We start from the raw sequence: 51,800 nt of genomic DNA, 5'->3' as shown, positions 1-51,800 counted from the left end.
CCCGCGGACTACGTCACCTTGCCAGTGTCAGCAAGTCACCGCCGCTTCGGCTCACTTCCTCTCGCAGCAGAGAAAGGACATCCCCCGGTACTACGACGTCAACTCCTCCGGGTTCTGCATTCCAGACATGCTCAAGCAGCTTCACCCCCATGCGGGCGGGCTACGCTGGCTGGGCGTACTGTAGGTGGCATCAGCCACCCACAGTATGTTCGGACCTGCAGCACTGAAATGCCGGCGTACCAGGTCCGGCGCACGCCGTGCCCCCGCGCGTTGCCGCGTAGTACGTGGCCAGTGCCCCCGGCTTGCGCCGAAAAGACCAGCCATGCGCATCAGACGCGCACCCGCTTGCGTCCCACATGCACGCCATCACGCGCAAGCTGCGCATGAATGCGCGGCGCCCCGTACGTGCCACGCGAGCTTGCATGCAGGGTTCGGATGCGCGCCAGCAGTTGTGCGTCGCTACGCTCATGCGCCGAGGGCTCACGCACCAGCCACGGATGTCACGCTCCATCTTCAGCTGCCGCACTTCACGACGCAACCGTGTGAGTTCCTGCCGCTCGGCCGTGGTCAGCCCGTCATGGCGCACACCGGCATCGCGATCGGCCTGCGCGCACCAGTTGACGATGGTCTGCGCCGTCGGTTCGAACTCGAGCGCGAGTTCCTCCGGTGTACGCCCGGCCTTGACCAGTTCCACCATATGCGCCCGGAACTCTGCTGGGTACGGTGTACGAGTCTTGCCCATTTCGGCACCTCCTCTTCAAAAAGAATAGGTGTCCGTTTTCGCGAGTCAACCTCAAACTACCGTCGGCAGCGCTCAGCGGCCATGGCGCGATCGAAAGGTTTGCAGGCCGCAAATGCGGAAATCCGCCCTCTTGTGCGCAAGCTGCAACTTAGCAAATCGAGCCTCCCGTTTCACATTGCCTGTGCTATAACTTGGCGTGCCTCACCCTCCCGCTCTATGGGATTACTGGAAAATTCCACGATGGAGAACCATGATGCAAAGACGGAACTTCATGCTGAAGTCAGCCACCGTTCTGGCACTGGGGGGCCTCGCGCTTGCCGGCTGCACAGCTAACCGAAACGCTGGAACCGAGCAAGCTGCAGGCGCTGCTGATCTGCGCCGCTCTATTGACGCCGACGTCGACAGTACACTCCAGCGTCTTTATTCCACGGTCGGCGGCTCACGTGAGTTGGTCGCGAAGGCCAGCGGCGTGCTCGTATTCCCGTCCGTGATACAGGCCGGCTTTATCGTCGGCGCGCAATACGGCAAAGGCTCCCTGCGCGTAGGCGGCAGCACGGTTGGCTATTACAGCACCACTTCCGGCTCGTTCGGCCTTACCGCAGGCGCACAATCGAAGGCGCTAATCTTCCTGTTCATGACTCGGGACGCACTCGACAAATTCCGCAACTCCGACGGCTGGTCCGCAGGTGCGGACGCGTCAGTGGCCCTTGTCAGGATCGGCGCAAACGGCAAGATCGATACGACCACCGCGACCAAACCGGTCCAGGCGATCGTGCTGACCAACGCGGGCCTGATGGCTGATGCGTCGCTCCAGGGAACGAAAGTGTCGCGTCTGAATGAGTGACCTAGTTACTCAGGGCTTTGGCGGCAGCAAACGAAGACCCTGCGGCGTGACCCGTCCGAGTCACGCCACAACGACGATTTGCCAACCTTGCCCCATGCAGGGTTTGTCGCGCGAGACAAGCAATGGCTGGCCCTCGCCGCGGCTCCATGGGCGGGCGTGCTCGCCGGGCTCGTCTTCACCGCGCTCGTCCAGTCAAGCAGCGTCACCACGGGAGTAGCAATTCTCCTTGTTCAGCAGGGTGTGCTACCTCCGGAGGCAGCAATCCCGATCGTCATCGGCTCGAATGTCGGTTCGACGTCGACCGCGCTCATTGCGGGACTCGGCATGAAACCGGTCGCCCGGGCAACAGCGATCGCGAATTTTCTCTTCAACGCCGCGGGGATGATCGTCTACTACCCGTTCCTGCGACCATTCTCGCGTGTCGCTGTGGAACTGGCCGCCAACCCCGGCATGGCGGTCGCCCGGGCGCATTTGATCTTCAACCTCACCGTCGATCTTCAACCTCACGGTCGCTTTGCTTTTCCTTGTTGCACTGCCGTGGATCGAGCCACCGCTTCGCAACTGGCTGCACGCCGACGTCCAGCCCTCGCGTCCCGCCTCGGCGATGTGACCTTCCCGACAGAAACCGCACTTCCCTCGCGTCAACGCTCGGCGGCCTAGGCTCGACAAATCGACGATCCTGTCGGTTTGGCCGACGGCTAGACAGTCCCAAGTTAAAAACGGGCGTCGGACGTCAACCTTCTTTCTTGCTATTGTTAGGGAGAGTTCTCCCCGGCGTGACGGCCGTGGCCAACAGACTGACGGTCAAGAAGCCCCTTGGTTGCCAGTAAAAGACGGGTTCTGACATCGGCACGGCTGAGTCGTCAGGATTCTGGATGACGCGCCGCGCTAGGTGTACTCGACTCGCCTCTGGCCCGACGACTGTGGTGAGTTCGATAACCGTCATTCGTCTGGCGCCTGTGATTGGCCGTTGTTGGCCGGGACCGGGCCGCCGGCGAACGCATGCGACCCATCTCGGCCGCTCGACTCTCGGTACACCGAGCGTCTGTTGATGAGGTGCAACGGTCACTCGCTCGCGGCCTTCGCCGACGCGTCGTCGGCCTTGCCCGTTCGGATCAGCCACATGGGTCACGTCTTGTTTGAGCTCTCGAGCACGGAGCGAGCCAATGCACTGGCCAACATCGGTCGCAAACGGCTCTCGAAGACGTTTTCTATTGCGCAGTTTCGCTCGGTGACGGTAAGTTAGCGGCCGGAATTGCGCGGCAGCGCTCATTCAATCGAAACTCGAGATCGCGAGCTGGCCAAGATTTGTTTCGTGACTTCAGGCTGCAAAATGTATCAGCGCCGCACGGCATGATGTTGTGTTACTTTGTGACGAGCGGGCGCCATTCCCAGCTTATGAGTTGTAGCACAAGGCCAAAGGTATTGCGATGGAATGTCACCATTGCTGTAGTACTAATGGCCCTCGATCCAGCATTCTCGTCAGCCCAGGAGTTGGCCCTATACATGGGGCGCTTCAACGACAGCTGACCGCCGTTTTCAACCAAGCACGAAGGAGCGTGAAAATGCTCGAATCAAAAGACGGACTTTGGAGGTGGACGGGCGCAATGCTGGTCACAGCGGGACTCCTGGCGCTATCGAGCGCTGCCCTGGCCACCAATCAGTCTCAACAGCGCCAACAAGGAAGGAACGCAAACCAGGCAGCCAAACAGGAAGCGCGCGCGGGCAAGGTCGACTGCCGAGCTGCAAACCAGAAAAGCAACTCCCAGTGCCGGCAAGACAAACGCGACACGAAGCAGCAAGGCCGCCAGGAAAAGCGCGACATCAAGTACTAGCGCGGGTTGCGTGAGTCTCCAACAACAGGGTCGCCGGGCAACCGTGCGGAACGGTGTGTCAGGGCCCTTGGCCGCCCCCGCGGCGCCGCGCCCAATGGCGGTGCGGATGCGAACACCGTGACGGTCGCCGCGGCGGAAATTGGCCTCGACGGGTGGTCACTTTGTGCCCGATTGCGGCAACAGGGCAAACGCGGAACGAAGTTTAGCGCGCGCGGGGCGTCAATTGCGACAAGACCAGTAAGCAGAAGCTCCAGTTAATCCGGGACCAAAAACCGCCCGGACTGCGAAGTTGATCTAGATCATTGCATCGGCGTGGGAAAAGCGAAAACTAAGGAAGTCGCAGTGTCGCAGGCCGGCGTGAAATTAGAGAAACCGCCCTGTGTCTCCTTCGAATATTGTTTGCGCGAGATGTCTGCGTCGGCACCTAGGGCAACCTGGCGACTATCCTGAGTCGATTTCATATGAGCACGATCACATCGGTCGGACACGCTGAACACGAACAGCGCGAGCCGATTCTTAATACCGTCGACCGCGTCTGTGAACTATGTTTTGGTTTGTTCATGGCCTTGACGTTCGTCGGCGCCGTAAAGGCAGTCACTGCCGGTGAAGACGCTGGATACAAGATGTTCCTCGCCGCGCTTGGGTGTAATCTCGCATGGGGCCTGGCCGACGCTGTGATGTATCTCGTACGCACGCTCGCCGATCGAGGTCAGCGCCTGAACCTCGCACTGACCGTGCGGCGTGAAGGAGATCAGGCGGCCGCCGTCCGTGCGCTGCGTGACGCATTGCCCCAGGCGCTGGAACCGTTCGTTGAAGACGCTGATCTCGAGCGGATTCGTGCGCGCCTGGCCGCCGTACCGACGCTACCCGTTCGAGCGAATTTTGTGCGGGACGACTTCGTCGGCGCACTCGGCGTCTTCCTGCTCGTTGTCCTGGGAACATTCCCGGTCGCGGTGCCGTTTCTCGTCCTCAATGATCTTACGACAGCGCTCATCGCCTCGCGCATCCTCACACTCGCGATGCTTTTCACGGCGGGATTTGCGCTGGGCCGATACACCGGAGCGGGGGGAATTAAAGCAGGCTTTGCGATGATCGCGCTTGGCGTTTTTCTGACGATAGCAATCATCGCGCTGGGCGGGTAGTCGACCGCCTGAAGCTTTATCTGGACGAGTTTGGTTACGGGAATCGAAGGTCCCCAGAGACGTCTCGTACAGTGTATCTGACGTAAGAGCGCCTTCGCCATGCAAGGAATTATCGTCAGCTTTCCCGAACGCCGAAGCCTCGTGTAGTCACTGCAATCGATTCGGAGGATCTCAGAACTCTCGCTCTTCAATCTGACGACCGGATCGCACGCGCATTGGGTTTCTGTCTCCAGGCGTTTTATCAAACGTTGCGATCTGACATACGTCATTTAAGCGTCAACGTGCCAAGTTCAGTTAAAACGTAACGGCACCACACTAATAGGTGAGGCAAGATCCATGGGGGTATCAGCCGCAGTCTTCCTTATATCGGCTGGATTTCTTGCCAGCACTACAGAAGCGCCGACCTCGTCGGCAGTGACTGTGCCTACCCATGCTCCTGGTTCAGGTGAGGGCAACACCGAGCCGCAGCCCCGTCCAGAGTTGCCGGGGATTAATGCTCCGCACTCCTAGTTGTGACGAGTTAGAAGTTCATTACATTCTTTATCGGTCTTGTCTGGGACGGTGAAATGTTTCCTGAAAAGGCGTTCAGACTCGCGTAATCCTTCGTCGGTAAAGACCACTGATATCGTCTTGTTGGCTGCGGTGCGCCTGTTCTTCGAGACACGCGTCGCGAGCAGAAAGACAGCGAACACCGGCGCGATCACTGGCATCGTCAGTCCAGCGTGAAACTGATCGAGAGGCACGACAACCGTCCCAACAGCCATGCGCAGACCACGTCGGCCGGGACGCAAGAGCCGATTGTCCAGGAACGTGGGAGACACGGCTCATCAAGCGCAGAAACACTCGAACGAGCGGATTGAGAGGATTGCTCTGACTCGGACACGTCATCACCTCGGCCGGCCCGCCCACCCCGGATATGGCTCAGGCACGCACGCTCATGTCTCTCAAGCTGTATGCGGTATTCGGTACACAACTCACACCCGTTGCGTTCGCGATGATCTTCGGCATCAGTCTGCTTTTGTCAATACTCGCTATTATGCCGGTCGCGGTCGGGTCCCGTGTGATGGTCAAGGGTATCTCGTCGCGACGGAGTTCGTGCCAAGGGCGGCGCTGTCCCACCGCCTTCTTCGGCATAACTTACAGCGCGATCCTTTTCGTGGCGGTGGGGATATGCTCTCAGGAAGGCGCGCCGACCAACTTCGGCCGGTTCCCGCGCTACGGATTGTCGATCACGATGCGCCCGCTCGGGGTCACGGCGATCTACGTGGCCGTGTTGTCTGAGTCATTCCGCTTGAGAGCATTCTGCGGGGTCGTTTCACCAACTCCGACTCTCACATGGTCGGTCAGCATCGACCGTTGACGCGCGGGCGAGACAGCTGGATGATCGGTGCGTCACGTCGGTCCCGGCGCAGCTTTCAGAAACGCTCGGAGACGTATCTGAGCGGACGGTCGCTCTCGCGATAGCCTTCCGGCTTCTGCCGCTTCGGCAGCTTCACTTTCTCTCGCCGCACGGGCTCGTACGGAATGCTCGCGAGCAGGTGGCTGATCAAGTTCAGACGCGCGCGCCGCTTGTCGTCTGAGCGCACCACGTACCACGGCGCCTCATCTGTGTCGGTCGCTTCGAGCATGTCGTCTCGCGCGCGCGAATAGTCGTACCAGCGGCTGTAGGAGCGCAGGTCCATCGGCGAGAGCTTCCAGATTTTGCGCTCGTCGTGGATACGATCCTCGAGACGGCGCGTCTGCTCCTCCTGCCCCACTTCGAGCCAGTACTTGAGCAGGATGATGCCCGATTGGATGATCGCGCGCTCGACGAGCGGCACGGCCTTCAGGAAGGCCAGCGTCTGCTCCTTCGTGCAGAAGCCCATCACGCGCTCGACGCCCGCGCGGTTGTACCAACTCCGGTCGAAGAGCGTGATTTCCCCCGCTGCGGGGAGATGCGGCAGATAGCGCTGGACGTACATCTGCGTCTTCTCCCGCTCGGTGGGCGCGGGAAGTGCGACCACCCGGAAGACGCGCGGGCTGACACGCTCGGTGATCGCCTTGATCGTGCCGCCCTTGCCGGCACCGTCGCGTCCTTCGAACACCACGCAGACCTTCGCGCCGGTATGAACGGCCCATTCCTGGACTTTCACCAGCTCGATATGCAGGCGCTCAAGCTCCTGCTCGTACCGCTTCCCGCTCAGGCGCTCAAGCGCGCTCGCGCCTTCGTGGTGGCTTCTCGAGTCGTTGCCAGTTTTTTCTTCCTTCATTGCTAACTCCCCTTGGTTCAGCACGCGGGCTGGGCCATGCCAAGGCCGCCACCACCACGACGCACGCAGCACGCATTCCCAAGAACATCAGGCCTGCTCAGGTTTCGTTGCGTTCGGGCATGACCTGCACCACGAGCCTGTGATTCTTCCAGAACATGTTGTGGATGCGCGGCTGAAACCTGCGCAGCACGTGCGGCTCGACTGAATCAAAGCTCACGACCGCGGCCGGATGCTCGCCCGTGCCAGGCACACGCTGGATCGAATCGAACGAAGGGAAGCCGTAGTTGCAGAGAAACGCCCGGATCTCGTCGTCGGTCGTTTTCTCTTCGACATTACCTAGCCAAAGATCACCCATCCCAAAGTCCTCCGCTTGCCACGTCCAATCCTGCAGCATTTGCTGGCGCCTTTAGCATAGTATTCAATCCAGCGGTTCATTCCGGTCTGTTGTGCTTTCCCGACCTGCGCTACGCGAGCGGACCGAAGACAGTGACGAAGGTCACGATGCGAATCGCGAGCGCCAGCGTGCTGTGGCGGAAATCGGGCCTCACCTCATTCGGCACACAGACATCAAGACTCCTACGGTATGAGCCCGCCGACGCAGACGAAAACACGGATCGCGGCGGTCAATGCGAGGGCTGGTTCGTCTCATCGATACCTCCAAAACGCGGTGGGCGCAATAGTCTGTTTCAACAAATCCCGGATCGCCATGTGAGTAAGCACAGTCAATGCGACGCACATGGCGTCCGACGCTCCATAGCCTAAAGTCCTGCGCGTCGCTGTCGAATCGAACGACGACACCGAGCCGCATCTAGCTTGAGCATCGGAGCTGTCGCCCGCGAGTTCGAACGACTTACCTCTCAGTTTCCAGGCGTGGCGGTTGTCCCGTTGATCGCGTCGCCGATGAGAATTGTGTGCAAGCGGCCGCGGGCTTGCTGCTCAGGACAGGCTTCGCCAACGCTCAAGTCTTCTTCTCTTGATCGGGTCGTATGGCCTCGCTGGGAGCATCGAGATAGGCGTCGACCGCACTGCCCAAGGTCGGATGAAAGCACGCATCGGAGAAGATCGACGTCAGCTCGAAGCGCCGCAGTTTGTCGCGCACGGGGTCTTTCATCTCCGCGAAGTGCAGTTCGATGCCACGCTGCCGCAACGCGCGATACAGTTCGCGCAGCATGTCTGCGGAGGTCACGTCGACACTCGTTACCGGCTCTGCCGCCACGACGACGCGCTTCACCGGCGCGGCCACAACGTCAACGGCTTCGACCACGCGCTGCTGAAAGAGCTCCGCGTTCGCGAAGAACAGCGGCGCGTCCCAGCGAAACAGCAGCAGCCCGGGAACCTGTGCCGCGTTCGGGTATCGCTTCATGTCGTGGTAGCCGCGCAGGCCGTCCACGCGGCCGAGCACGGCGAAGTGCGGACGCCAGCCGTCCCATAGAAATTCAATGACCGCGATCACCACGGCGATGCAGATGCCGGGTATCGCGCCGAACACCGCGACGCCCACGAAGCAGCACATCGACAGCCAGAACTCCCATTGCTGAATGCGATAGATGCGCTTCAGGTCGCTGAATTCGAAGAGGCCGATGGCCGCGGCGATCACGACGGCCGCGAGGGCGCTGTTCGGCAGATGCCGCAGCAGGTTGGGCCCGGCGAGCAGCACGGCCGCAACCGCAAGCGCGCCGACGATGCCCGTCACCTGCGTTTTGGATCCCGCGGCCTCGGCGACGGGCGTGCGCGACGAGCTGCTGCTGATCGGGAAGCCCTGGAAAAACCCCGCTGCGAGATTGGCGATGCCCAGTCCGATCATTTCCTGATTTGGATCGACGCGGGTGTTGGCGCGCGCGGCGAAGGTGCGCGACAGCACGCTCGTGTCCGCAAACGCGATGAGCGCGACCGCACAGCCGCCGAGCACGATCCGCACGAAGTCCACGCCGCTCGGCAAAGGAAGCGCGAACGCGGGCAGTCCCTGGGGAATCGTGCCGAGCACTTTCACGCCCGCCCTGTCGAGATGAAACACATTGACGCACAGCGTGGCGAGCACGACTGCGATCAGGATACTCGGCACCTTCTCGAATCGCTTGAGGAGCAGAATCAGCACGAGACTTCCCGCACCGACGGCGAAGCTATACCAATTCGATTGTCCCGCGGCGATGGCCTTGCCGAGCGTCAGCAGGTCGCGCAGCGGTCCCTGGTCGTCGAACGAAATCGCGAAGAGCTTGGGCAACTGACTGATCAGCACCGTCAGCGCGATACCGTTCATGTAGCCATAGCGAATGGGCTTGGATAGCAACTCCGTGACGAAGCCCAGTTTGAGCGCACCGAACACGACGCAGACGATGCCCGAGACGATCGCCATCATGCTCGCAACGGCGATTGCGCGCGAGGGGTCGCCCGCGGCTGTCAGCGTGATGACCGCGAGCACCGGTGCCGCAAGCGCTGAGTCCGGTCCGAGCACAAGGATCCGGCTAGGCCCGAAGATCGCGTACGCAATGAGCGGAACGATCGTCGCATACAGGCCGCACACGCCGGGAACGCCGGACGCCTCCGCGTAGGCGACGCCGACCGGCACGAGCATCGTCGTCAGCACCAGCCCGGCGACGATGTCGTTCTTGAGCCACGCCGCCTGATAATCCCTGAGCATCGCGACGCCGGGAAGATGACGCACCCATCCGCGCACGAGTCCACCGGCGCGTGGTTGAGGCTGAAGGGAATGGTCCGACGACATGGACGATTGGAATGACAGAATGACAGTTCGGTTACATTCGTTGTAGATCGTCTTGCCGCGCTTTCAAGTCGTTTTTGCGCGATTCTAGAACGCACTTGGTTATACGGAGAGTAAGCAACCACTGCGAACTTGAGCGAAAACGCGAGGAAGGGTTTTCCTATCGAAGGTAAAAATTAGAAGCAAAAAAGAAGCTACGTGGACGATTTATGCTCCCGCGTACCGCTTGTGCTCCGAGTCGCGGAACATATTCTTGCTCGGATCACCGCAACGCGAGACAGGACCATAGGCGATGACCCCGCACTTGAAGTCACCCCCAGTCCGAAAGTCTCAGTGCGACATACGCGGCTATGCGACTCAGCGCTATTTGTCGGCGAAGTTTCTGATATCTAGACTCGCCCAAAATCGATCCGCTGCTGCGGGGTCGCACGGTCTCGCTTTCAGGGGAAGCTAGCGGAGTGGCCCGGTTGTTCGTACCGGTATTTCCGGCAAAAAAGTTCGAAGGGCAAGGATGATATTGGTGGCGTAGATGTGATGTCTTGATGCAAGTCAACGCGACATCTGTTTTGTGAGGTATCGTTGCAACAGCGTGAACGCTCAACCGGCTCATAACGTCGTGCTGCGATTCTCGCAACGCGGTGCAGATCGAGTGATCTCGCGCGCTCGCCGATATCCACATTCGATCAAACGACCACTGCATTTGCTCGACCTTTCTTTGATCGGCTGACCGAAAAGTTAAACGCGAGTCAGCCGGAGTAGCTAATCAGGAGGTAGCGCATTATGAAGACTTTACTTCGCACAGCTTGCGCGGTCGCCGTCATTGCTGTGCCAATTGCATCGCTGGCCCAGTCGGGCGGAGCGCTGACGCGCGCGCAAGTGCAAGAAGAAATCGCTCGGCTTCAGCAAGCCGGCTTCAATCCGGCCAATGCGAATACCGTCGACTTCCCCACCAATATGCAGGCGATCGCTCCCAGTTCAGCAGGCCAAGGCAGCGGATATGGCTCTTCGACCAACGGTTCGTCGCAAGTGGGCCGTCCGGCCAGCACGAGTGGGATGAAGCCGGTGTTCTTTGGCGCGTCATAAGTACTTTCGCCTGACCAAGTCGAGCGGACGGGGGCATGCCCGTTCTCCATGGGACAGCGTGGCGCGTCGTGCTATACGCGCGAACGGGTGGTTTCCGCGGCCACCCGAACGCCTAAAACCGGCATGACGACGTCGCCTTTCGCCGATTCGGCAATCTCTCAGGAAGTTGCATGAGGACGGGCCGGTAGTCCTAACTATGCACTGCATAAAAAATCGGAACCCCGTTGAGCCTCGTTACGCCGCAAGGCGTTGACGACTGCAAAGGTCATCGAATAGCCGTGCGCCGCTTCCAATCGAATGGCCGATCGCAAGTAATTAGCACCATTTGGTAACGGTTGCCGACATCTTAAAGGCCGAGCAACCACCGATTTGAACGGCGCCTCCTGGCTGACCTTTGCCGGATGAAATCCATCATCGACGCGCTGCCGTCGGCGGCCACTTTTGAAGCTCGTATGGAAAACCGAGCTTCCTGCCGGCGCGGCAGTCGCCGCCGTCGCCGACGATAGTACGGTGCGCAGAGCCTGCTCGAGGGTGAGCGTAGTGGTGGTCCCCGATGCACCCCACCAAGGAACCCGACTGCAGTTGATCGCGTTGGCAATGTGAAGCACAACGACCCGAGGGGCCGTTACGCGAACGCTGGACGAGATAGCGGCGCGCGGTCGAGTGCAGCATTGTCGAACAGATCAGCCGCAGCGATGTTCAGCAGCATCTTGCTGGCCGTCGACGTACCCCCCACCGAGTCAAGCAATGGTTGTACGGTTCGGATCGCGCCTTTCGCGAGACGGTCAATGTGATTTCCAAGTTGCACCGAAGGGCCACTCGAAACGCTCAACAAGGGATTGGTTTTCCCAGGGCAAGCTCACTTTCGAGTGGGCAATAATTCTGCCTTTGCCAGCGACTATCTTGCCCTACACTGTTGTAAAAAGACGGCGCGCCCATGGCAGGCCTGTTCTCCTCGCCAACTCGCTCTTGCCCTTTGTGCTTTGACTGAAGGGAGCGACTCTGTGAATAAAGCGTCAGAAGCCGCTGGAGGGTTACAACCGCTCGACGATTTCGATGTCCAGGAACAAGGCCGCAGGCGCCGTAACTGCGGAGGCAAAAATAAAACTGACGAGGCGTGAATCATGTTGAGAATGCCCCACTTGCGAACCCGTCGCCTAGCTCATTTTTCGTCCCGTTTGTGGCTGTGCCTCTTCGCCATTGCGGCCCTTGTGTGTACCTTCTATGCCAGTCCGGGTCGCGCGGCAGACGCCGTCAATTCGTCAGTGAAGCCGCAGTCGAGCAAACTCACCATCGACCCGAAGGAGATACAAAAGCCTTGGACTGGCGATCTCGACGGGATGGTGCAACGGAGGGTCATTCGAGTACTCACGGTTTATAGCAAGACCTTCTACTTTACGGACCAGGGCGTTCAATACGGCACAACCTACGAATTTGCTGGGTTATTCGAACAGGATCTGAACAAGAAACTTGCCACAAAGCATATCAAGGTTAAGGTCTACCTTATCCCCGTACCCCGGGACCAACTTTTGCCAGCGCTGATTGCCGGCAAGGGTGATATTGCGGCGGCTAACCTTACAGTCACGTCTGAACGAGAAAAATTGGTGGACTTTTCCGCGCCGACTTATACCAATGTTAGCGAGCTGGTATTGACCGGTCCGGCCTCACCGAAGGTGTCGAGCGTTGATGACCTGGCAGGGAAGGAGATCTTCGTCCGCAAATCGTCCTCCTATTATGAGAGCCTGGTCGCACTGAACCAACGCTTTGCCGCGCAGCAGCGGCCCGCGGTGAACATCAAGTTGGCTCCCGAAGAACTGGAGGACGAGGATCTGGCCGAGATGCTCAATGCGGGACTAATTCCGCTCATCGTTATGGACAAACATAAAGCTGAACTTTGGAAACAAGTCTTTCCCAAACTCACGGTCCACGACGAGATTGCGATCAGGAAAGGTGGCCAGATTGCATGGGCGATTCGCAAAGGCAGCCCGAAGCTCAAAACTGCGGTTGACGATTTCGTTGTTCGTCACCGTCAGGGCACCGCAGCGGGAAACATGATCCTGGTGCGCTATCTGAAAAATGGAAAACATATAAAGAATTCGGCGTCCGAGTCGGAACGCAAGAAATTTCTCGACCTCGTGCAGTTCTTTAAGGACTACGGCGACAAATATCAGGTGGACTGGCTGTTGATGGCCGCTCAGGGATATCAGGAATCCCGCCTTGATCAGAGCGTCAAGAGTCGGGTTGGAGCTGTCGGCGTAATGCAGATCATGCCCAACACGGGAAAGGAACTGAATGTCGGGGATATCAGCAAGACCCAGCCAAACATCGAGGCTGGCGTCAAGTACATGCGAGTCATGATAGATAGGTATTACGCCAACGAGCCAATGACCAATTTGGACAAGGTCCTGTTCACGTTCGCTTCATACAACGCCGGTCCGGCTCGCGTTGCGAAGCTTCGCAAAGAAGCCGCTGAGCGAGGACTGAACCCGAACGTTTGGTTCCACAACGTCGAGTACGTCGCTGCCGACAGAATCGGAGCAGAAACCGTGACGTATGTCAGCAATATCTATAAGTACTACATTGCTTATCAGCTAATCATGGACGCCAGAGCGGCAAAAGAAAAGGCCGTGAAGGATATGAAGTGAAGCGACTTTGCTACACGCCTCCCTTAAGACCCTCTCGTTGCATTTCGCCAGTCCTTCGCTGGGCATTGTCACGTTGCTGATGGGACGGGACGGCAGCGTGAAATGACGTCGTAGAAAAGTCAAGATCTCTCTACGACGGGCCGCTTCACGTCGGCGGAGATCAGCTGCGCGGTGCGGTGGTACTTCAGTTTCAATCGAGTCGGCGCGATATCGAAGCCTTCGCGGTGTCGACGCTCGATCGAACTTTCGCATTCCGACTGAAGAGAATGATCAACGGAAATTCATCACCCGTGTTAGGCCACGCCCAGCGCCGGCAGCTGGTGCGAGAATGTTCTCGGAATAGACCGTTAAGCCGGGGCTCTTATGACGTAATCCCGATGTGATCGCTGCAGCGCGACCGGCGTAGGTTTCGTTCGTGTCGAATTGATGCCGAACGTCGTTAATTCAGGCGCAACCAACGCGGGGTCCTCGCCGATTTGCGCATCTACGCCGCTCTGCCGGCGAGCGTACGCATGCGCGTGAGGTTGTAGGCCGCCTGCGTCAGGAGGAACATCTGCTCGACCCGCTCGCGGCCATGATACATCGCCTCACGAATCCGGCCGACCGTCTTGCTCCAGCCGAAAACCTGACCCAGCGTGTCTTGCAAGCGTCCATCACCGAACCACGTCCACGGCCGTCGTTGTGCGCCACATGCGGCGTCACCCGATTGACGCGGCAACTCGCCGCGCCCCCCGTGTCATAGTTCTTGTTGGCCACAACAAGATTCCAAGCCTCGAAACCTGGCGCCTGCGGAATTGCAAACACAGCAGGGAGCCAGGCAGGTAGGATGCGCGGTGTTGTACTGCATGCCAGTCACCATCCATCTCCGATTTTCGGAGGACGGACGACCTTCACGGGTTTTGTGACTTTCATCCAGACAGAGGGCTACAGCGCAGACCATGGACACGATCTACTCGATTGCTGACGGTTTACGATTCTCTCGCGTCCTCATCAAGCCGACCCATTACGACGACGACGACTACCCGATCCAGTGGTCCAACGTTGCGCCGCTACGAACATGACCAGACCGAGCAACTGCAGCCCTGTCATGCAAATGGCCATCTTGATGGTGGAGTCCAGTAGCTGGACCAGCAACGCCGACAAGAGGAAATTGCCGAACTGCTGCGTTGTGACATAACCACTGGATGCCAGCCCACGCCGCATGGGAAGGCAGTCCAGCGCCAGAAGTTGCAGGCTCGGTTGCGTCATGATCATCCCGGTGGCAAAGACCGGCAATGCAACCAGGGCCCAAGGCATTGCCGGGGCGCGCAAGGTGCAGACGACAAGGTTGAACGTGCCGGCCAACAGCATGACGGCATGCCCAAGCAGCACGCTGTGCACCGGGCTGATCCGGCCCGCGATACGATGCGCGACGAACGATCCGAACAGAATGCCGGCCACGATCGGGATGAATACCCAGCCAAAAGACTGAGCGCTGAGGCCGAGATACTGGGTCACAAAGCGGGGCGCGGTAAAGACATAGACATAGATGGCGACGTTGACACCGGCATTGGCGAGCGCCAGCGCGATGAAGCGGCCATCGACCAGCATGGCGCCATAGGCGCGCGCGAGTGACACGGGGTGGAGCGGATGCCGGCGCGCCGGCGGCAAGGTCTCCGGCACCCAAAGCCAGCAAGCGGCAAGAAGTGACGCAGACACCAGAGCCAGGAAAACGAAGATGCTGCGCCATCCGATCCACAGCAATAGCCAGCCACCGCAGACTGGTGCAAGGGCCGGCCCCAATGCGAAGATCATGGCGACGAGTGCCATGACCTTCTGCGCCGTCATGCCATGGAAGACGTCCCCGACCATCGCCCGGCCAACGATGACACCGATACCGGCGCTGACTCCCTGCAATGCACGCCCCGCGTGAAGCCCCCAGATGCCGGTGGCACACGCACAGACCAGGGAGCCGAAGACGAACAGCGCGCAGCCGAGGAGAATCATCCGTCGCCGGCCTACGGCGTCGGAGATGGCGCCGTGCCACGGCATCATCAGCGCGAAGGGCAGCAGATAGGCAGTCAGTGACTGCTGCACCTGTACCGTCGTGACATGCATCTCATCGGCAATGACCGGAAAGGCAGGCAAATAGCTCGCGATGGCAAATTGCCCGAGCATCGACAGTCCGGCCACGACGGCTGCCATAGCGGCGATACCCGGGAGGATCCCCGTGTTCGCCGTTTCGCGTGTTACCAGCATGGATGGTGTTTTCATCTGAATGCCATTGGGCTGCTCCGCCTTTACGGCAGGAGCCACTTGCCGAGATTCTCATTGCGGCGAAACCTGCCCCTCAAGTTCGAGGGCTGTAGCCATCGACACCAGGTGATTGCCGAACTCTTCCCGCAAGCGGTTCTTCAGCATCTTGCCTGTCGCACCCAGCGGGATGGCATCCAGGAACACCACGTCGTCAGGCGTCCACCACTTGGCGATCTTGCCTTCGTAGAAAGCGAGCATCTCTTCGCGCGTGACCTTCTGCTCGGATTTGGTCACCACCACCAACAACGGGCGCTCGTCCCATTTCGGGTGCTTGGCGGCAATGCAGGCCGCCATGGAGACAGCAGGATGTGCCATCGCAATGTTTTCCAGATCAATCGAACCAATCCACTCTCCGCCGGATTTGATGACATCCTTGGCACGGTCCGTAATCTGCATGAAACCGTCGTCGTCGATCGCGGCCATGTCGCCGGTCGGGAACCAGCCATCGATCAGCGGATCACCACCTTCGCCCTTGAGGTATTGATCGACCACCCAGGCGCCGCGCACCATCAACTCGCCACTGGTCTGGCCATCCCAAGGCAATTCGTCGCCGTCCGGGCCAACGATCTTCATATCGATTCCGAAGAGTGAACGTCCCTGCTTCGCCTTGACGCTTGCCAACGCTTGCTCGTCCAAACTGTCATGCACCGGTTTGAGGACGCAAGTCGTGCCGAGCGGACTGAGTTCGGTCATGCCCCAGACATGAATGACTTTTACGTCGTGGTCCCTTTCGAAGGCCCGCGTCATGGACGGCGGGCAAGCGGAGCCGCCGATCACCGTACGACGCATGGTCGAAAACTTCAGCTTATCGGCCGCCACATGAGCCAGCAGGCTTTGCCAGACGGTCGGCACGCCGGCCGACATCGTGACGTCCTCGCTCTCGAACAATTCGTAGAGCGACTTGCCGTCCAGGACGGCGCCAGGAAATACCAGCTTGGCGCCGACCATGCAGGCGGAATACGGCAAGCCCCAGGCATTGACGTGGAACATCGGCACCACCGGCAGAATGACATCGCGGGCCGACACGTTCAATGCGTCGGGCATCACCGAGGCATAAGTGTGCAGCACGGTGGAACGGTGGCTATAAAGCACGCCTTTGGGATTGCCGGTGGTGCCCGACGTGTAGCATAGTGAACTGGCGCTATTCTCATCAAGCGTCGGCCACTGGTAACGGTCGTCCTGCGCCGCGATCAGTTCCTCATAGCACAGTAGATTGGGGATCGTGCTTTGCGCGGGCATATGGGCGCGATCCGTCAGCAGGACGAATTGGCGTATTCCTTTCAGCCGTGTCGCCATCGCTTCCACCAGCGGCAGGAAAGTGAGGTCGAAGCACAGCACGCGATCTTCTGCATGTTCTGCGATCCATACCAACTGGTCAGAATGCAGGCGCGGATTCAAGGTGTGCAGGACGGCGCCCGAACCCGACACCGCGTAGTAAAGCTCCATGTGGCGATAGCCATTCCAAGCTAGTGTCCCGACGCGCTCGCCAGGCTTGACGCCGAGCTCGTTCAACGCCTTCGCCAAGCGGCGTGCGCGTGCTGCAAGGTCGCGGAACGTGTAGCGATGAATGTCGCCTTCCACGCGACGCGAGACAATCTCCCGCTTACCATGGTGGCGCTCGGCATGATTGAGCAGCGCAGAGATCAACAGGGGTTGGCTCATCATTTGGCCGTTCATGGGTAACTCCTTGATCGAGACAGTGTTTTGCTTAAAGGCTTGAACCGGGTGCGTGCGAACGTCATTGCGAGCACTGGCATTGCGGCGCGAGTTGCCCGCCTGACGGGCAGGGAGTGTTGGCACGTACCTTCGCGGCAACCAGCAGGAAGAATCCGGCCGACGCGATGACCAGAAAATCGGTGCCCAGGAGCGCGGTGGTCAGCGCATGCGAAGACCCAGCAATGTTCAGGCGGTCGCTGATCGCTCCGACCGCGGCACTACCCATCGCGATTGCAAAAATGTTGAGCAGCAGCATGGCAAAACCGGTGACGGTCGAGCGCATCTGCGGCGGAGTCAACGTGTGCATGACCGAAAGGGCCGGGCCGTACAGGGCCAGGGGCAGGAAGAAGCTGGCGCACATGCCGGTGTAGAAGAGGGGTGATCCGGGCTGTGCAAAGCGGTAAGCAACCATCAGCGGGCCGCACAGCAGGATCATCGCCACGATGACGTTGGCATGCCCGCCGCGCATGCGATTGCCCAGACGATCACCCAGCACGCCACCGACCGCGGAACCGAGTACGCCAAACATGATCTGCAGGAGCCCGATCTGGCGGGCAATGGCAGCAGCATCGAAGCCGCGCTCGCGCACCAGCCACAACTGCACGAACGAGAGCCCCGCGAACACCACGTTCACCACGGCGAAACCAATGATGGTCCACAAGACAGCGGGTGTGATGCGTATAGCGTCCAATGTGCCGCGCACCTGCTGAACGAACGGCGCGCCGCGCGGTGACGCTTCGTGGGCATCGCGGCGGTCCTTGAACAGCAACAAGCAGACGGCAATGACCGCGCCAATCATGCCCAGCAGATAGAACGTGCCGCGCCAGCCTTGCGTCACCCCGAGCGTGCCGGCCAACAGGAAGCTCAAGCCGACACCCAACGGAATGCCCATGAAGAACACACCTACCGCGGTACTGCGCCGCTGGGCGCTGAATAACTCGGTCAGCAATGACACGGCGGCCGGCACCAGCGCGGCTTCACCGGTGGCGACCAGAAAGCGCGCGACCACCATCTGCTCGAAGTTATGCGCTGCGCCTGACGCGGCGGTGCATACACTCCAGATCAGTATGCCCACGGCCATCACCCGCGTGCGGCTGAAGCGGTCGGCGAGCGTACCCATGAATACGGCCATTACGCCATAGCTCAGCACCCACACCGCACCGACCAGCAAGCCATACTGTGCATTGCTCAGGGCAAGGTCCCTGGTGATCTGGGGCGAGAAGCCGAGCAGCATGTTGCGATCGATGTGCGCGAGCACATGGATCACGAGCAGCATGGCCAGCACGCTGCGTGGATAGTTTTTCCAGCGAATCATTGTCTCCTCCGGCGGGAATCGTGATGCCCAAATGGCTTGCGGCAAGCTTCAAACGGCTGTCGGACCGAAGCGGCGGCACCTACTGCGCGTTGCCACGCATGCCAGCGCCGCCTGGTCCCGTGCGTGTCTCACACGCTGAAGCTGGAGATATCGATTGGCTCGATGTTGTTGGTCCTGCAGTAGCTCAGGTAGCGGTCCATCATCGATTTCCAGTTCTCGATCGCCAGCACAGCGCCTTCCGGCGACAGCAGGTTCCAGTCGCCCTGGACGATGTTGAGGGTGATGACCTCTTCGTCCCCCACGCTGACCGGGGTGTGGCGGCTGCCGGCGGTCTCATAAACGAAGCTGCCCGGCGTGGCCACCCAGTCGTGCTCCAGGTAGCGCCAGGAGCCCTTGAGAGTGGACACCATCACGGTGCCGGCGTGATGGTGCAGCGGCAGTTCGGAGTTCGGCGGGACCTTCAACAGCGTGATCCACTGGCCGCTGATCGGGTCGACTTTCATGATCTTGAGCAGGATCTGATCACTGTAGGGCGTGAAGGGCACCCACGGCAGTGCCTCGACGTCGATCAGTGCGGTGTCAATTTTTTCGTAAAACATGGCTGTTCCTTCTTGGCGGGTTGGGTTCAACGGTGGGTTGGCTTTCTTCGCCCGCCTGGCCGACGCTTCGCTATCCAGGCGGCCGAAAAACTCGGTCAGTTTCTCGACCACCCAGGCGGGGCGTTCCTCGGCAATCCAGTGGCCACAGTCAGGGGCGATACCGCCGGTGACGTCGTCGCACATGCGCTGCCAGGAATCCATGGCGAAGTAGCCGCGCCCGACGTTGGGGGCGCCGCCGCCATAGACCAGGATCGGCATTTGCAGCTTGCCGCCCTGGCGCACGAACGCCTGGTGGTCTCGTGCGTCCTGCGGCATGGCGCGGTAGTAGTTGAAGCCAGCGCGCATGGCACCGGGCTGCGAGTAAGCGCGCACGTATTCGCGCTGCGCTTCTTCAGAGATGGCGTCGGGCCGTGCGCCGCCCTTGCGGTACATGTGGCGCAGGTAAACATCTTCGCGGCCGGCAACCAGGGACTCGGGCAGGTCGGGTTCGCCATGGAAGCCGAAATGCCAGCGCGGGATCCCGTTGAGCGCCGAGCCGTCGCCGATCACCGGCGCATCCAACACCGCCATGGCGCGGACCGCGTCACGGTGCTGAGCGGCCAGCGCGTAGGCCACCGGACCGCCCCAATCGTGGGCCACGACGTAGAAAGACTCTTCGCCCAGTACGTCGTGCATCAGGTGCCAAACGTCCTGAGCCACGGTCTTGGTGTCGTAGCCGCTGTTCGGACGCGACGAGTCGCCCAGGCCGCGCATGTCGAGCGCCACCACGCGGTAGTGCTGCATCATGCCTGGCAGCACGTCGCGCCACATGTACCAGGTCTGCGGCCAGCCGTGCAGGAAGACCATCGCCGGTCCCTGGCCGCCGGTGACGTAATGCAAGCGCACCTCGCCCACATTTACATAGTGGTGCGTCAGTTCAATATTGAGGTTTCGGTCCATGGCTTCGGGTCTCTCAGAACGGGCGCTCGCCCTGGACGGTGGCGCGGTTCATCTTGCGGTGGCACGGTGGGTAGTCCATGACCGCGTAGTGCTGGGTGCAGCGGTTGTCCCAAATCGCGACCGAACCGGGGCTCCAGCGCCAGCGCAACTGGTACTCGGGAATGAAGCTCTGGCTGATGAGGTAGCTCACCAGCGCCGATGCGCCCGGTTGCCAATCCTGACCGAAGCGCACGTTGCGCGCGGTGTGGTAGTTGGTCAGGTGGGTCATGAAGGCGCCCGTCATCAGGCTGCGTTTGCCGGTCACCGGGTGGGTGCGCACGATTGGGTGCTCGGGATCGGGGAAGCGCTCCTTCATGGCCAGACGCTCGTCGATCGGCTTGGCGGCCATGAACGTCGCCTCCATGCTGTGGCGGCCGCGCAGACCTTCGATGGTTCCCTTGATGTGGTCGGGCAGGCGGTCATAGGCCAGCTCCATGTTGGCCCACATGGTGTCGCCGCCCACGGGCGGGCACTCCAGGCAACGCAGCACGGCACCCATCGGGGGGCATTCACGCCAGGTGGCGTCGTGGTGCCAAGCGTTCTCGTAGCGCTCGGGCGGGCTTTCGGGGGTCTTCCAGATTTGGATGATGCCGGGCTCGCCGCTGGTGCTGGGTGCCAGCGGGTGGGTTTCGAGTTCGCCGAAGGTGCGGGCAAACGCGGCGTGCTCAGCGTTGCTCATTTCCTGATCACGCGCGAATAGCACTTTATGCTTCAGCAGCAGTTCATTGATTGCACCAGCGAGGTCGTCATTGCGGCCGGCTTCGGCGAGATTGACGCCCTGGAGTTCGGCGCCAAGGGCACAGGTAAGAGGGACGACTTTCATGAATATCTCCGGTTTAGAAGCGCGACTAGTTCGGCTTTCGATGAGTGAATTCTGCGAGTCGAGCAGCTTTTCAACTTGACAAATCGGGAATTGAGGTTGACATTTCGGGAAAGCGAGGGTTAACTATGATCACCGTCCGTTCCGCCGCTTTGACCAACTTCGAACGCGTTGCCGCCGAATACGGGTTGGACGCACATGCTCTGGTGGAGGAAGTCGGCCTGCCCTATCGTTGCCTGGTCGACCCCGACCTGGCACTGTCAGCGGTCGCCACGAGTACCTTGCTGGAAACCGCGGCGCTGCGCGCCCATGAGCCAGCGTTCGGGCTGCGCCTTGCGGCGTCACGGCGCCTGTCCAACCTGGGGCCCCTGGGCCTGCTGCTGCGCGATCAGCCCACGCTGCGGCACGCATTGGAGACGCTGGTAACGCACATCCATACGCACAACGCGGCGATGACGGTGTCGCTGCTACAAACCGGTCCCTGGGTGTCGATACGTGAGGAAACGCTGCTGAAAAAGGGCGTGCCGTCGCGGCAGGCCACCGAGTTGGCGATGGCCACCACGTTCCGGCTATTGCGCATCTTTCTGGGTGAAAACTGGCTACCACACTCGGTGACGTTTCGGCACGTGGCGCCGCCGGACGGGGCTTGGCACCGGCGGATTTTTGGCTGCCCGGTACGGTTTGGTCAGGAATTCAATGAAATCGTCTGCAGCGCGCGCGACCTGGAGGCCCCCAACCCGGGCGCCGACCCGGTGATGGCGCGTTATTCGCAGCGCTTACTGGAAGCCGACCAGAACAATAAGAGCGGCATGGTTGAGCGGGTGCGGCATTTGATGGTGCTGCTGCTGCCGCGCGGGCACTGCAGGATCGAGGTCGTGGCTCAGCACTTGGGCGTGGACCGGCGAACCGTGGCCAACCACCTGGCCAAGGAAGGCACCAGCTATTCGGTGCTGTTGAACCAGATGCGGCTTGAGTTGTTGGAGAACTATCTGCACGATGGCTCGCGGCAGTTCTCGGACATTGCGACGTTGCTGGGCTTCTCGGAATTAAGTGCCTTCTGCCGTTGGCACCGCGCCCAGTTCGGCGTCAGCGCTACTCGCGCCAGCTCCTGACCGCACGGGGTTATATCGAAGTGGCTTTGACGTTGGTAGCACCGGCTTTCAGTAGTACGTCGCGGAGATGATTCGACCGACCACAGGAATGGCCAAGCACTGTAGTGGCTAGGGAGTTGTCGCTACCACTACCGAAGCCTGCGCCGGCCAGGCCGTTTACTTACGAAGGTCCGGTTTCGGCCGCAGCAGGCTTTTGTGATCCCGGCCCCTCCGACAGCAGCCGGACTTTCAGTGACAACTGGCGATCAACTCGTCGGGCGGCCTAAAGGTTTAGGCCTCGAACGAAGACGGATCCCCAGATCGAGAGGACAGTGGGCAGGGTAGTTGATGTCGAAACGGTGTGCATGCATGTATTCGAAGCGCCCGTCGACAGCACGATCCACGTGCCCGGCTGAAAGAGTTCCCGCATCTCGCCGCGCACCATAGAGTCGACTCGCACGAAGAGGCGGCGGCTTCGTCTATGATGATTTCTCTTTAGTGTCGAGGCCGCTTGCCGACAAGCTCCGGACGGGGCTGGTAGGCCGGCCAGCCCCGGCGCTTTTCGGGTACGGGATCGCAAGATAACTCAGAGCCCGATATGCAGGTTAGATTTGTCCCAGCCCTCACGAGATCCCTATCCGGCCCCGTGGTGAGACGTCCAATATGACAGTCTGGCTGTTCAAGCCGCATCATCTATGGCGTGAACGTCTCCAATCCAGCTGAAGACGACATTCCAATGTCTCAGTGAAGTCGTAGCCGAGCGTCCATAGGTGGCCGGTTCGTGACTTTGATGAGAACCCACGGAAGCAACCACTTGCGCGACTGGGACAAATTGCCTACTCTTTCTGCAGAGTAGGCGTTGTGTGCCTTCTTCGATAATCAGTCCGCTTCCCCGCGAGGGGCAGCGGATTTTTTTTGGGGTCGCGAATTTGGCGTTGGGTCTGTGGTTGCACAAGCTGCTCGGCTATCTGTCCGTCAGCGCCATCCAGATCGCGAGTCTGCATCCCGGAGACCTGCTTGTCGCACAGCTACCCGAGCACGCGAATCAAGACCTCGCCGTGCAAATCCGCGATCTGGTCAAAGATCGTCTGCCGTTCACGGCGAACTGTGCCGTGATGATCGGTGACGACATCCGCTTCGACGTCGTCCGCCTCGTCAATCCTGCCGACCGGCCGCTGCAAAGGCCCATCGGTTGATGAGGAGGATCCATGCTATCGATCGAGCAAGCGCGCGAGATGCGCCAAGGCGTGTCGTTGAGCGGTGACCGGAACCAGTGCGCCGAATGCGGCGAACTTTTCAACAGCGTCTATTCGTTCGAAAAGGATCGCACAGGAACGATCGGTGTCTATCAAGGCAGACGCTCGCCGCTGCATGGACCTGAGCGAGATGCGGATGCTCGGCATGGTCAAGAACGCTGCGGGCTTCTGGGTCACGGAACGTTTGACCGCTCAGGGTATCAAGCAACGAAACGAAGCGTTCGTCATGAGGGAGACGGGCGAAACAGCCGCTGCTGACCCGTCGCGAGTACTGAGACACCTATGAGCGCCCGCAAGGAGTTTTAGCGAAATGGGCAACTGATTTTCCCGCCGTTCTGTGATGTCCGAGAACCAGCAGCGCCAGACCCGCACCCGTGGCCGTGCGTGGCAGCGCGTACGATCGCGCCAGCTAAAAGCCCATCCGCTCTGTGCTGTGTGTCTCGCTGCGGGATTGGTGATGCAGGCCGACGAAGTCGACCACGTTCTGCCTCTGGTCAAGGGAGGCACCGACCATCCGAGCAATCTGCAATCGCTCTGCACGCCGTGTCACGAGGCGAAGACTCGCGACGACCTCGGACTGCACGCCCTGGGCTGCGACCTAAACGGCGTGCCCGTCACGCCCGCGCAGCAATCCAAACGATGAACGCGACGACCTCGCGCGCCTCGACTCGGGGGAGCCGAGCCGGGGTGGCTTGTAACTTTTTTCGAGCCAGCCGGACACCACGCGCGCTGGTTTATTTTTATGGCCGCTTTTCCGGGATTAGGGGGCCAAATGGGACGACGCACCGCAGCGACGCAGGAACCAGAAACGCCGGAACCGGCCGCAGACGCGCCAGAATCGCGCAGGACGTCTCCGTGGCCGGCGACGAATATCGAACGTCGTCCGCTCGGTCTGCTCGTCCCGTACGCGCGTAATGCGCGACTTCATTCCGACGCGCAAATCAGCCAGATCATGGCTTCGATGCGCGAGTGGGGATGGACGCAGCCGATTCTCGTCAGCGAGAACGACACGATCATCGCGGGTCACGGTCGCGTCATGGCGGGCTTGCGGCTAGGTCTCGGCGAGGCTCCGGTCATGGTCGCGCGCGGATGGTCGGATTCGAAGATTCGCGCGTACGTGATCGCGGACAACCGGCTTGCGGAAAACGCGTCATGGGATCGCGAGATGCTCGGATCAGAACTGTCCGAACTGCGCGACGCGTTCGATCTTTCTCTGACGGGTTTCACGACCGGCGAAATCGATGCGATGACCGTCACCGATCTGCCCGAGTTGGGCGTCGCGTATGACGAGCGCGCTGCTGAACAGGTCAAGTTCATCAAGTGCCCGGAGTGCGGGCATGAGTTCCCGAGGTAAGACGCTATGGCTTATCCAGACCGACTCGCTGAGGCGTGGGAGGCGCATCTCGCGCCGCGTGCTGCTGACGCGCCGACGGTCGTCTCGACGTTCGCCGGTTGTGGTGGCTCGTCGCTCGGCTATTCGATGGCTGGCTTTGAGGAAAGGCTCGCGGTCGAATGGAGCGAGAAACAGGCGGCGTCCTTCAGCGCGAACTTTCCGCTTGTCCCGCTTTATCTTGGTGACATTGCCGAGTTGAGCGACGACGAAGCGCTGCGCCGCGCCAAGCTCGTGCCGGGTGAGCTCGACGTGTTCGACGGCTCGCCGCCGTGTCAGGGCTTCTCGACGGCGGGCTCGCGCCGCTTCGATGACGGGCGCAATCAACTATTCCTCGAATTCCTGCGGCTGCTGCGCGCATTCGCGCCTAGGGCGTTCGTCATGGAGAACGTTCGCGGGATGGTCATCGGCAAGATGCGCCTGATTTTCGCGGAAATCATCAAGCAACTGAAAGACGCGGGCTATCAGGTCAGCGCGCGCGTTCTGGTCGCGGGCTATTACGGCGTGCCGCAGATGCGCCCGCGCATGATTATCGTCGGGATCAGGAACGACCTCGCCGCCCTGGGCGTCGAGCCCTCGCACCCGAAGCCGTTCATGCACCCGCCGATCGTGCGCGAGGCGTGGCATGGGCTTGTCAACACGCCCGAGGAATGTCAGGTCGCGCGCTTCGGTGAGAACCGCATCGTGCATCGACTGCTGTTCCGTATGCAGCCCGGCGAGAGCGGCGACCAGTACCACCCGAACAAGCAGCTTTACGGACTGCACCGGCTCGACCCGAACAAGCCAAGCCCGACGATCCTGCGCAACGGCGGTGCCGGTGGCGCGTGCGAAGCGTGTCACCCGAGCGAGCATCGGCGAATCACGATCGCGGAAGCGAAGCGCCTGGGCTCGTTTCCTGATCCGTTCGTCCTGCGAGGCACGTTCGAGGAACGATGGGCGGCGATCGGCAACTGCGTGCCGCCGCTATTCATGCGCGCGATCGCGTCGCACGTTCGCGGTCTGATCGATCAGGCCGCGCGGATTGAAGCAGAGGAACATCATGCCGCAACCCCGTAAGCCGACCGCACTGCGCATCATCGAGGGCAACCGCGAAAAGCGCCCGCTGCCGAAGAATGAACCTAGGCCGCGCCGCGGCGTGCCTCAGCCGCCGCCGCATCTCGTCGGATTCGCGCTCGAAGAATGGGAACGGATCACGCCAGAACTGCACCTGTCGGGCGTGTTGACGATGATCGACGGCGCGGTGCTGGCCGCCTACTGCCAAGCCTATGCGCGCTGGCGCGAGGCCGAGGAAGCAATTCTGCGCATGAAGGCGCGCGACAAGCTGACGGCCGCGCTGATGATAAAGACGAAGAACGGGAACGCGATCCAGAACCCGCTGGTGGGCGTCGCCAATCGCTCGATGATGCTGATGCACCGTTTTGCTAACGAGTTCGGTATGTCGCCCGCCGCGCGCGCCCGTCTCGAAGTCGAACCGCATGACCACGGCCAAGCCAACAAAGCCGACACGTACTTCTGATCCGGTGCGCGAGTATGCGCGCGCCGTTGTGTCGAGGAAGATTGTCGCGGGGCCGCACGTCCGCGACGCGTGCCGGCGACATATCAACGATTTGAAGGTCGCGCGCGCCCGCGGACTCAGGTGGGATCAGAAAGCGGCACAGCGCGCGATCGACTTCTTTCATGACGTGCTGTGTCTGAACGGCGGCGAGTTCGAGGGCAAGCCGTTCCAGCTTCTGCCGTGGCAGCAGTTCGTCGTCGGCTCGATCTTCGGCTGGAAGCGTGAGGACGGCACGCGCCGCTTTCGCGAGGTCTATATTGAGGGTGGCAAGGGTTGCGGGAAGTCGCCGCTGGCGGCCGGGATCGGGCTGTATATGCTGGTCGCCGATGGCGAGGCGCGCGCCGAAGTCTATGCAGCGGCGACGCGGCGCGATCAGGCGATGGTGCTGTTCCGCGATGCCGTCGCGATGGTCCAGCTCTCGCCGGCGCTCGCATCGCGCACGACGCTTTCCGGCCGGGATGATCGGGTCTGGAACATCGCCTACGTCAAGACCGGCTCGTTCTTCCGGCCGATCGCGTCAGACGACAGCGGCCAGAGCGGACCGCGCCCCCATTGCGGGCTGATCGACGAGGTGCACGAGCACAAGAGCCCGACCGTCATCAACATCATGCGCGCCGGCAAGAAAGGACGCCGCCAGCCGCTGATCCTGATGATTACAAATTCGGGATTCGATCGGACCTCCGTCTGCTATGAGCAGCACGAGTACGGCGCGCGCGTGTCGTCGGGGATGATCGATGACGACGCGTACTTTGCCTATGTCTGCGCGCTCGACGAGGGCGAAGAACCGTTCGATGACGAGTCGTGCTGGATCAAGGCGAATCCGTCGCTTGGCTCGACCATCGAGAACAACTATCTGCGCGAGCAGGTACGGCAGGCGCGCGGGATGCCGTCACTCGAATCGACCGTGCGGCGCCTGAACTTCTGCCAGTGGGTGGACGCCGCTGATCCGTGGATCAGTTCGGACCTCTGGTGCAAGTGCGAAGTCGGCGCACCGCCGATCACGCAAACATCGAGCGAACGCGAAAGCGGCGCAACGCAATGGGATCAGGTCATCGAGGACGCCCGCCGCGAGCGCGACGCGCTGATCGAGCGCATGAAGGGTCAGCCGATCAGTGGCGGGCTCGACCTCTCGGGCACGCGTGATCTGACCGCGCTCGCGCTCGCGTGCGAACAGGACGATGGCAGTGTCGATGCGTTCGTCGAGTTCTGGACGCCTGGCGACACGTTGCGCGATCGCGCCCAGCATGACCGCGTGCCTTATGAGGCATGGGTCAAGGCGGGATTCCTACATGCCTCGAAAGGTCGCGCGGTGGATTACGGCGATGTGGTGCGGCGGCTGGCGGCGCTCGATGCCGAACTCGCGATCGGCGGGCTCGCGTTCGACCCGTACCGCATCAAGTACTTCGAGCGCGACCTCGACGACGAGAGCTTGACCATCAGGCTCGTCCCGCACGGTCAGGGGTTCTTCCGCGCGGCCGAGTCGGGTCTATGGATGCCGCGCTCGATCGAGCAGGTCGAGGGACTTGTATTCGAGCGAAAGCTCCGCGTCGCGTTCAACCCCTGCCTGCGCTGGAACGTCCTCTCGACCGTGACCGAGACAGACGCAAAGAACAACCGCATCTTCAACAAGCGCAAAGCGACGGGCCGGATCGATGGACTTGTCGCGCTAACGATGGCTGTTGCGCTCGTGCTCGAAAAGAAGAACGAACGCGAGCCCGAGTTCCAGATGTTTTTCCTGTAACCCCGAGAGGTACGCCATGAAGCTAGAACGCGCCTACACGCTGCTGGAGGTGCGCGGGACGGATGACGACGCGCGCAGCATCGAGGGTATCGCCAGCACGCCCGCGCCCGACCGTTATGAGGACGTGGTTGAACCGCTGGGCGCGAAGTACGCGCTGCCGATGCCGCTTCTCTGGCAGCACCGCAGCGACGCGCCGGTCGGTCACGTCGAGTTCGCCAAGGCGCAAGCCGATGGCATTCCGTTCAAGGCGCGCATCCTCAAGACCGACGAACCCGGAACGCTGCGCGACCGCCTCGAGGAAGCGTGGCAATCGGTCAAGCTGGGTCTAATCCGCGCCGTCTCGATCGGCTTCCGTCCGCTCGAATACTCCGTGATCGAGGGCGGCGGCATTCGCTTTCTGTCTTGGGAGTGGCTTGAACTTTCGCTCGTGACAATCCCCGCCAACGGAGAAGCCACGATCAACGTTGTCCGCAGCATCGACGCCACGGAACGGGCCGCGTCCGGCCAAGGTTCCTCGGTAATCGAAAGTCCTGCCTCTCATATCGTGCGCCTGCACGATGACTCGACCTCGCGCGCTCGCGAACCATTTGTGATTCAGACTATCCATCGGAGCGTGAAATGAAATTCACCATTCAAGAACAGATCGCGGCCTATGAAGCGCGCCGCACGACCGCCACCGCGCGCATGACCGAAATCATGGAAGCGTCCGCCGAAGTGGGAGCCACGCTCGACACCGCGCAGCAAGAGGAATTCGACGGCTTACAGCAAGACCTCGAAGCGATCGACGGTCATATCCGCCGCCTCAAGACCATCGAGACGCAAGTCCTGCGCTCAGCTTCCCCGATCATCGTCACCGATCCCGCGAGCGCCAGCGTCGCGCGCGCGCCCGTCAACGCCATGACGACGACCGGCGCGGGACACAGTGTCACGGTGCAGCGCAATCTTCCCAAGGGTCTTGCGTTTACCCGGTATGCGATCGCGCTGGCGCGCTCGCGCGGCAATCTGATGCAAGCGCTCGAAGTCGCGCGCGGCTGGCACGACAGCACGCCCGAAGTCGAGACCGTGCTGCGCGCGGCCGTCGCCGCGGGCACGACGACTGACCCCGCCTGGGCTGCGCCGCTCGTCGAGTATCAGAACATGACCGGCGAGTTCATCGAACTGCTGCGCCCGGCAACGATCATCGGTCGCATTCAAGGCTTCCGGCGCGTTCCGTTCAATATCCAGATGCCCGCGCAAAAGAGTTCGTCCACTGCGCAGTGGGTCGGTGAAGGCAAACCCAAGCCCGTCAGCGCGCTCGCGTTCGAGACGATGCGCTTGGGCTTCGCGAAGGTCGCCGGCATCGTCGTGCTGACAGATGAGCTCGTGCGCTTCTCCAATCCGAGCGCGGAAGGCATCGTCCAGCGCGATCTGGTCGAAACGATCACGCAGCTGCTCGATCACGATTTCGTCGACCCGGCCAAGGCGGAAGTCCCGGACGTCTCGCCGGAATCGATCACGCATCAGGCAACCTACATCGACGCGACCGGCACGACCGCCGACGCGCTGCGCTGGGACGTCCGTTCGCTGTTCTCGGCGTTCACCGCGAACAACGCATCGGTCGCGGGAGCTTACTGGATCATGGACCCGGTGATCGCGCTGACGATCGGCATGATGGTCAACCCCCTCGGACAGGCCGAGTTCCCCGGTATCGATCAGAACGGCGGCGTCCTGTACGGTCTGCCGGTGATCTGCTCGACCAACGTGCCGAAGGACGCCAACGACCTGTACTACATCATCCTCGTCAAGCCGTCTGAAGTCTTGATGGCGGACGATGGCGGTGTGACGCTCGACGCCTCGCGCGAAGCGAGCCTGCAGATGGACAGCGCGCCCGCCGCCGGTGCCTCGCAGCTTGTCAGCCTTTGGCAAAACAACATGATCGCGCTGCGTGCCGAGCGGTTCATCAACTGGAAAGCGCGTCGCGCGCTCGCGTGCGCCTACATTCGCGGCGCGAACTACGGCGCACCGGAAGAAGCCGCGCCGTAATACCACACAGAACGAGCTGTGTGTAAAACGAAGGGCATCCCATGCGGATGCCCTTTTTTCATGGAGAGGTCGAAATGAAAGTCAAGGTCAAGCGGGCATTGAGCTACGCCAACAAGCGATACGCGGCCGGGGACGTGCTCGATATGAGCACGCGCGACGCGAAGCTCATGGCGGCGGTCGGACGCGTCAGCATGGCAGCCGAACCGACACCGACGGAGGAACCTGACATGCCGCCGCCCAAATCGAGCAAGGGCAAGAAGCGCAGCGGCTACAAACGCCGTGACATACAGGCCGAGGATGCAAACGCTGAGGCTGCAACAGCCGAACCCCCTCAAAGTGAATGATCATGCGACTTTTAGGCTTGGACATCAGCGTGTCGCGGGCTGCGCGTACCAAGCCGATCCCGATGGACGCACAAGCGGTCGGGAGCGGTACGCTCGGACCGTTCGGCTCGGGCGGCTGGTGGCCGCTAATCGTGCGCGAAGCGTTCGCGGGCGCGTGGCAACAGAACTTCGAGCTACGCCCCGAGACGATCCTCGCCTATCACACGGTTTATGCGTGTATCACGCTAATCAGCGCCGACATTGGCAAGCTCGCCATGCGCCTAATGAAGATGGACGGCGAAGTCTGGATCGAGAGCACGTCCGCGGCATTCTCGCCGGTGCTGCGCAAGCCGAACCGGTACCAGAACCATATCCAGTTCATCGAGAACTGGATTATGAGCAAGCTAACGCGCGGCAACGCCTACGTCCTCAAGGAGCGCGACAATCGCGGCATCGTCATTGCGCTCTATGTGCTCGATCCCAACCGCGTGCGTCCGCTCGTGACGGAAGACGGCGCGGTCTATTACCAGCTTGACCTCGACACGCTCGCCGGGATCAATCCGGGCGATTATGGTCAGCAGGTCGTCGTGCCGGCGAGCGAAATCATCCACGATCGGATGAACTGTCTCTTTCATCCCCTGTGCGGCACGTCTCCGCTTTTCGCGTGTGCGCTCGCCGCGCGTCAAGGTCTTGCCATCCTGAACAACAGCGCCGCGTTCTTCGAGAATGGCGCGGAGCCCGGAGGGATTCTGGTCGCGCCGGGCGCGATCAGCGACGAGACCGCCAAGCGCCTGAAAGATCGATGGGAAACCAACTATGGCGGGGCCAATCGCGGGCGCATCGCGGTCCTGGGCGACAACCTGAAATACGAACCGCTGACGATGACCGCCGTTGATGCTCAACTGATCGAGCAGCTAAAGATGACGAGCGAAATCGTATGCTCCGTTTTCCACGTCCCCGGTTATATGGTCGGCGTCGGCACCGCGCCCACGTACAACAACATTGAGGCACTTTCACAGAACTACTACAGCCAGTGCTTGCAGAGTTTGATCGAGTCGTTTGAACTCTGCATGGATGAGGGGCTCGCGCTACCCGACGTGTACCGAACGGAGCTCGACCTCGACGGGCTGCTGCGCATGGATACGGCAACGATGGTCAAGACGCTGACCGATGGCGTCGGCGGCGGGATCGTCGCGCCGAATGAAGCACGCAAGCGCCTCAACATGCGTCCCGTCAAGGGCGGCCAGACGCCCTACCTGCAACAACAGAACTACTCGCTCGCCGCGCTCGACGAGCGCGATCGCAACCAGCCTTTCGCGAAGCCAGATCCGGCGCCGGTGGCCGGCACGCCCGCGAGCACGTCACCGCCCGCGGCCGAGGACGACCCGAGCGACGACACGACGACGAGCGAGACCGATCAGGAGCGCGCCGCACGCTGGTATCGACGGTTGATCGCGAGTCTCACAGAGGGAGACGACCATGCGTGACGTCACCGGCATTCCCGACGCGCTGCTCGACGTGATCGCGCGCGTGATCCGCCAGCATGTGCAGAGCTGTTGCGCCGCGCTCGTCACACGGCTCGACGCGCTCGAAAAGCTGTGCGCGCGCGAGCCCGTTGTGAACGTGACGAGCTTCCCCGTCAAGGACCATAGCGAGACGATCGAGAGCTTGCGCCGCGAGCAGGAACAACATACGCGGGAGGCAGGCGAAGACCGCCGCGCAATCGACCGGCTCCAGAACAGCATCGACGCCCTGGGCGAACGCGTGAACGAGCGTTTTCAGGCGCTGACCATCCCGACCGTCAAGGACTATTCCGAGACGATCGAGGGATTGCGCCGGGAACAGGAGCAACACGCTTCGGGAGCGGTCGAAGACCGCCGCGCGATTGACCGATTGCAGACCGGCATCGACGCCTTAGGCGAACGCGTGAACGAGCGTTTCCAGGCGCTGACCATCCCGACTGTCAAGGACTATTCCGAGGCGATCGAGGGATTGCGCCGGGAACATGAGCAGCACGCGTCAGGAGCGGCCGAGGACCGCCGCGCGATCGACCGGTTGCAGAACGGCATCGACGCCTTAGGCGAACGCGTGAACGAGCGTTTTCAGGCGCTGACCATCCCGACCGTCAAGGACTATTCCGAGGCGATCGAGGGATTGCGCCGGGAACAGGAGCAACACGCTTCGGGAGCGGTCGAAGACCGCCGCGCGATTGACCGATTGCAGAACGGCATCGACGCCTTAGGCGAACGCGTGAACGAGCGTTTCCAGGCGCTGACCATCCCGACTGTCAAGGACTATTCCGAGGCGATCGAGGGATTGCGCCGGGAACATGAGCAGCACGCGTCAGGAGCGGCCGAGGACCGCCGCGCGCTCGACCGCTTGCAGCATAGCTTCGCCGCCCTGGGCGAACGTCTGAAGACGCTGGAAACGTGCGAGATGCCGATCCCGAAAGACGGCGAACCGGGGCGCGACGCGTTCGAGATTGACGTCCTGCCGGTGATCGACTTCGGGCGTGACTATCCACGCGGCACGCTCGCGCAGCATCAGGGCGGGATCTGGCGCGCGCACGCGAACACGCACGGCGGCCACGGCTGGTCATGCGTCGTCGATGGCATCGCATCGACACACGTCTCGATGGAAAGCGAACGCAGCTTCACGGTGCATATCGAGCGCGCGAGCGGCGCGCATGAGTCGGCCAGCTTCGCCGTGCCGGTCATGATCTATCGCGGTGTGTATCGGGGCGGCGAGACGTATCGGCGCGGCGACGTGGTGACGTGGGCGGGCTCGCTCTGGCATTGCAACGCGACGACCGACACGAAGCCCGACGCGGGCGGCGACGCCTGGACGCTCGCAGCCAAGCGCGGACGCGACGGCAAGGACCGCATGCGTGTCGTGGGAGAAGCGGCATGAACGGCGACCTTGTGACGATCGACGAAGCGCGCGCGGCGCTCAGGCTAGACGACGACTTCCCTGGTATGACGATTCAGCTTGCGGTCTCCGGCGCGAGCGATGCGGTCTTGGCGTATCTGAAGCGCGATCCGTACACGGACGAAGATCCGCCACCGCCCAACGTCAAACAGGCGACGCTGCTCTTGACCGGAATCTTTATCCGCGATCCCGATGGCGTCGAGTCGCAGACGTGGGAACAAGGCTATCTGCCTTGGGCTGTCTGCAATCTGCTGCATCAGCGGCGCGACCCGGCGATGGAGTAGAGATGCCGACCAAGACAACCGGCATGTCGGGCGGCGCACTACGTCACCGCGTGCAGCTGCAGGAGCCCGTCGTCCAGATCGACGACGCGAGCGGCGAACCCGTCATCACGGACTGGATCGACAAGGGCACGCCTGTTTGGGCCGCTATCGAGCCCGTCTCCGGTCGTGAATGGCTTCTATCGGCTGAGTTCCGCGAGGGCGTGACGACGCGTATCCGCATCCGCTGGCGCGATGACGTGACCTCGACGTGGCGCGTCATTCATACGCGCACGAGCGGCCAGACGGTCTACAGCATCGACGCCGTTCTTCCGCGCCTCGAAGGTATGTCCGAGCTTCATCTCATGTGCAGTAGCGGCGTAAACCCGCAAGGAGGTCAACCGTGATTTCAATCGAATCCGTTCAGGGGCTCGCGGAACTCGACCACTTCCTTTCGACGTTGCCCGAGGAAGTCCAGCGCTCGATGCTGTCGGGCTCGCTACGCGACGCGGCGAAACCCGTCATGAATCAGGCGATGCTCAATGTCCTGACGTTGTTCGGCGGCAAGCCGCGATCGAGCGGCGTGCTGTTTTCACATATCACGCGCAGCAAGTACAAGCGCACCGGCTATGCCTCGCGCGTGGACGTCACGCTCAACCGGCCGCGCGGCGCGGCGTCCAAGCAGTCTCAGATCATCAACGGCGTGCGCAAGCCCTACGGACAGGACCCGTTCTATGGGCGCTTCCTCGAGTTCGGCACGTCCAAGATGCGTGCGTATCCGTGGCTGCGTCCCGCCGCGATTGCCAAGCAGAGCGAGGCAAACCGCGCGATGAACCGCGCCTTGCAAAAACGCATGCTGCTCTGGTGCAAGCGCAACGGCGTGCGCTACACGGTCGGGCAATGAGGGGCGCGCGATGACCGAGGAAGAATTCTTCGCCGTGCTCTATAGCGCGATGCCTGGGCGCGTGTTTACGCCGATCGCACCGGCCGGCGCCGTCGAGCCGTATTTGATCTATCAGGACATCACGAGCATGCCGCAAAACAGTATGTGCGGTTATGCCGGGCTCGATGAAGTGCATTGGCAAGTCGACAGCTACGCGCGCACACGTCGCGAAGCGAAAGCGAACATGCAGAGCGTGAAGCGCGCCTTGCGATCGATCGACCCTCAACCCACCATCGAGAACGAGCAGTCGTTGTATGAGACGGAGACGCGGCTTAATCGCCGCATGGCGCAGGTCATTACGTGGGACGACTCAACCGGAGAGACAGCATGAGCAAGAAAGCTATCAGTGCGCAGAACACGAAAATGTATCTGGAAAATCTCACGTCAGCGCCGATCGCGACCGGAGAGATTACCGATGCGAGCAAGTCCGCGCCGTGCTATGTCGAGTTTGATGACGTCTCCAAGCTTAAAAACGGAATACCGATCTATGTCAGCGGGACCGGCTGGACTTCGATCGACAATCAAGAGTGGATTCTGCAAAACATCGATGTTGATGCGAAGACGGCTGCGCTCTATAACAGCGACACGACGACCGAGACGACCGATGTCAGCGACGGCCCGGGCGCGATGTACCAAGTCAATGCGTTCGATGACGTCTGCGCGCGCACGTACACGATCAACCAGACCCCGGCGACGAGCATCGATACCACGACGCTATGCGACGCCGAGAAAACCTCGCTCGTTGGCTTCCGCGATCCCGGCACGCTGACGTTCGACTTCTTTATCGACCCAACCGATCCGGCTTATCTCGCACTGCTGGAGGCTTATGACGATGGCGACGAACGACAGTTCGAGATCATCTATCGCAACGGCGCGGTCCGCACCTTGCCGGTGGTCGTGCAATCGATCAATGAGACGGGCGGCGTCGATCAGGCAATCGCGGGCAGCGCCACGCTCAAGATTGTCGGTCAGCCGATCTTGACGCAGCCGGTCTCTGTACAACCTCCGGCCTATGCGGTAGACGTCAACTTGACGCCAACGAGCGGCACGGCTCCGCTCGCCGTCACCTTGACTCTTACCGAGCAGAACGGCACGGCATCAAAGTTCGTCGTGACGTGGGGCGACGGTACGGCCGACGACACTATGACCACCGGCACGCTCACCAAGGGACATACCTACGACACGGCAGGCGCTTATACGCCGGGCGTCGTCGCGACGGTCTTCGGCATTACCAAGCCCGCCGTACAGGGTGACGCGGTTACGGTGAGCTAAGGACGAGACCATGAACGATATGCCTGTCAGCGTCGAGACGACGCCGCGCTTCTTTACGATCGAGCATCGCGAGGAAGTCGTCCCGACCGAATGCTTTGGTCCGGTCACGATCCGCGAGGTATCCGCGAAGCAGATTCAGGCGATCCATGCCGAGTATGCCGAGAACAAGGACGAACAGAAATTCGGCTATCTGCTGCTGTGCGCGACCGCGTTTGGTCCGCATGGCGAGCGCTTTTCGATGGACGTGTTCGAAGACATGCCGGTGCGCGCGTTCGATGACGTACGCCGACTGATCGAAGTCGCGGTCAAGATCAACGGCAAAGCGAGCGAAGTGGAAAAAGCCTGACCGCCCCTTCCATGCGCCTCGTCTTTGCAATCGCTTCGCACTTGCATATGACGGCGGGGACGGTCCTGAACACGATGGGCGCACATGAGCTTATGTGTTGGGCTCAGGTGCTTGGCGACGCAAAGAAGCCGCCGCCAGCGCTTGAATTGAGCGTCGAGGACGAGATCGCCGCGTGGCGGTAAGGAGGCATCATGGCGTCGGCTGGGTCGTTGATATTCGAACTTGCCGCGGACGTTTCGCGCTTGCGCACCGATATGAACAAGGCGCAGGCCGAAATCAAGTCGTCGCTCGACAGTATCGCCAAGAGCACCGCGGGAACGGCGGTGCTCTTGGGCGCAGAGTTCGCAATGGGCTTTGCGCGGGGCTTTGCCGATAAGGTCGGCGCGGCGCTCGAAAGCGTCGATGCCATGAGCAAGATGGCGCAGAGCATCGGCACGGCGACGGAGAACCTAAGCGGGCTCGCGTATGCAGGTCAACTTGCGGACGTCTCGACCGAACAACTCTCGACCTCGTTCAAGAAGCTCAACGAGTCGATGCTCGAAGCGAAGGACCCCGCCAGCAAGAGCGCGGCCGCATTCAAGGCGATCGGCCTCAGCGCTCAAGAACTCTGGTCGAAAGACCCGGCTGAGCAGTTCCGAACCATCGCTGAAGCTATCTCGGGCTTCCGGGACGGCAATGAAAAAGCGGCGGTCGCCGTCGAGCTATTCGGCAAGGCGGGCATGCAGCTGATCCCGCTGCTGAACGCGGGCGCGGACGGCCTCGACGAAGCGGCGCAAGAGGCGCAAAAGCTCGGGCTGATCGTCTCGACGGAGACAGGTCTCGCGATTGAGAACCTCAACGACGATATGACCCGACTCGAAGAGGTCGGTGAAGGCGCGGCCGTGACGATCGCGGGACGTCTGGCGCCGGCGCTCGATACGTTCGCGAAGTCCGCTGTCGAAGCGTCGACCACGAGCGTGCTATGGCAAGACACGCTCGAAGCAATCGGCTCGTTCCTGTCGGACTTCATTATCAATTTGACACGCGTATTCGGCGTCGTCAGCATCGGCTACAAGGAAGCCGTCGGCTACGCGAACGCGGCGAAGCAAGTCTTCTCGGGCGACTTCGCGGGCGCGGCGAAGACCGCCGCGGAAGCGTCGAAAGCGTCTCTGCAAGCGACCGCCGATCTTGACTTCACAATCCAGCAGACCCGCGAGCGCTCGACCAAACAGGCGCGCGAAGAATCCGCCGCCTGGGGCGTCGTTGGACGCAACGCCGAGAAGAGCGGCAGGGAAATCCTGCATTATTCGGCTGCGCTCGATAAGGTTGGCGGTAGCGCCAAGAAGACCAAGAAGGAAGTCGATGAATTCAAGTCGATCATGGATCAACTCGCTGCGGACGCGGCGAAGATGGCCGCGCAAGGCGATCCGATGAAGGAGTTCTTGGCGAATCCGAAACTGCAGGCGCTGACGCCCGACCAGCAACGCAAGGCGATCGAGTACAAGCAATGGATCATCGATACGACCAAGGCCCTCAAGGATCTGGCCGACGCCGAGAAGCGCAAGAACGAAGCGCAGCAGGACGGACTTGATGATCTGATCGCGCAGATCGACGCCACCGAGAAATTCGCCGATGCCACGAAGCGCGCGATCGATCCCGTCATCGAATATCGCGAAGCGATCATCGCGCTCGAAAAAGCCAGAAAGGCCGGCGCGCTCACGGCCTCCGAATATGCTGACGCCCAGAAGTACTTCCAGAAGCAGCTACAAGAGACGGTGAATAAAACCGAACCGCTGAGCGACCAGATCAAGGAGCTACAGCAAGCGATCGAGGGCTTCGGTCAGAAATCCAGTGAAGCCTTTGTCGAATTCATCTTCGGCACGAAGGACGTAGCGATCAGCTTCCGCGAAATGGTCGCGTCAATCCTCAAGGACCTTGCTAGCATGCTGGTCTATCAGAACGTTTTCAAGCCGCTGTTCTCCGGGATCAGTGACAAGGCAGGCAAGTTCGATTGGGGCAGTCTATTCACGCGGCAAGGCGGCGGTCCGGTATCGGCGGGCAGCTTATACCAAATCAACGAGATTCCCGGCCGCGCCGAGTACTTCCTTCCGAACGTGCCTGGGCGCATCGTCACCGACGCGGGCGCGACGGGCGGCGGCTCGAACGTCGTCGTCAACATCAACATGACGCGCGACGATCGCGCGACGCAGGACACGACCGCGAGCGACCGGCAGACCGCCGAACTCGGCAACCGCATTGCGACGGTCGTGCGCTCGGTCATCTCTCAAGAGAAGCGCCAAGGCGGGCTGCTCGCGCCGACGCGCTAAGGAATCCCCATCATGAAGATCCCCGTGACGGTCACGACGATCACGGCGGTCATGCGCGACCGTCTGAAACTGATTCGCACCGAGCCGCAACTGATCGCACCGCTCGACCCTTCCGGGCTCGTCTTCAAGTGGTGCGTGACCGAAGCGAGCTATGACCTCGAACCCAAGATCATCAAGGCGCAGTTCGGCGACGGCTACGCGCAGCGTCGGCCCGAGGGCATCAACACGCAAGCGTGTATGTGGTCGTTGACGATGAAGAACATCGACGCGGCCACCGCCGGCGATGTGGTCACCTTCCTGTCCGATCGCAACGGCGTCGAGGTTTTCAACTGGACGCCGCCGCGTCAGATCGTCGATGAACCAGTGACACAGAATGTCATCTGCCCCGGCTGGAACTTGGGCTATGGACAGATGATCGCGGACGGGACGCTGCTCTATAACCTGCAATTTAAGTTCGAGCAGGTGTTTCTATGAGCGTCAAGGGCGATGTGCAAGGACTGCACCCGACTGCGGTCATCGAGCTATTCATCGTCGATCTAACGCGCTACACGAACCAAGTCTTGCACTTCCATGCGGGCACGAACAAGCTAGGCAGTGACGTGATCTGGCAAGGCGTGACGTATGTCCGTTATCCCGTGCGCGCGACCGGCTTCGAATGGAAGGGACAAGGCACGCTACCGCGCCCGCACTTCGCCGTCGCCAACGTGACGGGCATCGTCTCGGCGATGTGCCACCAATACAGCGATCTGGTTGGCTGTCCGGTTACGCGTAAGCGCACGCTCGCGCGCTATCTCGATGCGGCCAACTTTCCGAACGGCAATCCGTTCGCGAATCCCGACGACGCGTTCGCCGACGACGTATTCGCCATCAATCAAAAGACGCGCGAGTCGATCGATATTGTCGAGTTCGAATTGGCGACGCCGCTCGATGTTGAGGGCGTGCTGATGCCGCGCCGACAGGTCGTGTGCAACGCCTGCCCGTGGCGCTATCGCGGCGACGGCTGCGGCTATGCCGGTCCGCCCGTCGCGGACATTAACGACAACCCGGCCAGCGACGCGAGCGCCGACGCGTGCGGCAAGCGGCTCAAATCCTGCCGGATGCGCTTTGGTAACGGGTGGCTTCCGTTCGGCGGATTTCCGGGCGCGGGCCGGTACAGGTGAATCCATGAAAGACGAAACCCTTGCGCGTGTCGTTCCCTACGTCATCATCCACGCGAACGCGGAAGCGCCGCGCGAGTGCTGCGGCGCGGTCATCCTGAAAGACGATGATCTGGTGTATGTCGCGTGCCGCAACCTCGCTGTCGAGCACGAGCATTTCATCATCGCGGGCTATGACTACGCGCGCGCCGCAGACAGTGGCCGCGTCATGGCGATCGCGCATTCGCATCCGTACATCGCGCCCGAACCGTCGCTCGCGGATCGCATCGGCATCGAACGCACGGGTCTGCCGTGGCTGATCGTCAACGTCCCGGTCGGTTCGTACTCGATCACGCGGCCGAGCGGCTTCAAGGCTCCGCTGATTGAACGTCCCTTCGTGCATGGCGTCCACGATTGCTATGCGATCGTGCGGGACTATTACGCGCTGCAAGGGATCGAGCTACGCGACTATCCGCGCGCCTTCGGCTGGTGGGAAGATCCACTAGGACCGGACCTGTATCGAGACAACTTCGAGAAAGAAGGCTTCGTCGAGGTCCCGCGGGAGAAGTTGCGCCAGCACGATCTGATCTTGATGAATATTCGTGCACGGCGCGACAACCATATGGCGGTCTATCTCGGACACGGCGTGATCCTGCATCATTTGATCGGCCAAGCGTCGCGCCGCGAAGCGTATCAGGAGTTCTACCAGCGGCGCACGACCGCCGTCCTTCGGCACAAGGCGTTCCTGACGGAGCCGAAACCATGCTCACTGTGAAGCTATACGGCGATCTCGGCGCTCGCTTCGGCCGCGTGTATAGGTTAGACGTCCGCTCGCCAGGGGAAGCCGTCCACGCGCTCTGTGCGCAACTTCGCGGGCTGCGCCAGTACTTCATCGAACGTCCGACCCAGAAGTTCCGCGTTCGCGGCGTGCAGGATTACGACGAGACTGATCTGCATTACCCGCAGAGCGGCGGCGTGCTCAAGATCGTCCCGCTCGTCGAGGGCGCCGGCGCATTCGGCAAGATCATCGGCGGCGCTGCGCTCGCGATCGCGGGTCTGTTTATTCCGGGCGTCGGCGGCATGGTGACGAGCATGGGCATTGCGCTCGCCCTGGGCGGCGTCGCGCAGCTGCTCGCGCCGCGCAACAAGGCGACCGCCACGCCCGAGAAGGAAGAAAACCAGCCGTCGCTTGCGTTCGATGGCGCGGTTAATACGATGGGTCAAGGCGGGCCGGTCCCGCTCGGTTACGGCCGGCTGCTCGTGGGCTCGCAGATTATCAGCGTCGGTTTTTCCACTAACAACGAATGTGTTATTCGATAGCGAGACGTCGTGAGAAAACTTGACCTTACCGGGCTTCGCTTCGGAAAACTCACGGTACTTTCTCAAGCGGGATCGGATAAGCGCGGCGAAGCAAGGTGGTATTGCGCGTGCGATTGTGGTGAGACTTCGCTTGTCATATCGAGCAACTTGCGCACGGGCAACACACGATCGTGGCGATGCGAGCGCAATAAAGCAACGGCGGCGCGAAGCGTAAGGCATGGAATGTCAGCAACGCCGATGTATTACGCATGGCAGACGATGAAGCAATGTTGCTACAACCCACGCAATCATAGATTCAAAGACTACGGCGCGCGCGGCATTACGGTCTGCGATCGCAGGCGCCATAGCTTCGCTGCGTTCTTCGAGGATATGGGCGAACGCCCGCGCGGCAAATCAATCTCTCCCAAAAATAAAAATGGCAACTTCGAACCGGGCAACTGTCGTTGGGCGACGCCGCTTCAACAAGCGGCGAACAAGCGGACGATGATCCGATGAACGCGCGTGACGGCGATACGCGAGCGTTGGTCACGATCGCGGGCGCGGGTGGCGGTGGCGGCAAGGGCGGCGGCGGCTCGGGCGGCACCAGCGCGCCCGTCGAGGCCCCGGATAGCCTGCGCTCGATCCAGTACGCGCGCGTCATCAATCTGATCTGCGAGGGCGAAGTCGAGGGCATCGTCGGCGGCGCTCAGGGGATCTATTGCGACGACACGCCATTGCAGAACGCGGACGGGACATGGAATTTTTCGGGCGCGGCCGTCGAGTGGCGTAGCGGCACGGCTTCGCAACAACCGATCACCGGCTTCAGCGCGACCGAGAGCGAGAGCACCGTCGGCGTGCAGGTCACCGCCGCGGCCCCGGTCGTACGCTCGGTCACGAACCCGAACATGACCGCGTTCCGTATCACGCTCGGCTTTCCTTGCTAACCAGGCTCGACCCGACTACCGCCAATATGAGCGGCGCGACGGTCCAGCTTGCGATCGAGGCGCAGCGCAACGGCGGCGGCTTCCAGCGGCTGTACACGGACACGATCACGGGGAAGACGACCAGCCGCTATCAGCGCTCGTATCGCATCGATCTGCAGTCGCGCTTCGGTCAGATCGGCGGGACGTTCGATTTCCGCGTCGTGCGGATCACGCCCGATGCGACGACGACCTATGTCACCGACAAATTCCAGTGGGAGACGATGACCGAAATCGTCGACAACATGCTGATGTATCCCTACTCGGCATTGTGCGGCGTGCAGATCGACGCCTCGTCGTTCAAGAGCGTGCCCAAGCTCGCGTTCGATATCAAGATGCGGCGCGTGCAGATCCCGACAAACTATGATCCGGTGACGCGCGTTTGTACGGGCGTATGGGACGGAACATTCAAGATCGCGTGGACCGACAATCCGGCCTGGATCGTGTACGACCTCGCGGTGACGAAGCGCTTCGGGCTCGGTGGTTATCTGTCCGCGAACCTGATCGACAAGTGGACGCTCTACAACATCGGCAAATACTGCGACGGGCTCGTGCCCGATGGCTTGGGCGGCATGGAACCGCGCTATACCTGCAACGTGTACGTCCAGACACGAAGCGAAGCGATCGGTCTGCTTCAGCAGTTCGCGAGCATCTTCAATGGCGTGATCTTCTGGACGGGAGGCACGTTGAGCTTCGCCGCCGATATGCCGGGCGATGTGACGGTCAACTACAACCGCTCGAACGTTATCGATGGCGCGTTCAACTACGTTGGCACGCCGCTCAACCAGCGACACACGACCGCGCTCGTGACGTGGAACGACCCCGCGAACAAATGTCAGCAGGTTCAAGAGTACGTTGAGGGCGATCAGACCGCGATCAATCAATGGGGTATCCGGCCGTTAGAGGTACAGGCGTTTGGCTGCATCTCGCGCGGACAGGCGCATCGCATCGGCAACTGGGCGTTGCTCTCGGAACGTCTGCTTGGCGAGACCGTTTCGTTCAAGACCGGCATCAACGGCGCGTGGTCCCGGCCCGGCGATATCTTCTCGACGACCGACGAAACGCGCGCGGGTCTGCGCATGGGCGGGCGCGTGATCGAGGCGACGACGACCGAGATTCACATCGATGCGCCGATCGAGATAGGCATCGCGCAGTTTTCCGTAATGCTGCCTAATGGCACGTTCGAGACGCGTACGACCAACAACGCCTATGGCTTGAACGATCGCGTGACCGTCGCGCCGGGGTTCTCGGTAGCACCGGCACGCGGTAGCGTATGGAGCTATCAAGCCTCGAACGTCGTCAACGAGCAATGGCGCTGCGTGAGTGTCCTCGAGGACGAGGACGGCAACATCGAAATCGGCGGCGTCGCGTATCGCGCCGACAAGTTCGCCGCGATCGAGGAAGGCTTGCAGCTTCAGCCGCTTCCGACCTCAGTCATCGATCCATTCAATATCGGCCCTTGTACTGAACTGAAGGTGACGGAGAGCAAGTACGCCATGAGTCCGGTCGTGGTTGGCGCGCGCGCGACGTTCTCGTGGCTCGCGCCCCTGGGCGCGGTGCGCTTCATCGTCGTCTATCAGAACGGCGACGACGCGCCGGTGACCGTGCAAAGCGGCATGGCGAGCATCGACGTGCAGCCGACCGAGGAAGGACCGTGGACGTTCAGCGTATGGGCGCTGAACGCGATCGGCGTGCGCAGCGTCGTCGCGACGATTCAGGTTCAGCTACGCGCGCTCAATCAGCCCCCCGGTGACGTGCAGGGCTTCCAGCTCGATATCTACAACGACGGCGCGCAACTGGCATGGCGGCCGGCGACGGATCTTGATGTGCTCGTCGGCGGCCAGATACAGATCCGCTACTCGACCCGGCTGACGACCGCCGTGACGTGGGAGGAAGCGAGCCCCATCACGCAGTTCGCGGGCTCCCAGACGAGCGGCTTCTCACCGCTGATGAAGGGCACGTACCTCGCGAAGTTCGTCAATAGCTCGGAGGCGTTTTCCACCAATCCGGCCTATGTCATTAGCACGACCGGACCTCTGCGCGATTACAACCTGATCGTCGATCAGGCGCAGCAGCCGACCTTCGCCGGCACGAAGGTCAGCTGCGAGGTCCGCACCGGCGTGCTGTACCTCTCGCAGAAACCCGACCGCACGGCCGTCGCGACGCATGCCGAATATTACTTCTCGCCAACCTATCTCGATTTGGGAAAGGTCTACACGATCCGCTGTTCCGCCTATGTCGATGGCGCGATATATAGCCTGCTCGATGATGTCGACACGTGGCCCGACTTCGATGCGCGCCTCGACGTGGACGGCTCGAAGATCGATCAGGGCGGCGCGATGGTCATGGTCAGCATGACCAACAAGGACCCGGCCACGGCGCAGGCCACCGATTGGAGTCCGTATAAGCGGCTCGTCGTCTCTGATCTCACGTTCCGCGCGGTGCGCTTCATCCTGCAAATGACTGTGCCCGATTTGACGACCGGTATCGGTATTGTCTCGCTCGGCGTCAAGGTCGATGTGCCCGACCGTATCGAGAGCCGCAATAACGTGGCGATCGCGGCGGCCGGGATCGCGATCACGTTCACCGTGCCGTTCAAGGACGCGCCCGCGATCTCGATCATCGCGCAAGGCTTGGCGAGCGGCGACAAGTGGACGATCACGAACCAGACGGCGACGGGCTTCACGATCGCGTTTCAAAATTCGAGCGGGACAGGCATCGCGAAGACTTGCGACTGGATAGCGCGCGGCTATGGCTATCAGCACGTCGCGCTTAGCGGCCTGGGGTATTCGGACCTGTTGAGCGCGGACCTCGACAAGCTGCTCGCGCAGCGGGCCGCGATCGGTCCTGTCATGTTGAAGCACGGCGAATAAGCAAGGAGGATCGATCATGACACAGGTAACGAGCTATCAAGTCCCCGCGCATCCGTCCGGGCTGGATATGCGCACGCAGTTGAATGCGATAGTGCTAGCACTCGTCGGCGATAACAGCGGACCGACCGCGCCGACCGTGATGTATCCCGGCATGATGTGGGGCGACACGACCGCGATGCGCCTGAAGCGGCGCACGAACGCGAACGATGCCTGGGTGGATCTAGGTCCGATCGACAACTTCTTGGCCGATGTGAATACGAACGTGTCGAACAAGGTCAGTAAGACAGGCGACACGATGGCCGGCGCGCTCACGCTCTATAGCACGGGCAGCATCTCTTATCAGCTATATCTGAAGGCGGGCAGCTACAGCCCGCACATTCGAAGCAACTCGTCGACACCCGGCTTCGAATGGGTCAACGGTGCGAATAACGCGGTGCCAATGAGCCTCACTGACGCGGGCGCGCTTACCGTGGCAACGCGGATTAGCGTCACGAGCGGTGACGTACAGACGAACGGCTATGGTCAGTTTGTCGCCGCAGGTGCAGCAGGCAACGCACGGTGGCGGGCCGATGCTGCCATGGCCACAGGATACGGAACCGGCGCGATCGGCAGCGGCTTTATCAACAGCGCTGGTAACGCATGGAACCTTCAACTAGCCGATAACGGGAACTGGGGCTTTCGCGGCTTTTCATACAACGACATCTCGCGGGTCGCCAACAATGGCGATTCGAACGGCTATCGCACGGTGTTCGGTGGAGGATGGCTCAAGCAAAATGAATACAACTATGGCGCCTATCACGACTTTATGCGCGTCGCATCAGAAGACTACAAGTGGCGGATTCACTATAACTTTAACAACGTGTACCTCGAATTCATTTGCAACGGCGGCAGCAACGTCCAGTTCGCCAATGACGGCAATATCTACTCGGGATCGCAAGGATGGCTGTCGGATAAGGCACCGAAGGTAAATTGCCAATGGAATAGCGGCATCACCGAAACCGGTCCGATCTATGGCGGCAACTACGATGCGTACCAGCCACAAGTGCTCGCAGGCGTGCGTGGCGGCACCGGGCAATCAACCGCGAACTTCATCTTCATTCGCTTCCTTTACTTGCGCGACTTCTGATAGAGAACGAGCATGAGCTACATCACGAATGATGAATTGATCTATCTCACACAGATCGCGCTACCTGATGCGGTACCGGGTCGGCACTACGCGGTGACATGTCACTATGACCGCGTGACGAAAGAGCCGCTATGCGATGCGACCTACACGAAGTGGGAATACCCCGGAAAGCGTGCGCCGTCACGCGCGAAGATCAAAGCCATTCGTGCGGAGAACGACTTCGAGACTTTCCATAAGGCTGACGTTCTGCGGCTTGAGCGGGCACGACGGTTCGAGCATGCCGATGTGCTCGTCAATCGCGCACTCGATCAAGGTGACGATGATGCACTCGCGCAGGCCCGCGCATATCGGCAAGCGCTTCGTGACGTGCCGCAGCAAGCAAGCTTTCCTAATGCTGTGACGTGGCCAGGAGCGCCCGATGCGAAAGAGGCAGATGTGACGAGTATCGATGACGATGCAGCGGACGATGGCGAAACGATGATGAACGATGGGAAGCCAATCGAGCCGGACCCGATACCGGTGACCGCTATCGCGCCCGATGGCGCTACCTATTTGACCGTCGAGCCGATAGAAAGGGTTCGTACGCGACCAGAACCGATGGTTCAATACGGCAACCTTGAAACGGGCGAAGTCATGAGGCCGCCCGAGCAGCGCAAGCTGATTGTGCCTATTCTCGGTCCCGATGGCCGTCAGTCGGCGACCGATGACGACGAGCCGCTTCCACATTCACCGGGATACGAAGACTCGATCCCGCCGAATGAAGGCACGTCCGAAAGCACGCTCCCCCTCGAAGAACTGCTGCCTTTCGAGCCAAGTCCGCAGCCACCGATCGAAGCACTTGGCCAGCCCGACGTGCTCGCCACGATCGCGCCCGCTGATGATCCAGTCACGAAGCTGCAAGCGTTCCTCGCTGCGAACCCCGAGGTGGTCACGTACCTCGAAGAAAATACGCCGGCGCCCGAGGCGCAGCCCGATCCCGACGATGGAACGACAACATGACGCCTGATCGGAAGCGCTTGATTCGCCGGCGGTTCGAACCGCTCGCGGTGCTGATCGTCGTCGTGATCGGCGTCGCGTTCATCGTCTCGATTCTTCCCGGCTGCGGTTCTGTTAATCCGCCCGGCACGATGGCCGGTCACAACACAACCTTGCCGGCGCAGCCCGCCTGTCTGCTGTTCTGCTTCGCGGAAGTCAGATCGAGCATCGACACGCCGACGCCAGCCGAGCCCACGCGCGACAAAAAAGGCAAGTCGATCGCGCCGCCTGTCGTCGTGCCGCCGCCGGTCATCAACTCCGCGCCGACGACGAAGCCGCCAGCCGTCGCGCCGCCGGTCTCGTCGCGGCCCTGAATCCGACCGCGCGCGCGGGCGATCCTGCCACGTCCGCACGTTCGGGAAAGAGCCGGCCGACCCGGAGCCGGTGGATGAAAACCGGGGTTTATGGTCGATAGCGGACCGCGCTGCGGCGCGAATCTGGCGCGCAGGACGTGCCGGAAGCGCCGGGCCGCTGCATTCGTGTCGACCGCCGCGCGCGGGACGTTCTGGCGCGTTCTGGCATCTACCCCAAAGGAGCGACGAATGAAGGTGAAGATTGAAAATCAGGGAGACGACGCGATCCGCGTTATCACGGATCACGACAACCTCAACGACGCGACGCTTGACGCGGGCGGGACGGACGTCTTCGAGTCTGAGGACGAAGGTGTGATTGAGTTGCGCGAACTCCGCGGCGCCGGCGAGTAGAACGAAAAAATCCCGCTCGGACTTCGAGCGGAAGACTTGCTAACCCCGTGACTTGTGGTTTTAGTTATTCCGTGTCGCCTTCTTTTTTGCTCTCGATGATCGCGTATATAGCGGCGCTACCCGCCGCCCGATCTGCTTCCTCGCTGACCCAATGCAGGTCGCTGAAACCGCGCACCGAATAGCCCAACTGCTGCGCGATCTGTTCGCGGTCGGCTAGCGAAAAGTCCATCAACAGAATCTGGTCGAAGCGGATCGAACCGTGCGTCAGCAGGTATTCGACGATCGCGTTCTTCTGGAATCGCGGTTCGCCCGCGTCGTCGACATATACGTGTTGCAGCGGGTGTTTCTGTTCGTCGTCCATTCGTTACCTCAGAAAATAAAAACCATCGAGACGAGTCCCAAGACACCGATGCAGATGCACGCGAGACCGCCGATCATCAAAACTTCTCTCCATCCCATAGCGCTCAATCGATCGCGTTCAGAATCGCCTCCCGTTCGGTGTGTTCGATCGCGAAATCACGAAGCTGGTGATAGTGGTTCGAGTACTTCTCTTGCAGCGTCGCGTCGTCGATAAACACGAGCGCGCCATACACGAACAACGTCACGATGATCCCGAACGCGTCGGCGCTTACGTTGCCCTCATATCCGTTCCCGACCACCGAGACATCGAAGCGTTTGGCGCAGGTCGGCACGAGATAGAACCCGCCGTTAGACAGGGAGTAGAAATCCCACAGACCGCCGCGATACTGCTTCGAGAGCATGTCGGCTTGATAGAACACGAGCGATTCGGCGCGCATCATCATGCGAGTCGTGAACGCTTCGGGCAGGAAGTTCAGACGGCGGTCATCGGGCACGAGTCGCGCCGTAATCAGAGGTGATTGCATGTTGCGGACACTCAAAAGTGGCCGCGCGTCGTGCGCAGCCGGTTGACATTGATTAACGCTTGCTCGTCGCTTTCTTCGCGGCCGGCGCTTTCTTCGTGACGACAGCTTTCTTCGCGGCGACAGCTTTCTTCGCGGCCGGCGCCGACGTTTTTTTCGCGGCCGGTGCTGCGCTCGGCTCCGTCGTCGCGGCTTTCTTCGCGGCGGGTTGCGTCGCGCTGATCGCGTTCTGAATCGATGCGCCGATCGCGGTTCCGAGCGGTTCGCTCGACACGCTGAAAGTCTTTGTCGGCGGCAGCACCTTAGGCGTCGCGACGAATCTAGCCGACTCGACGCCGTTCGCGATCAGGGCCGCGGTTGTATCCGCGAACTGCTGCGCTTTCGGCGACGACATAACGGCTTCGCGGTTGTAAAGACTGCGCACGCCCACGCGGTCGGGCAGAACCGGGAACGCGGTGGGCGCGATTTTCTTCGATGCCATCGAGCGCAGCGACGGCACGCCGTAACCTGTCACCGCAGCAACTTCATCGACGGTCATCCACTTCGCCGCTTCCTCGGGCGTCAACTCGACGCGTTGCTTCGGTCGTGCTTTCTCGGCGGCGCGCTCTGCATAGAACGCGCGGATTTCAGTGGCGACGATCGAGCGCACAGCGTTCAGCGAAACTTCGTCGAGCATGCAGAGTTCAACATTCTTAGACATATTCAGGATCCTAATCGCATTGAAATAAGTTGGTTTGGTTACGTGCTGCGTTTATCCGGTCACAGGTTTTTCCTCAACCCAAAAGCGGCCGTAGTATGCCGACGACGACATGCCCGCTTTGTACGGTTTGCCGCCGTTCGCTTTAACGTGCGCGTCGATCAGAAAGTACGGATTCGCGTCGTCCTCGACCACCTTTTCGAAGGGCGGGTACTTGCGCCGCACATCGATGATCGTTACTCGTTTCATGCGCCACTCCTATATGTTTGTTTCGCGGCGGTCATCGCCGACAACTTCATAGTGCTGTGACTCAATCCGCTCGAACAGGCTTATCCGCAGTGCAAACGCTCTAAACTCAGCGGCGCGGAGCTTTCATAAGCGTCGTCAGAACCGTGACCGGAAACACCACGAGAACGGTCAGAATCGCTAGCACGATGACCGCGCGCGCGGACCGATGTTCCGGCTCGGCAGGCGCGGCCGTGCGTGTGCGCTTGTTGCTGCTCGTCGTATAGCGCAGACCCGTGCCGGGAACGCTGTAGGTCGTGCGGCCGGTCCGCGTGCTGTACGTCACACCCTTGCCGCCGAGCGAGAAGCTCGTGCCGTTCTTACTCGCGTTGAGTCGAACACCGGGGCGACCTTAATCGACTTTCTCCAACTCCAGCGCATCTCACACCTCTGCATTAGTTAGTTAGTTCCGCACCGGCTCTACGCCGTATTCCATGCACGTTTCGAGAATCCGGCGCTTCTGGATGAACAGCGGGTGGCGGTCGGCATGGAACGCAACCGAAAAGCCCGCGGCGACAATCGCGTCGAGCGACTTGCGAATATTGATGTTGTCCATTTGCTTGCTCCGTTCTTCGCGGCGGTCACCGCCGCCGACAACTTCATATTGTCGAGATGGGACGGGAAAGCACACGACTTCCGCAGTGCGAAGACTCTAGAAATTCAAGAGCGAGAGCCCAAAAAAACCCCGCTCGAAAGCGGGGCGCTGTTCCAGAATCATGTCGAGATGGCATCGTCATGTGTTGAAGAACTTGATGGAATGTGAAGCAACTTCAAGTGGCGTGTGGGGATCGACTTCTTCGCCGTCTTCGATCCTGCAGCCTGCCCAAAGTGCACGACCATTGAATGTGGCGTGCGGGAACAGGGAGCAATAGAACGCCCCGCGTCCTTGATGCGGAGTCTCGTCGACATAGAGCATGTCGCCGCCGGCCACGTTCGCGAGCGAGTAGGCTTCGACATTTCGCATCGGAGCATTTTACGAACAGGATCAAGCGAGTTTCTATCTCCGCGCTCGACGAGCGTCACGGTCATCGCGTGCGGGTCGATAAGATACGCCTTGTTTTCAATAGTCATCGTCATCCTCAAGGTCGGGCTTCGGGCTCGTCGCGTCGTCCTCGCCGGTCGTGATCTTGCGAAGTCCGGGAAAGTACACGTCGCATCGTTCGGTCATCGAGGCGTTCTGTCTCGGGCAGTCAGCTACTTCCGACGCGAGATTGGTCATCAGGAAGTCTTCGCCTTGCCGGGCAACGACCTTGAATAAGCGATACCGCCGCCCACGCCGAGCGCAGCGCGAGCACGCGACGTTGATATGGGTTGCGCGCTGCGCTACCTCGCCGAGATTGACGCTTCCGTTTGCCATGGTTCCTACTTCCGTCCCCAGCCGAGCGCAGCCGGCCGGCAGTAGCCCGCATACTTGATCTTCCGCCAATCGTGAGGGGTTCGAGAAATATCTCGCCTACAGCATCACTTGGCTTAACGAAGGCCATAGCTCCCAAAATAGAGCGATTACCGGGAGTTCATCCGCGCCATTCGCGAAGGCCGGGTTTCAGCTACAACCGAGGAGTAGTAGAAATCCACCTGGAACAATGCGGCACCGAAACGTCGTTACGCGGTTCACGCCCCGTCAACGGGATCGATAGGTGTCCTGTCGCGCAAAAGGAAGTGATCGAAATGAGTCGTCATCGAATTTCTATTAGCGAACCTATGAGGTGTCGCGAGTTTACCGTTCTATTTTCCGCGTACGGTTTTGGATGGGGATATCGTTCGTTTGCCATGTCGATCGAACTTCTTTGAGAACCAAAGCTGTCACATACGAGTGGAGAAGACGTGCGTTTGGCGTTCCTGGAAAGAAGGCAGGAAATTTTGTGCGCAATTTTGCAATGCGAACATTCTTCTTATCAGGGCGAGCGGTTGTGGATCTCGCTGTCATCACTCTCTAATGAGAACGTTGGGGAACAGGTTCAGATCACGAATCCTGGCGAAGAGTAAGCTATAGGAAATAATTCGGTGGAAAAATAACCGCCTTCATGGCCGTGACGTTGTACGTTGCAATGGTCGGCTGCGCTCAGCGTGGAGGGCGGTTCTCAGCTAGTGGGCGGGGTTTTGCGTGAACATCACATTGCCGTGGGTGACGCCACCTACTATTGCTCGTGCGTCGGAATGCGGACGTCTCTCGTGCGTACGAATTCGACATTCGAATGAGCGCCCGTAGCCTAACTAGATCAGAAAATAGGTAGTTTCCCAGGAAAAACTGAATGATATTGTCAGCGAAATTACGCTGCGGATGGGCCCGACGACCGGATGGCAATACGCCGGTGGTGGACAGCCAGCGCTGCCTCGCCGCCGCTCGTGGCGTGAAAGAGTCCAAGCTG

At 60.9% G+C, this 51,800-nt stretch carries 54 protein-coding genes and 2 pseudogenes; 40 read left to right on the top strand and 16 right to left on the bottom strand.

Annotated features, from left to right (window positions below; translation table 11 throughout):
* Positions 1-184: hypothetical protein (locus tag AWB78_RS48615; RefSeq protein WP_232477962.1), on the top strand; the 184-nt coding region annotated here is incomplete at its 5' end.
* A 6-nt stretch (positions 185-190) separates the two neighbouring features.
* Here the strand turns inward: AWB78_RS48615 and AWB78_RS50155 are convergent.
* Positions 191-742 carry a transposase gene (locus AWB78_RS50155; protein ID WP_082883499.1) on the bottom strand — a complete coding sequence of 184 codons (552 nt, stop codon included), beginning with the start codon at positions 740-742 and terminating at the stop codon, positions 191-193.
* A 253-nt stretch (positions 743-995) separates the two neighbouring features.
* On the opposite strand from AWB78_RS50155, the gene AWB78_RS32040 reads away from it, so the two are divergent.
* The 5 genes from AWB78_RS32040 to AWB78_RS32015 all read left to right on the top strand — a co-directional run bounded on the left by AWB78_RS32040 (position 996) and on the right by AWB78_RS32015 (position 5,923).
* A complete protein-coding gene (locus tag AWB78_RS32040) occupies positions 996-1,586 on the top strand; it encodes a BPSL1445 family SYLF domain-containing lipoprotein (protein WP_062610643.1) in 591 nt (196 codons plus the stop codon).
* Between the two features lie 87 nt (positions 1,587-1,673).
* Complete coding sequence (locus AWB78_RS32035; protein WP_062610638.1) at positions 1,674-2,246, top strand: Na/Pi symporter; 573 nt, start codon at positions 1,674-1,676, stop codon at positions 2,244-2,246.
* A 905-nt stretch (positions 2,247-3,151) separates the two neighbouring features.
* The gene (locus tag AWB78_RS32025; protein ID WP_062610636.1) at positions 3,152-3,421 is read left to right on the top strand and encodes a hypothetical protein; all 270 of its coding nucleotides are present in this window, start codon (positions 3,152-3,154) and stop codon (positions 3,419-3,421) included.
* 461 nt (positions 3,422-3,882) lie between these two features.
* Entirely contained in the window at positions 3,883-4,563 is a 681-nt protein-coding gene (locus tag AWB78_RS32020) for a hypothetical protein (protein ID WP_062610635.1), read from the top strand.
* Positions 4,564-5,500: 937 nt separating this feature from the next.
* Complete coding sequence (locus AWB78_RS32015; RefSeq protein ID WP_062610634.1) at positions 5,501-5,923, top strand: hypothetical protein; 423 nt, start codon at positions 5,501-5,503, stop codon at positions 5,921-5,923.
* 55 nt (positions 5,924-5,978) lie between these two features.
* Here the strand turns inward: AWB78_RS32015 and ppk2 are convergent, their stop codons facing one another.
* From ppk2 to AWB78_RS32000, 3 genes are all read right to left on the bottom strand, one after another.
* On the bottom strand, positions 5,979-6,812 hold the full coding sequence (ppk2, locus tag AWB78_RS32010) for a polyphosphate kinase 2 (protein WP_082883497.1): 834 nt from the start codon (positions 6,810-6,812) through the stop codon (positions 5,979-5,981).
* A gap of 97 nt (positions 6,813-6,909) precedes the next feature.
* A complete protein-coding gene (locus tag AWB78_RS32005) occupies positions 6,910-7,167 on the bottom strand; it encodes an RNA recognition motif domain-containing protein (protein ID WP_062610641.1) in 258 nt (85 codons plus the stop codon).
* 603 nt (positions 7,168-7,770) lie between these two features.
* The gene (locus AWB78_RS32000; RefSeq protein WP_062610633.1) at positions 7,771-9,534 is read right to left on the bottom strand and encodes a SulP family inorganic anion transporter; all 1,764 of its coding nucleotides are present in this window, start codon (positions 9,532-9,534) and stop codon (positions 7,771-7,773) included.
* Positions 9,535-10,311: 777 nt separating this feature from the next.
* Here AWB78_RS32000 and AWB78_RS44055 point away from each other — a divergent pair.
* Together AWB78_RS44055 and AWB78_RS31995 are read left to right on the top strand one after the other, a co-directional pair.
* Positions 10,312-10,614, top strand: coding sequence for a DUF4148 domain-containing protein (locus AWB78_RS44055; RefSeq protein ID WP_074173580.1), 303 nt, complete (start codon positions 10,312-10,314; stop codon positions 10,612-10,614).
* A 1,124-nt stretch (positions 10,615-11,738) separates the two neighbouring features.
* On the top strand, positions 11,739-13,259 hold the full coding sequence (locus AWB78_RS31995) for an MltF family protein (protein ID WP_232477961.1): 1,521 nt from the start codon (positions 11,739-11,741) through the stop codon (positions 13,257-13,259).
* A 484-nt stretch (positions 13,260-13,743) separates the two neighbouring features.
* On the opposite strand, the pseudogene AWB78_RS45425 reads toward AWB78_RS31995, so the two are convergent.
* From AWB78_RS45425 to AWB78_RS31970, 6 genes and pseudogenes are all read right to left on the bottom strand, one after another.
* A pseudogene (locus tag AWB78_RS45425) lies at positions 13,744-14,018 on the bottom strand (IS5/IS1182 family transposase); the annotation flags it as partial.
* A 231-nt stretch (positions 14,019-14,249) separates the two neighbouring features.
* Positions 14,250-15,512, bottom strand: a complete 1,263-nt coding sequence (locus AWB78_RS31990) for a multidrug effflux MFS transporter (protein ID WP_232477960.1) — start codon at positions 15,510-15,512, stop codon at positions 14,250-14,252.
* Between the two features lie 54 nt (positions 15,513-15,566).
* Positions 15,567-17,231, bottom strand: coding sequence for a 3-(methylthio)propionyl-CoA ligase (locus tag AWB78_RS31985; RefSeq protein ID WP_062610631.1), 1,665 nt, complete (start codon positions 17,229-17,231; stop codon positions 15,567-15,569).
* Between the two features lie 61 nt (positions 17,232-17,292).
* Complete coding sequence (locus tag AWB78_RS31980; protein ID WP_062610630.1) at positions 17,293-18,585, bottom strand: MFS transporter; 1,293 nt, start codon at positions 18,583-18,585, stop codon at positions 17,293-17,295.
* Between the two features lie 128 nt (positions 18,586-18,713).
* Positions 18,714-20,123, bottom strand: coding sequence for an alpha/beta fold hydrolase (locus AWB78_RS49585; protein ID WP_063959057.1), 1,410 nt, complete (start codon positions 20,121-20,123; stop codon positions 18,714-18,716).
* Positions 20,124-20,136: 13 nt separating this feature from the next.
* A complete protein-coding gene (locus AWB78_RS31970; protein ID WP_062610629.1) occupies positions 20,137-20,985 on the bottom strand; it encodes a TauD/TfdA dioxygenase family protein in 849 nt (282 codons plus the stop codon).
* 125 nt (positions 20,986-21,110) lie between these two features.
* Here AWB78_RS31970 and AWB78_RS31965 point away from each other — a divergent pair, with 125 nt between their 5' ends.
* The 31 genes from AWB78_RS31965 to AWB78_RS47805 all read left to right on the top strand — a co-directional run bounded on the left by AWB78_RS31965 (position 21,111) and on the right by AWB78_RS47805 (position 47,568).
* Entirely contained in the window at positions 21,111-22,094 is a 984-nt protein-coding gene (locus AWB78_RS31965) for an AraC family transcriptional regulator (protein WP_062610628.1), read from the top strand.
* A gap of 926 nt (positions 22,095-23,020) precedes the next feature.
* On the top strand, positions 23,021-23,269 hold the full coding sequence (locus AWB78_RS31960) for a hypothetical protein (protein ID WP_157697687.1): 249 nt from the start codon (positions 23,021-23,023) through the stop codon (positions 23,267-23,269).
* A 12-nt stretch (positions 23,270-23,281) separates the two neighbouring features.
* Positions 23,282-23,587: a hypothetical protein gene (locus AWB78_RS46900; RefSeq protein WP_157697686.1), complete on the top strand. Its 306-nt coding sequence runs from the start codon at positions 23,282-23,284 to the stop codon at positions 23,585-23,587.
* Between the two features lie 82 nt (positions 23,588-23,669).
* Positions 23,670-23,972, top strand: a complete 303-nt coding sequence (locus AWB78_RS45420) for an HNH endonuclease (protein ID WP_082883496.1) — start codon at positions 23,670-23,672, stop codon at positions 23,970-23,972.
* Positions 23,973-24,071: 99 nt separating this feature from the next.
* On the top strand, positions 24,072-24,683 hold the full coding sequence (locus AWB78_RS31950; RefSeq protein WP_332460125.1) for a ParB/Srx family N-terminal domain-containing protein: 612 nt from the start codon (positions 24,072-24,074) through the stop codon (positions 24,681-24,683).
* Between the two features lie 6 nt (positions 24,684-24,689).
* A complete protein-coding gene (locus tag AWB78_RS31945) occupies positions 24,690-25,775 on the top strand; it encodes a DNA cytosine methyltransferase (RefSeq protein ID WP_062610624.1) in 1,086 nt (361 codons plus the stop codon).
* The gene (locus AWB78_RS31940; RefSeq protein ID WP_198399395.1) at positions 25,741-26,235 is read left to right on the top strand and encodes a phage terminase small subunit P27 family; all 495 of its coding nucleotides are present in this window, start codon (positions 25,741-25,743) and stop codon (positions 26,233-26,235) included. Before AWB78_RS31945 ends, AWB78_RS31940 begins: the two co-directional genes overlap by 35 nt.
* Positions 26,195-28,015 carry a terminase large subunit gene (locus tag AWB78_RS31935; RefSeq protein ID WP_062610622.1) on the top strand — a complete coding sequence of 607 codons (1,821 nt, stop codon included), beginning with the start codon at positions 26,195-26,197 and terminating at the stop codon, positions 28,013-28,015. The genes AWB78_RS31940 and AWB78_RS31935 overlap by 41 nt, the downstream gene beginning before the upstream one ends.
* Before the next feature lie 16 nt (positions 28,016-28,031).
* The gene (locus tag AWB78_RS47815) at positions 28,032-28,637 is read left to right on the top strand and encodes an HK97 family phage prohead protease (RefSeq protein WP_062610621.1); all 606 of its coding nucleotides are present in this window, start codon (positions 28,032-28,034) and stop codon (positions 28,635-28,637) included.
* Positions 28,634-30,037: a phage major capsid protein gene (locus AWB78_RS31925; protein WP_062610620.1), complete on the top strand. Its 1,404-nt coding sequence runs from the start codon at positions 28,634-28,636 to the stop codon at positions 30,035-30,037. The genes AWB78_RS47815 and AWB78_RS31925 overlap by 4 nt, the downstream gene beginning before the upstream one ends.
* A 74-nt stretch (positions 30,038-30,111) precedes the next feature.
* Positions 30,112-30,381, top strand: a complete 270-nt coding sequence (locus AWB78_RS31920; RefSeq protein WP_157697685.1) for a DUF7210 family protein — start codon at positions 30,112-30,114, stop codon at positions 30,379-30,381.
* A gap of 62 nt (positions 30,382-30,443) precedes the next feature.
* Positions 30,444-31,847: a phage portal protein gene (locus tag AWB78_RS31915; RefSeq protein WP_082883500.1), complete on the top strand. Its 1,404-nt coding sequence runs from the start codon at positions 30,444-30,446 to the stop codon at positions 31,845-31,847.
* The gene (locus AWB78_RS47810) at positions 31,840-33,270 is read left to right on the top strand and encodes a coiled-coil domain-containing protein (protein WP_062610618.1); all 1,431 of its coding nucleotides are present in this window, start codon (positions 31,840-31,842) and stop codon (positions 33,268-33,270) included. Before AWB78_RS31915 ends, AWB78_RS47810 begins: the two co-directional genes overlap by 8 nt.
* On the top strand, positions 33,267-33,572 hold the full coding sequence (locus AWB78_RS31905; protein WP_062610617.1) for a head-tail connector protein: 306 nt from the start codon (positions 33,267-33,269) through the stop codon (positions 33,570-33,572). Before AWB78_RS47810 ends, AWB78_RS31905 begins: the two co-directional genes overlap by 4 nt.
* 2 nt (positions 33,573-33,574) lie before the next feature.
* Positions 33,575-33,955 (top strand): phage head closure protein, encoded by a 381-nt coding sequence (locus tag AWB78_RS31900; protein ID WP_062610616.1) that lies wholly within the window; start codon positions 33,575-33,577, stop codon positions 33,953-33,955.
* Positions 33,952-34,452, top strand: a complete 501-nt coding sequence (locus AWB78_RS31895) for an HK97 gp10 family phage protein (protein WP_062610615.1) — start codon at positions 33,952-33,954, stop codon at positions 34,450-34,452. The genes AWB78_RS31900 and AWB78_RS31895 overlap by 4 nt, the downstream gene beginning before the upstream one ends.
* Positions 34,453-34,462: 10 nt before the next feature.
* Positions 34,463-34,822, top strand: a complete 360-nt coding sequence (locus AWB78_RS31890) for a DUF3168 domain-containing protein (RefSeq protein ID WP_062610614.1) — start codon at positions 34,463-34,465, stop codon at positions 34,820-34,822.
* Positions 34,819-35,763: a phage tail tube protein gene (locus AWB78_RS31885; RefSeq protein WP_062610613.1), complete on the top strand. Its 945-nt coding sequence runs from the start codon at positions 34,819-34,821 to the stop codon at positions 35,761-35,763. The genes AWB78_RS31890 and AWB78_RS31885 overlap by 4 nt, the downstream gene beginning before the upstream one ends.
* A 10-nt stretch (positions 35,764-35,773) precedes the next feature.
* Positions 35,774-36,109 carry a hypothetical protein gene (locus tag AWB78_RS31880; RefSeq protein ID WP_062610612.1) on the top strand — a complete coding sequence of 112 codons (336 nt, stop codon included), beginning with the start codon at positions 35,774-35,776 and terminating at the stop codon, positions 36,107-36,109.
* 191 nt (positions 36,110-36,300) lie between these two features.
* Positions 36,301-38,415 carry a hypothetical protein gene (locus AWB78_RS31875; RefSeq protein ID WP_062610611.1) on the top strand — a complete coding sequence of 705 codons (2,115 nt, stop codon included), beginning with the start codon at positions 36,301-36,303 and terminating at the stop codon, positions 38,413-38,415.
* A gap of 12 nt (positions 38,416-38,427) precedes the next feature.
* On the top strand, positions 38,428-38,889 hold the full coding sequence (locus tag AWB78_RS31870; RefSeq protein WP_232477959.1) for a phage tail protein: 462 nt from the start codon (positions 38,428-38,430) through the stop codon (positions 38,887-38,889).
* Positions 38,886-39,575, top strand: a complete 690-nt coding sequence (locus AWB78_RS31865; protein ID WP_062610610.1) for a phage minor tail protein L — start codon at positions 38,886-38,888, stop codon at positions 39,573-39,575. The genes AWB78_RS31870 and AWB78_RS31865 overlap by 4 nt, the downstream gene beginning before the upstream one ends.
* Positions 39,576-39,579: 4 nt before the next feature.
* Positions 39,580-40,326: a C40 family peptidase gene (locus AWB78_RS31860; protein WP_062610609.1), complete on the top strand. Its 747-nt coding sequence runs from the start codon at positions 39,580-39,582 to the stop codon at positions 40,324-40,326.
* On the top strand, positions 40,314-40,871 hold the full coding sequence (locus AWB78_RS31855) for a tail assembly protein (RefSeq protein ID WP_062610608.1): 558 nt from the start codon (positions 40,314-40,316) through the stop codon (positions 40,869-40,871). The genes AWB78_RS31860 and AWB78_RS31855 overlap by 13 nt, the downstream gene beginning before the upstream one ends.
* A 9-nt stretch (positions 40,872-40,880) precedes the next feature.
* The gene (locus AWB78_RS46895; RefSeq protein ID WP_157697684.1) at positions 40,881-41,366 is read left to right on the top strand and encodes a hypothetical protein; all 486 of its coding nucleotides are present in this window, start codon (positions 40,881-40,883) and stop codon (positions 41,364-41,366) included.
* Positions 41,363-41,794: a TipJ family phage tail tip protein gene (gpJ, locus tag AWB78_RS48610; RefSeq protein ID WP_232477958.1), complete on the top strand. Its 432-nt coding sequence runs from the start codon at positions 41,363-41,365 to the stop codon at positions 41,792-41,794. Before AWB78_RS46895 ends, gpJ begins: the two co-directional genes overlap by 4 nt.
* 26 nt (positions 41,795-41,820) lie before the next feature.
* Positions 41,821-44,703, top strand: coding sequence for a TipJ family phage tail tip protein (locus AWB78_RS31845; RefSeq protein WP_232477957.1), 2,883 nt, complete (start codon positions 41,821-41,823; stop codon positions 44,701-44,703).
* Positions 44,704-44,719: 16 nt separating this feature from the next.
* Positions 44,720-45,829, top strand: a complete 1,110-nt coding sequence (locus AWB78_RS48605; protein ID WP_063959056.1) for a hypothetical protein — start codon at positions 44,720-44,722, stop codon at positions 45,827-45,829.
* A 12-nt stretch (positions 45,830-45,841) separates the two neighbouring features.
* Positions 45,842-46,828, top strand: coding sequence for a phage tail assembly chaperone (locus AWB78_RS44040; protein WP_074173579.1), 987 nt, complete (start codon positions 45,842-45,844; stop codon positions 46,826-46,828).
* A complete protein-coding gene (locus AWB78_RS31825; protein ID WP_062610604.1) occupies positions 46,825-47,178 on the top strand; it encodes a hypothetical protein in 354 nt (117 codons plus the stop codon). The genes AWB78_RS44040 and AWB78_RS31825 overlap by 4 nt, the downstream gene beginning before the upstream one ends.
* Before the next feature lie 228 nt (positions 47,179-47,406).
* Complete coding sequence (locus AWB78_RS47805) at positions 47,407-47,568, top strand: hypothetical protein (protein ID WP_198399394.1); 162 nt, start codon at positions 47,407-47,409, stop codon at positions 47,566-47,568.
* Positions 47,569-47,632: 64 nt separating this feature from the next.
* On the opposite strand, the gene AWB78_RS31820 is transcribed toward AWB78_RS47805, so the two are convergent.
* The 5 genes and pseudogenes from AWB78_RS31820 to AWB78_RS31800 all read right to left on the bottom strand — a co-directional run.
* Positions 47,633-47,929: a hypothetical protein gene (locus AWB78_RS31820; RefSeq protein ID WP_062610603.1), complete on the bottom strand. Its 297-nt coding sequence runs from the start codon at positions 47,927-47,929 to the stop codon at positions 47,633-47,635.
* Positions 47,930-48,032: 103 nt separating this feature from the next.
* On the bottom strand, positions 48,033-48,452 hold the full coding sequence (locus AWB78_RS31815) for an antirestriction protein (RefSeq protein WP_062610602.1): 420 nt from the start codon (positions 48,450-48,452) through the stop codon (positions 48,033-48,035).
* Between the two features lie 52 nt (positions 48,453-48,504).
* A complete protein-coding gene (locus AWB78_RS46890; protein ID WP_157697683.1) occupies positions 48,505-49,149 on the bottom strand; it encodes a hypothetical protein in 645 nt (214 codons plus the stop codon).
* Between the two features lie 51 nt (positions 49,150-49,200).
* A complete protein-coding gene (locus AWB78_RS31805) occupies positions 49,201-49,395 on the bottom strand; it encodes a hypothetical protein (protein ID WP_062610600.1) in 195 nt (64 codons plus the stop codon).
* A gap of 106 nt (positions 49,396-49,501) precedes the next feature.
* Positions 49,502-49,765 (bottom strand): annotated as a pseudogene (locus tag AWB78_RS31800) (DUF4236 domain-containing protein); the annotation flags it as partial.
* A gap of 153 nt (positions 49,766-49,918) precedes the next feature.
* On the opposite strand from AWB78_RS31800, the gene AWB78_RS31795 reads away from it, so the two are divergent.
* Positions 49,919-50,194, top strand: coding sequence for a hypothetical protein (locus AWB78_RS31795; RefSeq protein ID WP_157697682.1), 276 nt, complete (start codon positions 49,919-49,921; stop codon positions 50,192-50,194).
* Positions 50,195-50,491: 297 nt separating this feature from the next.
* On the opposite strand, the gene AWB78_RS31790 is transcribed toward AWB78_RS31795, so the two are convergent.
* Positions 50,492-50,788 (bottom strand): hypothetical protein, encoded by a 297-nt coding sequence (locus tag AWB78_RS31790; protein ID WP_062610597.1) that lies wholly within the window; start codon positions 50,786-50,788, stop codon positions 50,492-50,494.
* Positions 50,789-51,800 lie beyond the last annotated feature (1,012 nt).

Origin of the sequence: Caballeronia calidae (assembly GCF_900044055.2) — a bacterium.
Taxonomy (GTDB): domain Bacteria; phylum Pseudomonadota; class Gammaproteobacteria; order Burkholderiales; family Burkholderiaceae; genus Caballeronia; species Caballeronia calidae.
Note: the sequence above shows the minus strand (reverse complement) of the source record. Positions and strands in the feature narration are given on the sequence as shown.

Excerpts from the sequence above, each read along its gene's own strand:
- AWB78_RS50155 (WP_082883499.1), bottom strand. The coding sequence starts at position 742 with ATGGGCAAGACTCGTACACCGTACCCAGCAGAGTTCCGGGCGCATATG.
- AWB78_RS32040 (WP_062610643.1), top strand. The coding sequence starts at position 996 with ATGCAAAGACGGAACTTCATGCTGAAGTCAGCCACCGTTCTGGCACTG.
- AWB78_RS32025 (WP_062610636.1), top strand. The coding sequence starts at position 3,152 with ATGCTCGAATCAAAAGACGGACTTTGGAGGTGGACGGGCGCAATGCTG.
- AWB78_RS32020 (WP_062610635.1), top strand. The coding sequence starts at position 3,883 with ATGAGCACGATCACATCGGTCGGACACGCTGAACACGAACAGCGCGAG.
- AWB78_RS32015 (WP_062610634.1), top strand. The coding sequence starts at position 5,501 with ATGTCTCTCAAGCTGTATGCGGTATTCGGTACACAACTCACACCCGTT.
- ppk2 (WP_082883497.1), bottom strand. The coding sequence starts at position 6,812 with ATGAAGGAAGAAAAAACTGGCAACGACTCGAGAAGCCACCACGAAGGC.
- AWB78_RS32005 (WP_062610641.1), bottom strand. The coding sequence starts at position 7,167 with ATGGGTGATCTTTGGCTAGGTAATGTCGAAGAGAAAACGACCGACGAC.
- AWB78_RS32000 (WP_062610633.1), bottom strand. The coding sequence starts at position 9,534 with ATGTCGTCGGACCATTCCCTTCAGCCTCAACCACGCGCCGGTGGACTC.
- AWB78_RS44055 (WP_074173580.1), top strand. The coding sequence starts at position 10,312 with ATGAAGACTTTACTTCGCACAGCTTGCGCGGTCGCCGTCATTGCTGTG.
- AWB78_RS31995 (WP_232477961.1), top strand. The coding sequence starts at position 11,739 with ATGTTGAGAATGCCCCACTTGCGAACCCGTCGCCTAGCTCATTTTTCG.
- AWB78_RS31990 (WP_232477960.1), bottom strand. The coding sequence starts at position 15,512 with ATGAAAACACCATCCATGCTGGTAACACGCGAAACGGCGAACACGGGG.
- AWB78_RS31985 (WP_062610631.1), bottom strand. The coding sequence starts at position 17,231 with ATGAACGGCCAAATGATGAGCCAACCCCTGTTGATCTCTGCGCTGCTC.
- AWB78_RS31980 (WP_062610630.1), bottom strand. The coding sequence starts at position 18,585 with ATGATTCGCTGGAAAAACTATCCACGCAGCGTGCTGGCCATGCTGCTC.
- AWB78_RS49585 (WP_063959057.1), bottom strand. The coding sequence starts at position 20,123 with ATGGACCGAAACCTCAATATTGAACTGACGCACCACTATGTAAATGTG.
- AWB78_RS31970 (WP_062610629.1), bottom strand. The coding sequence starts at position 20,985 with ATGAAAGTCGTCCCTCTTACCTGTGCCCTTGGCGCCGAACTCCAGGGC.
- AWB78_RS31965 (WP_062610628.1), top strand. The coding sequence starts at position 21,111 with ATGATCACCGTCCGTTCCGCCGCTTTGACCAACTTCGAACGCGTTGCC.
- AWB78_RS46900 (WP_157697686.1), top strand. The coding sequence starts at position 23,282 with ATGCTATCGATCGAGCAAGCGCGCGAGATGCGCCAAGGCGTGTCGTTG.
- AWB78_RS45420 (WP_082883496.1), top strand. The coding sequence starts at position 23,670 with ATGTCCGAGAACCAGCAGCGCCAGACCCGCACCCGTGGCCGTGCGTGG.
- AWB78_RS31950 (WP_332460125.1), top strand. The coding sequence starts at position 24,072 with ATGGCCGCTTTTCCGGGATTAGGGGGCCAAATGGGACGACGCACCGCA.
- AWB78_RS31945 (WP_062610624.1), top strand. The coding sequence starts at position 24,690 with ATGGCTTATCCAGACCGACTCGCTGAGGCGTGGGAGGCGCATCTCGCG.
- AWB78_RS31935 (WP_062610622.1), top strand. The coding sequence starts at position 26,195 with ATGACCACGGCCAAGCCAACAAAGCCGACACGTACTTCTGATCCGGTG.
- AWB78_RS47815 (WP_062610621.1), top strand. The coding sequence starts at position 28,032 with ATGAAGCTAGAACGCGCCTACACGCTGCTGGAGGTGCGCGGGACGGAT.
- AWB78_RS31925 (WP_062610620.1), top strand. The coding sequence starts at position 28,634 with ATGAAATTCACCATTCAAGAACAGATCGCGGCCTATGAAGCGCGCCGC.
- AWB78_RS31920 (WP_157697685.1), top strand. The coding sequence starts at position 30,112 with ATGAAAGTCAAGGTCAAGCGGGCATTGAGCTACGCCAACAAGCGATAC.
- AWB78_RS31915 (WP_082883500.1), top strand. The coding sequence starts at position 30,444 with ATGGACGCACAAGCGGTCGGGAGCGGTACGCTCGGACCGTTCGGCTCG.
- AWB78_RS47810 (WP_062610618.1), top strand. The coding sequence starts at position 31,840 with ATGCGTGACGTCACCGGCATTCCCGACGCGCTGCTCGACGTGATCGCG.
- AWB78_RS31905 (WP_062610617.1), top strand. The coding sequence starts at position 33,267 with ATGAACGGCGACCTTGTGACGATCGACGAAGCGCGCGCGGCGCTCAGG.
- AWB78_RS31900 (WP_062610616.1), top strand. The coding sequence starts at position 33,575 with ATGCCGACCAAGACAACCGGCATGTCGGGCGGCGCACTACGTCACCGC.
- AWB78_RS31890 (WP_062610614.1), top strand. The coding sequence starts at position 34,463 with ATGACCGAGGAAGAATTCTTCGCCGTGCTCTATAGCGCGATGCCTGGG.
- AWB78_RS31885 (WP_062610613.1), top strand. The coding sequence starts at position 34,819 with ATGAGCAAGAAAGCTATCAGTGCGCAGAACACGAAAATGTATCTGGAA.
- AWB78_RS31880 (WP_062610612.1), top strand. The coding sequence starts at position 35,774 with ATGAACGATATGCCTGTCAGCGTCGAGACGACGCCGCGCTTCTTTACG.
- AWB78_RS31875 (WP_062610611.1), top strand. The coding sequence starts at position 36,301 with ATGGCGTCGGCTGGGTCGTTGATATTCGAACTTGCCGCGGACGTTTCG.
- AWB78_RS31870 (WP_232477959.1), top strand. The coding sequence starts at position 38,428 with ATGAAGATCCCCGTGACGGTCACGACGATCACGGCGGTCATGCGCGAC.
- AWB78_RS31865 (WP_062610610.1), top strand. The coding sequence starts at position 38,886 with ATGAGCGTCAAGGGCGATGTGCAAGGACTGCACCCGACTGCGGTCATC.
- AWB78_RS31860 (WP_062610609.1), top strand. The coding sequence starts at position 39,580 with ATGAAAGACGAAACCCTTGCGCGTGTCGTTCCCTACGTCATCATCCAC.
- AWB78_RS31855 (WP_062610608.1), top strand. The coding sequence starts at position 40,314 with ATGCTCACTGTGAAGCTATACGGCGATCTCGGCGCTCGCTTCGGCCGC.
- gpJ (WP_232477958.1), top strand. The coding sequence starts at position 41,363 with ATGAACGCGCGTGACGGCGATACGCGAGCGTTGGTCACGATCGCGGGC.
- AWB78_RS31845 (WP_232477957.1), top strand. The coding sequence starts at position 41,821 with ATGAGCGGCGCGACGGTCCAGCTTGCGATCGAGGCGCAGCGCAACGGC.
- AWB78_RS48605 (WP_063959056.1), top strand. The coding sequence starts at position 44,720 with ATGACACAGGTAACGAGCTATCAAGTCCCCGCGCATCCGTCCGGGCTG.
- AWB78_RS44040 (WP_074173579.1), top strand. The coding sequence starts at position 45,842 with ATGAGCTACATCACGAATGATGAATTGATCTATCTCACACAGATCGCG.
- AWB78_RS31825 (WP_062610604.1), top strand. The coding sequence starts at position 46,825 with ATGACGCCTGATCGGAAGCGCTTGATTCGCCGGCGGTTCGAACCGCTC.
- AWB78_RS47805 (WP_198399394.1), top strand. The coding sequence starts at position 47,407 with ATGAAGGTGAAGATTGAAAATCAGGGAGACGACGCGATCCGCGTTATC.
- AWB78_RS31820 (WP_062610603.1), bottom strand. The coding sequence starts at position 47,929 with ATGGACGACGAACAGAAACACCCGCTGCAACACGTATATGTCGACGAC.
- AWB78_RS31815 (WP_062610602.1), bottom strand. The coding sequence starts at position 48,452 with ATGCAATCACCTCTGATTACGGCGCGACTCGTGCCCGATGACCGCCGT.
- AWB78_RS46890 (WP_157697683.1), bottom strand. The coding sequence starts at position 49,149 with ATGTCTAAGAATGTTGAACTCTGCATGCTCGACGAAGTTTCGCTGAAC.
- AWB78_RS31805 (WP_062610600.1), bottom strand. The coding sequence starts at position 49,395 with ATGAAACGAGTAACGATCATCGATGTGCGGCGCAAGTACCCGCCCTTC.
- AWB78_RS31795 (WP_157697682.1), top strand. The coding sequence starts at position 49,919 with ATGGAACGCAACCGAAAAGCCCGCGGCGACAATCGCGTCGAGCGACTT.
- AWB78_RS31790 (WP_062610597.1), bottom strand. The coding sequence starts at position 50,788 with ATGGCAAACGGAAGCGTCAATCTCGGCGAGGTAGCGCAGCGCGCAACC.